Here is a 56314-nt window from a genome sequence, read left to right on the forward strand (position 1 = left end):
TAATCCCAATTATAAGGAGTTTTTCTATTTTAAGCAAGTATTTTCGTTAAAAACAGAACTTGACTTTTCTTAAATATTTTTATGCAATGCTAGTGGGGTGTTATAGATAATGTAGAAGCAAAACGTGAAAGAGAAAAAATCAGGCAGGAAGCTGATTTTTATGGAGCTATGGATGGTGCTAGCAAATTTGTTAAGGGTGATGCTATTGCCGGTATTATAATTACCTTTATTAATATAGTAGGTGGATTAGTAATTGGTGTCTTACAGCAGGATATGGGTATAGCCCAGGCAGCTCAGACCTATATACTTTTAACTGTTGGTGATGGACTTGTTTCACAGATACCGGCACTTTTAATTTCTACTGCAACTGGTATGGTAGTTACTAGAGCAGCTTCCGATAATAATATGGGAAATGAAATGACAGAACAGCTTTTAAAACAGCCGAAAGCTTTATTCATTGCTTCTGGGGTGCTTTTAGTTATTGGTTTTGTTCCTGGACTACCGACCATTCCTTTTCTCTTTTTAGCGACTTTTATTGCTGTACTTGCTTATCTAATAGTTAGAACCGCTGAAACTGATAAGCTTGAGGAAAAGAAAAAACCACAGACAAAAGAAATGAGCGAAGAACAAAAACAAGAGATGCGTCAAGAAGAATTAAAACAGCTGATTAAAGTTGATAAATTAGAGATTGAGGTAGGATATAATTTGATTTCTCTGGTACTTCCCGAACAGGGAGGAGATTTTTTAGATAGAGTGAGTAATATTAGAAAACAGATTGCAGTTGAATTAGGAATTATTTTGCCGCCAATTAGAATTGTTGATAACCTACAGCTGCCGCCAGATTTGTATAAAATAAAGCTGCACGGGGTGGAACTAACCAAGTATCAGCTTTATCCAGATAAATTTTTAGCTATGGATCCCGGAAATACTTTTGAAGAAATTCCTGGAATTGAAACTAAAGAGCCTGCTTTTGGGACTGAGGCACTCTGGATTGAAGAATCCCAGAAAGAAAATGCAGAACTTGCAAACTATACAGTTGTAGATCCTGGTTCTGTAATGGCAACTCATTTAACAGAAGTAATCAGAGAACATTCTCATGAGCTTTTAGGAAGAGAAGAAGTTAAAAAGTTAATTGATAATTTTAAAGAAGATAATGAAGCAGTTATTGACGAACTGATGCCTGATTTATTAAAATTAGGTGAAATTCAGAAAATATTGCAAAACTTACTCTGGGAAAAAATTCCAATTAATAATCTGCTTATTATCTTAGAAACTCTGGCGGATCATGCACCAAGAACTAAAGATCAGAGTGTTTTAACTGAATATGTGCGTCAGGGATTATCCAGACAGATAAGCAATCAGTTTACTGCAGAAGATAATACTCTTTATGCAATTACAATTGATCCACAAAAGGAAGAACAGTTAATAAATTCAGTAGAGCAGTCTGACCAGGGACGATATTTGTCTTTAGAACCGGCTCAGGCTCAAGATATTATTAATAAAATTGTTAGTCAGGTGAAGGGTTTACTTGAAGAAGGAAGAGATCCAATTTTGCTTACCTCACCAATGATTAGACGCCCTTTGAAAGAAATGGTTCACCGGACTTTTTCTGACTTAATAGTTCTATCCTTTAATGAATTAGAATCAGATATAGACTTACAGGTACAGGGGGTAGTAAATTAAATGCAGATTAAAAGATATAAAGGAGAAACTATTCAGGATGCCATTTTTAAGGTGAAAGCAGATCTAGGTCCTGAAGCAGTTATTATAGATCGCAGAGAGTATAAAGAGGGTGGATTTTTTGGTTTTTTTGCGAAGACTAAAGTTGAAATTTTAGCTGCAGTTGAGTCTAAAACTGCTGCTGTTAATCCAGATAATATTAATCCAATCAAGGAATTTATCAATGAAGTAAAAAATACTGATAATCCCGAATCGACAAAGGGAAAAAATCTCGATATTCGTGATCAGGATGAAAGTTTTGAGTTCAAAATTCATAGAAAACTTAGTGATCAAAAAAAATATCAATCTCAAAATGAAGTAGAAATTAAAAATGAAGCTCAAAATGAAAGACAAGATTCCAGTCAGGCTTTGCGGCATGGTCAAGCTAAGAAGAGCAAAAAATCTGCGAAAGCAGCTCTGGCTGAAAAAATTAAAAGTGTCCAGAAATCTAATAATTCGATTTCTGCTGCTGATAATAATCTATATAACTATCTTTTAGATCAGGGCGTAGAGTCAAGATTTATCACAAAATTTATCAAAGAATTGGAAACAGAATTGGTTCAAAATGAGGATCTTAAAGAAAAATTGCCTGAATTTTGTCAGCAGTATTTTGATTTTAATTCCGGTATAGAAGTTGCTGGAAAGCAGAAGGTTGTTTCTTTTATTGGACCAACTGGAGTTGGAAAGACAACGAATGTGGCCAAGATAGCAGCTATTTTTTCAATGGAAAAAAATAAAAAAGTAGGCTTCATTACCGCTGATACATACAGGATAGCTGCTGTTGAGCAGCTGCAGACCTACAGTGATATTATTGATCTTCCCTTTGCAGTTTCCTACAGTGGAGAAAATCTAAAAGATTTAATTGACAGCCGATTTGCTGACTGTGACTTAGTACTGATTGATACTCCGGGAAGCAGCTGGAAAGATGAGCTGCAGCTCGCGAGACTTAAGATGTATACTGAAGCTGATTTTATCGATGAGTGCCAGCTGGTGATTAGTCTGAATACTAAAAGTAGTGATTTAAAGAGAATTATTAATAAATTTAGCATCTTTAATCCTGATCATCTTTTTTTAACTAAACTAGATGAAACTGAAAGTTATGGTGATTTGATTAACCTTAAAGAAAATTACGGCCTACCATTTTCATATTTAAGTTTTGGTCAGGATGTTCCAGAGGATATTGAAGTGGCTCAGGCTGCTAATATTAGAAAATATTTATTCGGTGATTACTATGCATAGTCAGGCTGCTAAACTAAAAGAAATGATGAAAGAAAAGGAAGAAAAAATAAAAAATAGTTTTGAAAAAAATGAAGCAGAGGAAAATGGCAGATCCACCAGAACAATAGCTGTGGCAAGTGGTAAAGGTGGAGTTGGTAAATCTACCTTTAGCAGCAATTTTGCCTATCAACTTGCCAAACTGGGGAAAAAAGTGCTGATCATTGATAGTGATATTGGGATGGCTAATCTTGATATTATGCTTGGAGTTCAGCCTAAATATGACCTGGGGCATCTGTTGCGGGATGATTGTAGTTTAGATGAAGCAATCTGTGAAGGACCGGCTGGAATCAAACTCTTAAGTGGAATTACCGGTGACGACAGTTTTATTGATTATGATAAAGATTCAATTAATAAATTAATCAATATTGGCTCGAGACTGGAAAAGGATTTTGATTATCTTCTTATTGATCTAGGGGCTGGAGCATCGAAGAGTATAGTTAATACAATTCGTTCTGTTGACGAATTAATTATAATTTTAACAACTGAACCTACTTCTGTGATGGACAGCTACAGTTTAATTAAAATTCTTTCTAAACATAATTATAAAAGACCTCTAAAGATGGTAGTCAATCAAGTTGATAGCAAAAAAGATGCTCAAAAAACTGCTAAAAGAATGATGTCAACTATTGAGAAATATTTAGGGATTAAGTCAACACTTTTAGGAATAGTAAGTTCAGATAAAAAAATCAGCTATGCAATTAGACAACAGAAACCTTTTTCAGAACTTTTTCCTGAACGCAAAGCTGCTTTAGATTTTGAAAAAATTGCTAGAAAAATTAGTGGAGAAAAGAAGCCCTCAAAAGGAGTTAAAAGTTATTTTTATAAGATGATAGGCTTTTTTAAAGGAGATACCTAAAAAGCTATTGGAGTTGAGATGATGGATAAATTAAAAGTAAATGATAAAATTGAAGTAGAATTTAAATCAGATAAATATCCGGACATCTATCTTTCAAAAGTGGCAGACTTTGTTGATGCTGGGATAGTTATCACAGGACTTTATAAACATGGCACACCTTTAGCAGTTAAAAAAGGTGATAAGATTAATGTTTACTTTACAACTGAGAGAGCTGCCTATGAATTTGAAAGCGTCGTTTTACAGAGAATTAAAAAGCCGATCTATTTTATATTGATAAAAGAGCCTAAGGAGTTAAAGAGAATACAGCGCCGTGATTATTTTAGGCTTGAGCTTGATAGAATTATGAAAGTACATAAAGAAAAAAAAGACGGCTCAGTTATGAAAAAAGAAGCTCATCTTCTAGATATCAGCGGTGGCGGTGTGCAGATTAAAGCAAAAGAAGAATTTGCTGAAGGAGATATAATAAAATTGTCTTTTGGAAGTTTATTAAATATGAGTGAATTAATTAAAGGTAAAATTGTTAGAAAATCAAAAGATGATTTTGAAACTTATAGATATGGTGTAGAATTTGTGGATATCAATGCAGGAGAAAGAGAAAAAATAATTCAGTGGATCTTTAGTCTGCAGAGACAGTTGAGAAAGAAAGGTTTAGGACAATGATTTTAAAATCCTTTTTGACTGGTTTTACCGCTTATGTGTTAACAGTGATTTATAATTTACTGCAGGGCAGTAGTTTAAAGATTGTCTTTATAAATGGAATTAAATTTTTATTTACTATTACTTTTCTTGCTTTAGTTTTCCAGATGATTTTTTTTCATTTTAGTTCTGACTCAAGTTCTGATTCAGAGGCGATAGGGGCTGAGAATGGAGATAAAAATCAGAAAAGAAATAAAGACAAAGAATCTGAAGCTGCCAAAGACAATAAAGGAGAAAACAATTTTAATCCTGATAAATTTAGCGAAGATTTTTCTCCTTTAAATCCTCCGGAAATTGAGTATGAAGAACATAATGAACAGTAATTGATTTTATAATAAATTTTACTAAAGGAAGATTACAATGCTTTTAGATGAATCATTATGGGCAAAATACAAAAATGAAGATGATCAACAGGCTAGAGAAAAGATCATTTTAGAACATATCGATTTGGTCAGATATGCAGCTGGTAGAATTATGGTTATGCTGCCCAATAATATTGAGCGGGATGATTTAGAAAGTTATGGAATTATCGGCTTAATTGAAGCAGTTGAGAATTTCGATTATCAGCGCGGCTATAATTTTTCTACTTTTGCTCTGCCGCGGATCAAGGGTGAGATTATAGACTATCTGCGCCGTAAAGATTGGCTTCCAAGTGGGATGCGCAGCCAGCTAAAAAAACTGATGCAGGCGAAGAATGATTTAAAAGCAGAAAAAGGTAAAAAGATAACAGAAAAGGATTTAGTTAAGCTTACTGACTTAGATCCTGATAGAATTAGAACTTTAGAATATTACCAGAATATTTCCGATAATATTTCACTTTCGACTGATTTTAATGGAGTAGAATTGATAGAGATTATCGCAGCTGATCTTGAAGAAGCGGTTGATAAACTTGAAAAGGAAGAAGCTGTAGAATTACTTGCTAAAAAAATAGACCGCTTAAAAGAAAAAGAAAAACTTTTAATCTCACTTTATTACTATGAAGAACTAACTCAGGCTGAGATTGCAGAGGTTATGGAGCTTTCAGCGGCAAGGGTTTCCCAACTTCACAGACAGGCCGTGAGTAGATTGAGAGGCATGTTAAGTCGTTCCAAAGAATATTTTTAGAAATTTTACTTAAAACATGATAAAATGTAAATAATGAGATTAATTATATTAGGAGGTAAGTGATTTGGAGTATCTTGAAATTGTAATCGCAGATGATAGATTAAAAGCCTTTCTAACAATTGATAAAGTAGAAGAAGATATCAAAGAAAATGAAGAAATAGATGAAGTAGAAGACACAGAAAAAAGTGAAATTAATAAAAATACTGAAGACAATCAAAATCTTAAAGAAACCGAGATTAGTCTAGAAGATGTAGAAAAAGCCCTCAGCGAAAAAGGAATTAGTTATGGAATAGATTGGGAAAAGATAGAAGAAATCATTGAAAATAAAGTTTATTCTGAAAAAATCTTAATAGCAGAAGGAAAGCCTCCTATTCCTGGAAAAGATGGGAAATTAATATATCATTTTGAAGAAAAACAGAGACAGGCAGGAACAATGCGTGATGATGGTACAATTGATTTCCACTCACTTGATTTAATTAATAATGTTCGAGTTGGTGAACCGATAGTTACTAAAGTAGATCCAGAACCAGGTAAAAAAGGTATCAATATCAAAGGGGATGAAATATTACCTCCGAAAGTTGAAAATCCTCAATTACCGCGTTCAAAAAATACTGTCAAAAAAGACAACAGCCTTTACTCAGCTGTTGACGGGCAGATAGTGCGCGAATTTCAAAAAATTGTAATTAAAGAGGTTTTTACAGTTAATGGGGATGTAGATTTAAATACAGGCAATATAGATTTTGTAGGTAGTGTTCAGATCAATGGTGATGTAAAAGAGGGTTTTAAGATTAAAGCTGAAGGAGATATTGAAATTGCTGGTAAAGCAGGAGCCTGTGAATTAATAAGTGGTGGTAATATCCTGATTAAAAAAGGATTTATTGGCCGCAATAAAGGAACTGCTAAAGCTGCTGGAGATTTTTTTGCTAAATTTATTGAAAATGTTTCTGTTGAAGCAGAAAATGTGAGAATTTATGAGGCTGTTATGCACAGCAAAATCAAGGCTAGAGATAGTATAGAAGTTACTGAGGGTAAAGGCCTAATTGTCGGAGGTAAAATAACTGCTCGTAATCAAATCACTGCAAACTTGATTGGTTCCAGTCTGGCAACTAAAACCTTAGTTGAAATCGGTATGATGCCGGAATTAAAAGAAAAACTAAAAGAAGCTAAAGATAAAAATCAGAAGCTAATAGATGATTTAAATAAAATTCAAAAAAGTGTGGAACTCTTAGAAAATATTCAGAAGCGAGGAATTAAACTTCCAGCTAATAAAAGGCATCTTTTAGAAAAGTTAGAAACTGCCAGTGTTCAGTTGACTGATGAGAAGCGGGAAAATGAAGCAGTTCTAGAGAAATTAAAAGAAGAAATAAATGTTTCAACAAAAGCACTAGTTCATGTTAAAAAAAGTATATTTTCTGGAGTTCAAATTTTAACAGCACATGATAAAAAAATAATTCAAAATAGATTAAAAGGCTGTAAATTTAAGGAAGTAAATAAGGAAATCAGACAGATTTCAGATTAAGGAGGTGAGATAATGATTAAAGGGCTCTACACAGCAGCTTCCAGTATGGGAGTTTTAGAAAAAAAGTCTAATATTCGTGCTAACAATCTGGCAAACTCAAACACCACTGGTTTTAAAAAGAGCGGAACTGTAACAAGTTCTTTTCCAGAAATGCTTTTAGAGCGAATTGAAGCTGGTAGAAATAGTGAGGAAATTGGTGAAATTTCCACAGGAGCTTTTCTGGAGAGAAGCTTTAAAGATATGCGTCAGGGTGATCTGCAGCGAACAAATAATAAGCTTGACCTTGCGATTCAGGGAGAAGGATTTTTTACAATTGAAACTGAGGCCGGTATTCGCTACAGCCGTGACGGCAACTTTACTATTAATAATAACTCGGAACTGGTAACGCAGTCAGGAAATCCCGTTCTTGATATTAATGGAGAAAGAATTCAGTTAATAGCTGATGAAGACTTTAGCATTGATCAAAATGGTGTTCTTCGTTTTAATAATGGTCTTCAAGGAAGCCAGATTGCTCTGGTTAATTTTGAAAATTCTGCAGAATTAATTCAGCAGGGAGATAATCTTTACCTGGAAGTTGAAGAAAGTAACGGATCTATTGCTTCAGAAGCAGTTTTAGCTCAGGGTTATCTCGAAACATCTAATGTTAAAATTGTAGAAGAGATGGTACAGATGATTAAAACAAGCAGGCATTATGAATCAAATCAAAAGGTAATAACAACTATGGATGAGAGTTTATCAAAGGTAATTAATGAAGTTGGTAAGGCTTAGGCTTTTAATAAGAGACTTTTATTATATTTAGTATTAAGATTTAGTTATAAATTTTGATTTAGAAATCAGCCGGACCTGTAAAGGAAGCTGAGAAACTGCTGTTGACTGATAGATACGGCAGATAAATCAATATTTATAGAAAAATAAAAATTTATGGAGTGATCAAAATGATTAGTGCTTTATGGACATCTGCTACAGGGATGAATTCTCAGCAGACAAATATTGATGTCATTTCTAATAATCTGGCCAATGTTAACACAAGTGGATTTAAAAAGTCCAAAATTAATTTTGCTGATTTAATTTATACAAATATGAGAGATGCCGGAACACCTAATGCTCAGGGAGCTGAAGTTCCAACTGGAATAGAAATAGGACATGGTTCAAAAGTAAATAGTACCCAGAAAATTTTTACCCAGGGTAATATTCAAAATACTGACAGCCCTTTGGATATGATAATTGAGGGAGATGGATTTTTTAGAATCCAGCTTCCTAATGGTAATTTTGCTTATACAAGAGATGGTTCATTTAAGATGGACAGTAATGGTGATATTGTTACTGCTGATGGCTACTATCTTGATCCTCAGATCAATATTCCAAGGGAGGCAACAAGCATATCTATTACTTCAGATGGTACAGTAAGTTATAAACCTGATGACTCAGATCAGATGATGGAAGCTGGGCAGATTCAGCTTTATAACTTTTCTAATCCAGCTGGTTTGGCAAGTGAAGGACGCAATCTTTATTCTATGACTACTGCATCTGGAATGCCCAATCAGTCAGCTCCAGGAACTAATGGAACCGGAACAATTACTCAGGGCTTTTTAGAAATGTCTAATGTGAAAGTTGTAGAAGAAATGGTAAATATGATCGCTGCTCAGAGAGCATATGAGACTAACTCAAAAGCGATTCAGGCTTCAGATGAAATGCTGCAGACAGCTAATCAACTTAAACGCTAATCAACTTTAAACTTGTTATTTAAGTTTGATTTTATTGAGGTGAAAAAGATTTGAAAAAGATTTGTTTAATTCTATTGTTACTTTTATTAATTTCTAATTCTGCTGCTGCTTTTGAACTGAAAATAGAACAAAATGAGTTTGTAGAATCTGCTGATATTTATCTCGGTGAAATTGCAGAATTTAACGAAGCTGAGCTTAATTCTGAACAGTTAATTGAATTAAGAAATTTAAAATTAGCTAAATCACCCCAGCCTGGGTATCAAAAATTTTTAAATAAAGTTTTAGTAGAACTATCTATTAAAAATTTAGGTTATGATACTGCTGATTTTAGATTAAAAATGCCCAAACAAATAACTATTGAAAGAAAAGCTGCTTATATTGATATTTCTAAAGTTAGAGCTTTTGTAGAAGAAAAGCTAACTGAGGCTTTTAAGCTTGACTCAGAAAAATTAGTTATTGAAGAATTAAATAATCCTAAAAGTTATCAAATTGCTGCCGGTAACGGTGAGTATGAGCTTCAGTTTGCATCTCATTCGCACTTTAACTTTGGTAATAACAATCTAATTATAGAAGTGGTAAAAGATAGTGTGGTTCAAAATAGATTATATTATAGATTTAAATTGGGTATTAAAAAACAGGTTTTTCGATCTTTAAAAGATCTACATTATAATTCTACCTTAAATAGAAATGATTTTGAAATTGTAGAAAAAGTAATTTATCAAAATCCTGATCAGCTGGTTAGCAGCTGGGAAAATATGCAAAAAAAAGAACTTAAAACAACTCTTAAAAAGGGAGACTATCTCAGCTATCAGTTGATTAAGAATCCTTATTTAGTTCAGTGGGGAGATCGTTTAAAAGTGACAATAGTTAAAAATAATGTTGTTTTGAGCAGTTATGTCACTGCTCGTGAGCGCGGTAAATTGGGAGATGAAATAACTGTTGAGAATGAAAATTCAGGTTACCGCTTTCAGGTAGAGGTTATCTCTGAAAATGAAGTGAAGTATTTGTCTCCCTGATAATATTATCTTTGATTTAGATTGAGGTGTAAAAAATGATTACAAAAAAAATATTAATTCTGTTTTCAATAATTTTAGTCTTAGTTTCGTCAGCTGTGAGTGCAAATTCTCTCTGGAGTGATAACTCTGCTAATTTTTATCAAGATTATCCTGAATATAAGATAGGAGATATTATTACAGTTGTTATAGAAGAAGATGCAAGTGCTATTCAGAGTGCTAATACAGGTACCAGTCAGGATAGTGATTACAGTTCCAGCGGTGGAACTGACTTTTTAGACTTCTTGCCGTTTTTTGATTTTAGTTATTCTGATTCCGAATCTGCTGATGGTTCCACTCAGAGAAGTGGTACTCTGGAAGCAGATATTACCACTAAAGTTGTTAAGATTGATGATAATAATAATTTAGAGATTGAAGGGAGAAAACAAGTTAAGATTAATGGAGAAACTCAGACGATTTTATTAAGTGGAGTTATTAGGGCAGAAGATGTTAATTTTGATAATGAAATTTCTTCAAAAAGAGTTGCTTCTGCAAATGTAGAATATGAAGGTGAAGGACCTGTTGGAGATAAGCAGAAGAGTGGACTTTTAACTAAATTCTTTAACTTTGTTTTTTAAATTTAAAGTAAATTTATTTTTAAACAAAATTGATTGTGTTTTGTTTTAGCTATTACTGAAAGAAGGGGTAACTTGTTTAATTTAAAGATTGTTTTGAATAAAAAAATTATATTTTTTGCTTTAATATTTTTCTTTATAATTTCAGCAGCTGCAGCTGCACAAAATACTGAAGTTAAAATAGGAAATATTACTCGCCTCAAAGGAGTAAGAGAAAATCAGTTAATTGGATATGGAATTGTTGTTGGACTCAATGATAGTGGTGATTCTACTCGAAGCCAGGCAACAGTGCAGAGTGTTGCAAATATGCTGGAGAATTTTGGGGTTAATGTAGATGCCAATCAGGTAAGCAGTGGTAATATTGCTGCTGTTATGGTTACAGCCTCTTTACCTCCATTTGTTCATAATGGTGATCAAATTGATGTGTCTGTAAGTTCACTTGGAGATGCGGATAGTTTACAGGGTGGAACTCTTCTTTTGACACCTCTGAGGGCACCAAATGGTGATGTCTATGCTTCAGCTCAAGGAGCAGTTTCTATCGGCGGCTATAATATCAGAGGTGGGGGGAATACACAGCGAGAAAACCACCCTACTGCAGGTTGGGTTCCTGGTGGAGCACTTATTGAGCGAGAGCCGGGGGGAAAGATTAATCAGGAGAATCTTACTTTCGTGCTTCAGAATCCTAATTTTGAAACTGCAAGTCAGATTGCCTCACGTATTAACAGTAGTTTAAATTCTGCTGTAGCAGCAAAAGCAGTTGATTCAGCAACTGTTAATATTTCGGTACCTGAAAGCTATTCAAATCATGTGGTAGATTTTATTGCAGAAGTTAATAAATTGACGGTGAGACCTGGTGTTGAGGCTAGGGTTGTTATCGATGAAAAGACAGGTACTGTAGTTTTTACTCATAATGTAAAAATTTCTACTGTTGCTGTTGCTCATGGTAACCTCTCAATAAAAATTACTACCAGTACTGAAGTTTCTCAACCTCCTCCATTTAGTGGTGGCGAGACTGTTGAAACAGAGCGAACTCAGATTGAAGTAGATAAAGGTGAAGAGAGTAATTTGGTTGTTGTTCGTCAGGAAAATACGATCGAAGATCTTGTTACTGCCTTAAATGCCATTGGAGCTACTCCACGTGATATTATATCTATAATCCAGAAAATTAAAGCTGCGGGTGCTTTACATGCTGAGCTTGAATTGAGATAACTCTGGACTTTTTTTCTAAGCAGGAGGTGATTGAATTTAATTTTAATACTTTAAATCAAAATCAATTTAATTATCAGATGGATTTACAAAAAGAAAAACACAGCCAAAATAATCTTCTTAAAATGCGTAATAAAATAAAAAATGAAGCTAATAAAACAGGTAAAGCATCAAATAATAGTGCAGAAATGGAAAGATTAGAAAAAGAGGCAGAGAAATTTACTGCTATTTTTGTAGAAAAAATGTTTTCTGAAATGAAAAGCACTTTATCGGAGGATAAGTTGCTTGATGGTGGTTATGCAGAAGATATATTTTCAGATATGCTGACTAAAGAATACAGTCAAATGGCTGGCAAACAGGGACTGTTAGCAGAATTAAACAAAAAGTTGGTTGCACAATTAAGAAGTTTTAAATAAAATTAATTTAGTTAAAGAAATCTCTCAGTAGAATTATATTATTGAGAGATTTTTTAGTTATTTTTCTCTAGATTATCATTGTTCTATCAGCTTAAATATACTATAATTAAATATAGTCTTCAAATTGACTGCTTAAAAGGAAAAAACGTTTCTCGAAATTAATCACAAAATGTCAGAAAAAAGTAAGCAACACAGGAGCTGAAAGAATGAGTAATAAAAATTTTGTTAGAAGCTTAGTTTCAAATAAAATATATCAGCGAGGAATTAATTATTACAATATTGGACGTGTTCTGCAGTATAGAATAAAGAAAAAAGAACCCAATCATTATCAGATTTCAGCCCGAGTTTCAGGAACAAAAAAGTATCAGGTGAATACAGATATCAAATTAAAAAGAGAAGGTATTGACGTTGAAAGCAGCTGTGATTGTCCTTATGACTGGGAGGAATTCTGTAAACACGAGGTAGCTGTGCTCCATAAATTTATGGAAGAAGATTTTCGTTCATCTAAGGTTGAATATGAGCCTGCAGCAGAACAAGTGCGGGCAACTTCAGATTCAGAGCCTGATTTTTCAAAAAAGAAAGCTGGACCAGATATTGTAAAACAGAGGCTTGCTGACCGCAGTTTTAAAAACTTAAAAGAAATTGCTAAAAATTATGATGAAAATGAAATACCAAAATTAAGATATAGTGTGAAAGGTCTCCTAAATACAAATTTAGTGAACTTTAAGTTGATTTTTGATTCGGATTATCTGAGTCAGCGCGAGCTGGAGGAAGTTGTTAATTCGATAAATGAAGATGGAAGTTATGCTTATTATAAAGAAAGTCTGCTGCACAAATATTTTTACGGTAAAGAGTTAAAACTTTTAGAAGATTTATCAGATTTACTAAAAAGCAAGGGGCGGGGGAGTTCATTACTTTTAAGTAAAAATGAAAAAAACCTGGACTTTCTGCTAAACTTAAGTCAGGTTTTTAAGCTGCAGCTGGAGGAAAATGGATCCTATGTCAAAAAAGGAAAAACTCTGCGGCCGGAGCTTAAATTAGAAGGTGATTTAAATGGGATTGAAATCACTTTAAAAGAAGAAGATTATCCTATTTATCAGGGTGGTGAAAAAGACTGCCGCTGGACTGTAATAGAAAATACTGTGCACAAAATTGATTTTTATGATTTTGATAAGCTTCCCACCTCGTTTATGATACCTGAGCAGCACCAGGGAGAATTTTTATTTGAAATTCTGCCAACTCTTGAGAAAAATCTCAAGCTGGAGCGTTCAGCAGAATTAGAGGGTTTTGAGCTGATTAAAGAAAGCCCCAGTATTGATTTAAATCTTGATTACAGGCAGCAGAAAATCAGCTGTCAGCTGGAGGTGGAGTTTGCCGGAGAGACTTACAGCAACACTGAGCTGCTCGGTCTGGACACTGAACAGAATATTTATAAAAGAGATTCGGAAAATCCAAAACTCTGGTATGGGAGAGATAATAAAGCTCTAGCAGAAGTTATCAATTTTTTGGAAGATTATAATTTTAAAGTAAAGCCTGAGCATTTTATAATTAAGGATAACAACGAGATTCAGGAATTTATTACAGATGGAATGACCCATATTCCTGAAGACTGGAATGTTGAGCGCAGTGAAAGTTTTGACCAGATAGAAATTAAGGAAGTTAAACTGGAGCCGATTATTGAAATTGACGATAGTGAGGGAATCAATTGGTTTGACTTTTCGATCAGCTATAATCTCGGAGGTAAAACTTACAGCCGTCAGGAGCTGCAGCAGCTGATTTCCTATAATAAAAAGGGAGAAGCCTATGTTAAACTCGAGAATCACTATTATATTTTAGAGAGTGGAGCTCAGGAAGAAAAAATTGAGCAGATGTTGAAGGATGCTGAGGCTCAAGCTGAAGGATATCGGGCTCCCTATCATAATCTTTTATATTATAAAAATCTGGTAGAAAAAAGTGGGATTAACTTCAGAGGGAATAAAGTTTTTAATGAACTAGAAGCTGAAATAAGTGGTCTCAATGTAGTTAAAGAAAGAGAAATCCCGGTAGAGGTTAAGGGAAAACTGCGCGATTATCAGAAAAACGGCTATAACTGGCTGCGTTTTCTGCATAAATATCGCTTTGGCGGTATTCTGGCTGATGATATGGGTTTGGGGAAAACCCTGCAGATGCTGACTCTGCTGAAAAGTTTGGAGCCTGAAAAAGCGGCCTTAGTTTTATGCCCGAGAACTTTGATCTATAACTGGCAGGAGGAAGCAGCTAAGTTTTTTGATGATTTAAAAACACTTGTTTATTACGGCACACCAGCAGAGCGGGAAGCGATGCGCGGTGATTTTAATCAGTATGATTTGATAATTTCTTCCTACTCAACTATTGCTCGTGATGTAGAAGATTTGAATGCAGAAAATATTATATTTTCTTTTGCAATTTTAGATGAAGCTCAGCATATTAAAAATCACCGGACTAAAAGGGCCAAGGCTGTTAAAAATATTCAGGCAGAAACCAGGCTTGCTTTAACGGGAACTCCACTTGAGAATTCTGTAGAAGAACTCTGGTCAATTTTTGATTTTCTGATGCCCGGTTATTTAGGTAATTACAGTTATTTTAAGCAAAATTTTTTAAATCCTATTAATAAAAATAATGAACAGGAAAAGATGAGAGAACTAAAAGAGCGGGTTGCTCCCTTTATTTTAAGACGCCGCAAGGGAGATGTTTTAAAAGAGCTGCCGGAAAAAATAGTTAATATTCATCCGGTCAGTATGACTCAGCTGCAGGAAGACAGCTATCAGGCTGTCTTAGAAGAGGTACGAGGTGAGCTTGAGCAGACAGTTGAAGATCAGGGATTTAATCGTTCTCGCATTAATGTACTGGCTGCTTTAACAAAGCTCCGTCAGATCTGCAATCATCCCTCTTTAGTCTTGGGAGAAGAAGGCAGAGCTCATAATTCAGGTAAGCTTGAGGCTTTGAGAGAACTGATTTCTGATGCTTTAAGTGGTGGTCATAAAATTATAGTTTTCAGTCAGTTTGTTAAAATGCTGAAGCTGATTAGAGCTGATTTTGAGCAGCAGGGAATCAATTATCTTTATCTTGATGGCTCAACTAGAAAACGGATGGAAAAGGTAAGGGAATTTAACAGCAATCCCGAAGTTGAAGTTTTTCTGATTAGTTTAAAGGCAGGTGGAGTTGGACTTAATCTAACAGCTGCTGACATGGTGGTTCATGTTGATCCCTGGTGGAATCCGATGGTCGAGAGACAGGCTACAGATCGCGCTCACCGATTGGGCCAGGAAAATCGGGTTATGGTCTACAAGCTAATAACCAGAGGTACAGTTGAAGAAAAGATGCTCAAGCTGCAGCAGCGAAAACAAAATTTATTTGATAATATAATTGAAAATAATGTTAATCCTATTAAAGCTATCAGCTGGGAAGATATTCAGGATCTGCTTTCGTATTAATTTTAATTTTGCTTTAATAAAATTTGCTGTTTGACTAGAGGGAGATGAGGTTTAAGATGGAAAAAAATTTGACAGTTGAACTAAAAAAAGAACTTTATCAATCAATTTACATGCGCAAATCAATTAGAAAATATAAGAAAGAAAAACTGAGTGCCCAGCAGCTTGCTGATATTAATGGATTTCTAAAGCAAGTTTCAGTTTTAGATCCAGAAATCAAATATGAAACAAAAATTGTAAATTCAGATGCTGTCAAAAGTCTGATACCAATTAAAGCACCACATTATCTGCAGTTTTTTTCAGAAGCTAAGGGAAACTATCTTTTAAACGCAGGTTTTATTCTGCAGCAGCTTGATTTATACTTTGCAGCAAATAATTTAGGCAGCTGTTGGTTTGGTTTGGCTAAACCTAAAAAGGATCAGCTTGCAGAGTCTGAGCTGGAATATGTAATTACTTTAGTTTTTGGAAAACCTGATGAAGAAAATCATCGGGATTCAGTTGAAGACTTTGAACGCAAATCTCTTTCTGAAATAAAAAGAGGTCAAAATCATTATGATCTGCTGGAAGCAGTAAGACTTGCACCTTCTGCAACCAATGGTCAACCTTGGTTTTTAGTTTCAGAAGCGGCTCAAATTCATCTTTATCAAAAATCCCCAAATTTTATTAAGAAATTTTTCTACCAAAAAATGAATAAAATTGATATGGGGATAGCCCTGGCCCACCTCTGGCTGGCAGTAGATCACCTTAATAGAGATTTTAAAATTGAAAAGTTAGCTGAGGTTCCAGCTGAAGTGGAAGGGTATAATTATTTATGCACTTTAAAATTGTAGAGGAGATGATTGAGTGAAAAGAAAAATAATTATAGATACCGATCCGGGAATAGATGATGCAGCTGAATAAATTATTGAGTTTTAATAAGTTTTTTAGATTAATTTTAAAAAGGAGAGTTTTGGCAGATGGGAGAATATGAAACTATTGGCCTATTATTGATAATAGTGGCCTTTGTAATAGCTCTAGTTGGAGCAGTAATCTACTTTGGTGGGTCTTCATTTTCCTGGTTTGGGAATTTACCTGGAGATCTAAAAGTAGAACGCGAAAATTTTACTTTTTATTTTCCACTGGCAACAATGCTTGTCCTGAGCATTGTTTTAAGTATTATAATCAAGGTTATTTTATACTTTTTTAGCTGAGTCAGCAGCTATTCAAAAGTATCACAAAATCAGAAAATTAAAATATAATAAAAAAGAGGATCTCATTCTTTAACCTTTAATTATATATAATAGGTTCTCAAAAATTTTATTTGCTAAAAAATTCAAAGGAGGAATAAAAATATGATTCCAACAAGAAAATTGAAAACAGGTGATGAAATTCCGGTTATTGCTTATGGTACCTGGAATATTGCCGAAGAAAATGTAGGGGAAAAGGTAGAGATTGCTTTAAAAACAGGTTACAATCACATTGATACTGCTGAAGGTTATCATAATGAAGCTGGAATTGGAGAAGTTTTAAAGAACTATGACCGAGAAGAGTTATTTATAACTTCAAAAGTACTGCCTTCTAACTTGAATTATGAAAGCGTTATCAAGGCAGCTAAACGTTCTTTAGAAAAGTTAGGCATAGATTATCTTGATCTATATCTCATTCACTGGCCTAATCCTGCTATTTCTTTAAGAGAGACTCTGCAGGCTATGAAATATCTTCGTGATCAGGGTCTGGTTAAAAATATTGGAGTAAGTAACTTTTCGGCTTATCAATTAAATGTTGCTTTAAAGATTACTCCGGTACCAATTACAGTAAATCAAATTGAATTACATCCCTGGTTATATCAAAAAGAACAAAAAGATCTGCTTGAGATATGTCAGCAAAATGATATAGTTGTAGAGGCATCAGCTCCACTGGCAAGAACAGCAGTCTTGAAAGATGAAACAATTCTAGAACTAGCTGAGAAATATGATAAGTCCCCAGCTCAAATTGTTTTAAAATGGGAACTTCAAAAAGGAATAGTACCACTGCCAAAGTCAAAAAGTGAAAGTCATATAAAAGAGAATTTAGATCTATTTGACTGGGAACTTGCAGCAGAAGATATAGGGAAAATTGATAACATTGATCAGCACAAGAGAATATATATGATAACTCTTGATGATGACACTTATGGAATTAGTTCTTAGGCTGAAGAAGATTGAAGATTATTTTAGGTATCCTGTAAAGTTGCGGGATACCTATTTTTTGGTTAAAAAATAATAAAACCCCACCTAAAAGCAGGTGAGGTTTTATAATAAATTTTACTCAGTAAATTTTACTCAGCTTCTGGTCCGAAATTTTCAAAGACAAGCAGCATATTTTTCATTTCAAAAAAGAATGTGTGGCTGGAAATAGTTGATCCGGCAACAATATCTACTTCAGGTTCGAAAGAAGTTTTAAGACTCATACCATAATATCTGCTTAAAAACTCTTCTTGCTTCATTTCTGGATGATGATCATTGGCATCAAGTGGCTTCCATTTCTTAATTACAGCCATACTTTCTTTACTTTTAGAATTATTAGCCATACCTAATACTGCAATAAAATCTTCCGGGTGAGAATAAATAATTGTATTTACCCAGCTACCATAGCCAATAAGTTCTCCCTCTTTGTAAAGAGGTACAAAAAGATACTTAACTTCGTCTTCTTCGGGATAGAAGATATCCCCAGCTCTATCAGCATCTACCAATTCTTTTAAAGCATTTACATAATCTTCAACAGTTCTGCCGGTTGAAATTTCTTGCTTTTCTCCACCACCAACAACATCAAGTGTGTGGGTTGTTGCAAAAGCCATAGAAGATAATGAAAGAACAAAGACTAATACTAATGATAATACTAAAACTTTTTTCATTTTTTTACTCCCCCTTGGTATTTTTTAGTGATAAACATTAATTTTCTAGCTGAAATTTAATGTTATATTTATCACATTCCATCATAATTATAACAATCTATATTTAAATTGTCAACATTTTTTGAAAAAAATTAAAATACAAATAATTGAAAAGTTGATTATATATATTAAATTATTGAATCATCAAAAAAATCAAGAAAATTAATGTTTGTTATGACTTTGTTTTTAGTTTTAGCTTTGACTTTTACCGGAGCAGCTCGGGCTGAAAATAAAACTAAAATAATCAGTAAAGATGATAAAATTGCATAGATAGTCTAATTAAAATAGACTGTCTACTTTGGAAGTATCATATCAAGATTAGTTATTTTTCTTTTTTAACCTATCTAAGAGGCTGCCGATTCTTTTTTTGGCAGCTTTTTTTTCATCTTCTTTTAATTCAAAACTTATTTCTAAGATACTCCCTTCTTCTACAGCTTCTGGGAGCTCAGATAGAGGTAGAAAAAAATCTTCTTTTTCCTGAGGTCGAATTAAAAGTCTTGCCTTTCCGTTTTCAATTTTATCAACTGTTACTTTCATTAGATCATCCCTTCGCTTTAGTAGTTATTATATCTAGATTAATTTTTCTAATTACTCCACATCAGTGGTCTTACCATCTAAATAAATTAATTGATAGTTATTTTGTCCTGCCAGCGCTCAAATTTATAGTCGTCAATTCCATCAACATTTTTAATTTCTTCCAATTTTTTAAAAGGACCATGACTGTTTCGATATTTGATAATTTTCTTAGCTGTTGCCGGGCCAATACCCCAGAGTTTTTCTAAAACAGCAGCCTCAGCAGAATTAATATTGATTAATGCTGTTTCTGTTTTTGGAGCATTATCATTTTTTGAATCAAGTTCTGTCCCAACCATTATATTATCCGAACTTCTATCTACTTTTACGGTATGATTTCTACCATCAGCTGTAATTACAATGTTTCCATTTAAATCGTTTCTAAATACATTGGCGCCTTCAGTTTGGTATAGTTTAATTATCTTTGATTTAGGATGACCATAACTGTTATCACCACCAACTTGAATTACTGCAGTTTTGGGCTCTAAACTTTTTACCCAAGCTGCTGAGCTGGAAGTATCACTGCCGTGATGTGGAACCTTAATTATATCTGCTTTTAGCTTTGGATTTTCTGTTAATAACTCTTTTTCTACTTCTTTTTCAATATCTCCTGTAAATAAGAAGTTTTGCTGTCCATATTTTAAGACGAAAACCAGTGAAGAATTATTTAAATCGTATTGATCAAGACTTTGATCTGGATGCAGAAAATGGATTTCGACTTCTCCAATTTTAAATTTATCTCCCTGTCGAGGGGTATCAAAACTGATATTTTCCTGGTCAATTTTGATCAAATAATTTTCATAAGTTTTAGAACTGTGAATTTTACCGCTGTCTAAAACAGATCCGACTTCAAAGCTGTCCATAATATCAACCAAGCCACCTATATGATCAGCATGTGGATGAGTGCTGATTAGATAATCCAATTTTTTAATTTTTTGATCTTTTAAATAATTAATTATTTGAGCAGCAATTATATCTGCTCGGTCACCACCATCAACTAAAATATTATGACCACCTGGTTCCTCAATTAAAATTGAATCCCCCTGCCCAACATCTATAAAATGAATTTTTAAGTTTTGAGCTGTTATATTAAAGGTAAGAGAAAAAAGCAGTAAAAGTACTGCTGTTAAGGCTAAAAATACAATCTTTTTCTTATCCATAATTTTTTCCTTCCTTCATGATTTAAGAAATCAATCTGTTTGTTTCCAATTAATAATATTTGTTTCTAATTATTATATAACTTCTAGATTTTAAATTAAAATCCTTTTTATAGCTGAAATAAAAGATTTGGATCAAGATTATTTTAAAAAGCAGGCAGGAATGATCTTTTTTAAAGAGAAGATAATGAACATAAGCTAATAACTAAATTTAAATAAAATTTTTGAGGTGATAGAGTGAAAGTCTGCTTGTAAACCTCGATGATTTGCCCAAAGGAGGGTCAGAACAGTGGTTAAAGAATTAGAAATTACAATCTTAGCGGAAAATAATGTGGAAAAAATGTCTTTGTTGGCTGAACATGGGCTTGCTCTTTATTTTGAGTATAATGGAAAAAATTATTTATTTGATACCGGTCAGGGGAAAGTGCTTTTTCATAATGTTGAAAAACTGGGGCTTGATTTAAAAACTGTAGATACGGTCTTTTTAAGTCACGGTCATAATGATCATATAGGTGGTCTAAGGGATCTACTGGACTTGAATCCAGAAATTCGAGTTTTTGCTCACAGTGGTGTTTTTCTGCCTAAATACAAAAAGGTTGAGGGAAAGCTAGAATTTATTGGTACTACAATTAAGAAATCAGATCTTAAAAATTTTGCAGCAGCTGAAACCACAAGTGCAGCAGCGGCAGGTATTTATAATACTGGGGTTATTCCTGCTCCAAAGGAGAGTTATTTAAATTCTAGGTATGTAATCAAAAAAGATGGCAGAGAAGAAGTTGATCCCTTTGCTGATGATACTTCTCTATATCTTGAAACTAAAAAAGGAATTGTTATTCTCTTAGGCTGCAGTCATAAAGGTGTAGAAAACATTATTGATGAAATATTGGCTGAAGTTGGTGATAAAAAAATTGCAGCAATTATTGGGGGGATGCATTTAAAAAGAGCCAGCACAGCTAAAATAAAGGAACTAATAAAATATTTCTCTAAAATAGATTTTAATTTACTGGTACCAATTCACTGTACAGGTAGAACAGCAGCAGTAAAATTCAAGGAAGCCTTTGGGAGCAGAGTTCGGCTTGGATCGGTAGGAGATAAATTTGAGTTTTAATTCTTAAGCTCTTTGCCATTATTGTGTTAAAAAATTACTTTTCATTAAATTGATTTTCTGATATGATTATAGCGAAAAGATATTATTATCAAAGAGGTGGGAGGAGTTTAAGTGCTTGATAATTATAGATTAGAAAAAAGACTGCAGTATTTGTCGCTGATGCTTTTTCTGGCATTTATAATAAAATACAATTATTTGATGCTGCAGATTTTTTATGCTCCTTCACTGACAGCGCTGACAATTAGAAATTTATTTTTTGTGATTTTTTACTTAAAATTTGTAGAGCCTCTGCTTATTTCAAAAAAGATAAGACAGAGGTTGTTTTTCATGGTTTTTCTTTTTTCATTTTTCTTTGTAGTTAATTACTGGTACAACCGCTATTTCGGTAATTTTTTGAGCATTAGTGACCTTATTGCAGGGGAGGGAACCGGAACTTTTTCGATGTACCAGGTTTTATTCACTCATATTTTCAAATTTAGAGATTTGATTATAATTTTAGATCTTGCTCTACTGGGATTGTTTGGTTTGAATTCTCTGCCTGATTTAAGATCAATAACTAATTTTGGTTTATGGAGCCATTCTTTTAAGGTCTTACCTAATGAAAATATAATGGTTTTTGCCGTAATTGTTTTGCTTTTATTGACTCAGGTTGCTGCAGGAAGTTTAATTATGGGAGATTTCAGTCCGGCTGAGCTTTATCAATCGGGCAGTTCTTACCTGGCTGCAGTTTATGGAATTCTTCCTTTATATACTATGGAAGCCTACAGTTATTTTACCCGCAGCGAAGAAAAGCCCAGACCCGAATTGGAGGATGTACCCTATTATCAAAAGCAGAAACAGTTAAGTGGATTTAAAGTTCTACCCAAAAATACAAATGTTATTTTAATTCAGGTTGAATCACTTGATGCTAAAATAATTGACTATGAACAGCAGGGTAAGCCGGTCACACCATTTTTAAATAGTTTAAAAGCAGAAAGCCTTTATTTTGAAAATTTTTATGCACAAAAGGTTAACGGTAGTTTTGATGCTGACTTATCAACTCTAACTTCACTTTATCCGGTTAATAGGAGCTATGTTTTTAGAGATATTGATTTAAGTGGTTTTCATTCTCTGCCAAAACTGCTTAAAAAAAGAGGGTATCAAACACTTGCTTTTCACAATAATGATCGTGATTTTTTCAATCGAGCTGAAGCTTATCCAGATTTAGGTTTTGACCATTTTTACAGTCAGCGAAACTTTCGAGAAACTATTTTTCCGGTTTCTAAAGAGAGAGGACTTGGAATTAATGATTATGATTTTTTTGATGCCTCAACTGAATTAATAAAAGAGGCTGCAGCAGCGGATAAACCTTTTTTTGCCTATTTAATTTCTTTAACAAGTCATACCCCCTTTAATTTTTATCCGAAAGCTGCAGTTGAAGATTTTGCAGAAGTCAACAATAATTTAGTTCATAATTATTTTAAATCTATCAGTTTTTTAGATAAATCACTACAGAATTTTGTTTATAAATTAGAAGAAGCAGGAATAATGGATAATACACTTTTGGTTATTTACTCTGACCATGAATCTGAAATTAAAACAATGGAATATGAATCTGGACGAGATTTTACCCTCTGGCGTAATGTTAAAACTCCATACCATATTCCATTATTTATTAAACATCCCCAACTGCAGGCTGAGATATTTAGCCGTGAGGGGACTACAACTGATATTGCTCCAACTGTTCTTGATTTATTAGGCTTTCAGGAACTGCCGGATCAATTTGTTGGGCGCTCCTTATTTTTAGAGCAGGAAGATCCAATATTATTTCTGCATGAAACTCCTCATGTATTAAAAGATGGTCAACTTTATATTAAAGAAATTGAAGAACTGCTTAAAGTTGGATATTTAAAAAATCAAAAAAGAGAAATAGAAATTTCTCAAGAAAAAATTGAAGAATTAACAGAGATAATAAACTATATGCGCAATATATTTATGATTAATCAGGGGAAGATTTTTAAGGAGGTGGAGTGATTAAATTAATTATAATTATCACAGTTATAATCTTAATTTTTGCCTTCGTCTATTTTGAATTCTATTATTTAATTCGTCCTTCTAAATTAGGAAAAAAAATTATAGAAAAACATAACTTTGATTATCCAGTTCTTGTAGCCCACCGCGGTTCATCATATAGTGCCCCGGAGTCGACTTTGCCAGCTGTCAAAAAAGCGGTTGAGAGTGGCGTTGATTATATTGAGCTTGATGTTCAGAGGACTAAAGATGGGAAATTGGTGATTTTTCATGACACAAATTTATTGCGTTTAACAAATGTAAAGTCTATGTTCCCAGATCGGGAAAATTATGATCTACAGAATTTTACTTTAAACGAATTACGGCTTTTAAATTATGGAGCCTGGTTTAATGTAAAATATCCAGAAAGGGCAAGTGATGGCTACAGCCACCTGACAATTATGACTTTAGAACAGGTATTGGAGTTTGTCGATCCCATTGAAACAGGGATTGGTCTCGCTTTAGAACTTAAGAGTCCCTATTTGTATGATGGAATTGAAAAGGAAATTGTAGATCTTCTAAAAGAAAAAGAAATTTATGAAACAGAAACTAAAGCACCGCGTATTTTATTTCTTTCTTTTTCACCAGCAAGTCTAAAAAGGTTGGCTGATTTAAGACCTGACTCACCAAGAATTTTATTAACCAAAAGAAATTTTGTTTCTCCCAGGCGCTGGCAGGGCTGGTTAGACATAACAGAAGAAGCTGCAGATGGAATTGGACCTAAAGGACATGTCAGCTTTCCTTGGTATATTGGTGCAGCTCATAAAAGAGGATTATTTGTTTTCCCATATGTGATTAATCGTTCCTGGCAGTTAAAGATTTTTTCCTGGTTCAGTGCAGATGGTTATATTACAGATCGGGCTGAAATGCTGGCTGAGTTCTTTAATCGAGTTCAAGAATTTGGAGAAAGCGTTGAAGAATTTAGTGATAATATCTTAGAAGAAGAATTAGAAAATACTGAAGAAAACCAGGAAAAAGCTGAATCTCAAAATAACTCTGAAGAAAAAAATAATAATTAATTTTCATATTTGATGGAATTATGTAAAAAGTTTATGATATAATTTAGATGTTAGTTATTTATGAAGTTAGTTATTTATGAAGTTAGTTATTTATAAAGTGAAAACATTTTCAACTATAAAAATTTAATTTAACAAAAGCTTGATCAATTAGAAACTTTTACTCTAAGAGGAGGGTTTTTTAAATGCAAAATTTTATTTATCAGAATACAACAAAGATAGTCTTTGGTAAAGGAACAGAGGAAGAAGTTGGTGAATATACTGCCAAGCATGGCTCTAAGGTGCTGCTCCATTATGGTGGAGGCAGTATCAAAAAATATGGAACCTATGATAAAGTTGTAAAATCTCTAGAAAAAGCAGGTATAGAATATGTTGAATTAGGAGGGGTTGAACCCAATCCTAAATTATCACTTGTTCATAAAGGTATTGAACTGGCTAAAGAAGAAAGTGTTGATTTCATCTTAGCTGTTGGTGGTGGAAGTGTTATTGACTCCGCCAAGGCAATTGCTGTTGGTTATTTTTATGATGGTGATGTTTGGGACTTTTATTATAATAATGTTGAAATAACAGAAGCATTACCTGTCGGGGTAGTATTAACAATTCCAGCAGCTGGAAGTGAATCAAGTACCAGCTCAGTAGTAACTAAGATGGATGGTATGTATAAAAGAAGTATCGGGACTGAATTAATTAGACCTAAGTTTGCAATTATGAATCCTGAAATTACCTTTACTCTACCTGATTATCAGACTGCTTGTGGTGCAGTTGATATTATGGCCCATATAATGGAGAGATATTTTACCAATACAGATAATGTAGAGTATACAGACCGTTTGTCTGAAGCTTCTTTAAAAACAATTATAAATAATACACCTAAGGTTCTAGAAGATAATGAAGATTATGCTGCTAGAGCTGAGATCATGTGGGTTGGAAGTAATGCACACAATGGTCTTCTAGGAACGGGAAGAGAAGAAGACTGGTCTTCACACGGTATGGAACACGAATTAAGCGGAATTTATGATGTTGCTCATGGTGCAGGTCTGGCAGTTGTTTTCCCAGCCTGGATGGAATATGTTTATCAGCATGATTTAGAGCGTTTTGCTCAATTTGCTCATCGAGTTTGGGATGTTGATCCTGATTTTAAAGATCTGGAGTGGACAGCTCAGCAGGGGATTAAAAAGACAAAGGAATTCTTCAGTGATATTGGAATGCCTGTAACTCTAGCAGAACTTGATATTCCAGCAGATCGCCTGGAAGAGATGGCTGAAAAAGCTACAGAAAATGGTTCAATAGGTAGTTTTGTTGAATTAGATACTGAAGATGTACTAAAGATTTATAAAAGTGCATTAAAATAATATTGGAGGTGCTTAAATGCTGCAGAAATTATCTGCCTTTGGTTTTTTATTAATTGTCTGGTTTATCTTTGCAGGAAAAATAACGGTAGATATTTTAATAATAGGCAGTGCAGCTTCATTATTAGTTACATTCTTTTTTAGTGATATGTTATTCAGGGAAGTTCATCGAAGGCTTCCCTGGTATCACTATTTAAGAAAGCTGGCTCTTTTATTATTATTTGTTCCTGTATTTTTTTATGAAGCAATATCGGCTGCTTTAAAAGTTTCCAAACATGTTTTTGAAAAAAATCCTTCCTTCAATCCTGGAATTGTAAAAGTTAAGACTGAACTTACAGATATTACTGGTTTAACTCTTCTGGCCAACCTAATTACACTAACTCCAGGTACATTAACTCTCGATTACGATAGAAACGAAAAGTCTTACTATATCCACTGGATTGATGTAGAAACAGTGGAAGAGGCTGATCTGAAAAAGAAAATAATTGCTCGCTTTGAGCGCTGGGTAGGGGTGATTTTCAGATGATAATTGGCCTTGCTGTATTTTTCTCTGTTTTGTCTTTTATTGTATCTTATCGAGTAGTAATCGGGCCTACAATCACAGATAGGCTAATTGGCGCTGATACAATAGGTATTTTTATGTCAATGGTGATGCTGATGATTGCTTTGGAATATGATATGTTTTTATTAGTTGATATAGTATTGGCATATGCAGTGCTGCTTTTTATTGATATGTTAATTTATGCTAAATACTTTGAACACGGGGAGCTGTATAGATAATGACAATTAGATTAATATTCTCCTATTTTTTTATGGTATCAAGTGCAGCTTTTGCTGTGGTAACTGTCTTGGGACTTTTACGTTTCCCGGATGTTTATACTAGAATGCATGCGGCAGCTGTGGTTTTAACAATGTCTGCTGTTTTAATGTCAATTGGAACTGCAATTTATGTCTGGGAATTTTTCTTGAGTATCAAAATTATGATGATTGGACTCTTTTTTCTATTTTCTAATCCGATGGCAACACATGCTATCGCACGTGCATCTTATAAGAGAAAAATTGCTCTACCAAAAGAATATGAGATCGATGCCTATTCTGAATATTTAGGGAGAGATTCCGATGAACATTCTTGAGATAATTTTATTAATTTTCTTAGTTTTTTCAGCTGTAATGACTGTTCGTTTTGATGAGGAATTGATATCAATAATTTTTTTATCTATATTTTCTTTGATTTTAACTGCATTATATTTACTGCATAAAGCAGCAGATGTTGCTTTAGCAGAAGCAGTAATTGGTGCTGGTTTGAATACAGCTATTTTTATGAGTGCTATCAGTCAGATCAGACATAGTGATTCCGACTGAAAGTTCAGCTGGAGGTGTAAATAATGAACAAATTAGTGAAAAAAACTTTAATTACGGCAGTTTTGGCTGCTGCTGCTTTTGCTCTTTATTATAATTTTTCTTTGCTGCCTGGATATCAAGACCTAGAAAAAGGTATTTCAGATTATATCATTACTTATGGTCTGCATGACACTGGGTCGCTTAATTTGATTACAGCAGTTCTCTATGATTACAGAGCCTTTGACTCCTTAGGAGAAAGTACTGTTATTTTTGGAGCTGTAAGTGGAATTGTTTTAATTTTATCCCGCAAGATGCTGCCCGTTTCCTCAAAGGGTCTTTCTTTTATTGTTAAGCGAACCTTAGGAATTATGACTCCTTTTATTGCTTTATTTGGTTTTTATGTAATTACTCACGGTCATTTAAGCCCTGGGGGAGGATTTCAGGGAGGAGTAATCTTAGCAGCTATTTCAATAATTTTTAGTATTGTTTATGGTAGTGCCTTTGACTATAGGCGCTATAGTCCCCAAACTAAAACTGTTTTAGAAACTGGTGGGGCTTTAACTTTTTTGGTGATTGGACTTGCTGGAATAGTTATGGAAGGTGCATTTCTAAAAAATCTGGGTTTTTTAACTGCAGAGAGAGGAACATTAATTTCTGCTGGAAGTATTCCTTATATTAATATTGGAGTTGGTTTTAAAGTTGGAGCCGGATTAGCGATTATTTTTTATAGTATGATTCAAAAAACTTTTGAGGAGGATTTTTAATGCTAACTAATTTAATTTTTATTATCCTCTTTATGCTGGGCTTTTATGCCTTAATAATGAAAACAAATTTGATCAAAAATGTGATTGGGCTCAACTTAATGGAAGCAGCTATTTTTTTCTGGGTTATTTCTTTTTCAGATATCGGTGGTGAGGTTTCAATTCACAAATTTGGTGAAACTATGGGGAAATTTAATGACCCTGTACCTCAGGCTTTAACTCTAACCGGGATTGTAATTGGAGCTAGTACTGCTGCTTTGCTTTTGACACTGATCATTGAATTAAATAAGTTTAGTGGAACTATTGATCGGGATCAAATAGAGGAGTTGAATGACTGATGAGCTTGATGAATATTGAGTTAATCCTTTTAACTGTTCTTCCAGTACTGATAGCAGTTTTTATGTGCTTCAGCACTAATTTTAATCGCCATTCCCGGAATTTTATAGCTGTTATGGGAGTTGGAATTGAGCTGGCTCTTGTTATTTCATTATTTGTCTTAAATTTTGAGGCTGTTAAAAATTCTAATTTTTTTCTGCAGTATACTTTAGGCTATACTGATACACCATTTGTGATCAACCTGGCGATGGATAACTTGAGTTTGTTTTTTTCTTTAATCGTTACTTCAGCAATTTTTTTGATAGTTATTTTTTCAACTCAATACATAACCGCTAAGGAAAATATATATTTTGCTTTATTTTTTTTAGTACTTGCTTCAATTCAGGGCAGCATTTTAACTGCTGATCTATTTACTCTCTATCTTTTTATTGAGGCAATTACAATTTTTACTACTCCATTGATTTCTTTCGAAAAAACTGAAGAAACAACTAGAGCTGCAATGCAGTATTTGTTTTATGGAATCACCGGGGGAGTATTTTTCTTTATAAGTATGATTTTAATTTATTTTAATTTGGGAACTTTAAAAATGGCTGCAGTTGCTGAATCATTTGCTTTAATCTCAACCCCAATGCAGCTGACAATTATTATTTTCTTTTTACTTGCTTTAATAATTAAGCTTGGTATTTTCCCAATTCATTTTTGGCTGCCTCGGGCCCACAGTGCCTGTCCAGCACCCATCAGTGCTCTTTTATCAGGGGTTTTATTGAAAGTTTATTTATATATATTTATGAGATTATTTTGGACAATGATTGCCTTTGATTTTTTAGTAGAGCTGCACTTAAGTGACTTTGTTTTGAATCTCGCTTTGGTTTCCAGTTTAATTGGACATGTTTTTGCTCTGCAGGCTGATGATTTAAAGAAAATGCTTGCTTATTCGAGTATCGGCCATATTGGAATGATTCTGGCTGTGCTGCTTTTAAACACTGAGGCAGCCTTTTATGGCGGCCTGCTGCATATCACTGCCCATTTAATGATGAAGTCCGGACTCTTTTTAAGCAGTGGTTATCTGCTCCAGACAACTTTATCACACAATATCAATGATTTAAGGGGTATTGGTCATACAAATCGTCTGGTTTTTGCAGCTTTTATCATAATTTGTCTGGGAACAATTGGGATGCCGCCGTTGATTGGTTTTGTCAGTAAATGGTATGTGCTCTTAGCTTTTTTAAAAGCCAGACATTTTTTTGGAGCTTTTGTCGCTGCAGCTGGGAGTATAATAGCTTTAATATATTATCTCCGCTATATTTCCCATGCTTATGAGACAGTAAAAGAGGATGGAAAGTCAATCAAGGAAGAGCTTCTTTCTTTGAAAGGATTTTTCAGCTCTACTAATAAAATGAAAAGTGTAATTTATATTTTTACAATTTTAATTATTATTTTTGGTCTGGGTTTTAAAATTTTAGAAATGCCGATTAATACAGCAATTTTTGAGCTTTTGAATCCGGAAAAATATATTGAGCTTGTTCTGGGAGGTTGATTGATGGATATTAAAATTTTATTTTTGATTTTAGTTCCTCTAGGTACGGCCTTTTTAATACCATTAATAGACTTAATTAATGCTAAATTAAGGCGTTTTTTCGTTTTGCTTGGAGTTTTACTGGAATCATATTTAATTATAACTATCATAACTGGTAATTTAGATAATTTTAGAAATGGAGATTTTTTCCTGCAGTATTTTCTGGGAGGCTGGCGTCCTCCTTTAGGAATTACACTGGCAATGGATGGTCTAAGCCTTTTGTTTGTTGTGATAACTGCTGTCAGTCTTTTTCTGGTAGTGATTTATTCTATAGGTTATATCGGCCACCACGAAGGTAAATACTATGTGCTTTATTTTTTGATTGCAGCCGCTTCAATGGGCGCGTTATTAACAGCAGATTTATTTAATATTTATGTGTTTATAGAGATGCTGACTATAACATCTGGTGCTTTAATAGGTTTTAAAAGAAGCGAAGAGGCTAGTGCTGCTGCAATAAAATATCTAATTTATAATGTTTTAGCAGGTTTATTATTTTTCTTGGGAGTATTAGTAGTTTATTTCAATTTAGGAACTTTAAATATGGCTGCAGTAGCTCAAAATTTTGCTGATTTAGAAAGTGGAATTCAGCTCTTTATTTCTGCTATATTTTTGACTTCTATTTTAATTAAAATGGGTATTTTCCCATTTTTATTCTGGCTTCCTAAAAGTTATGATACAGCACCATCACCCGTTACAGCTGTTTTATCAGGTATTCTATCCAAAGTTTATTTGTATATTTTTATTAGGATTTTCTGGACTGTAATTGGTTTTGAGGTAATTACTTCTTTGAATTTAAATATATTTTTAATTGATTTAGCTTTATTCTCATCTTTTTTAGGTCATGTTTTTGCCCTGCAGTCTAATAATATTAAACGTCTTCTGGGTTATTCAAGTATTGGTCATATTGGAATGATTACGGCTGTTATTTTATTAAACACAGAAGCTGGATTTTATGGAGGAATACTCCATATAATAAGTCATATGTTTATGAAAGCAGGATTATTTGTAGCCTGTGGTTATCTGCTGCAGTACACAAGATCTCATGCCTATGGAGATTTTAAAGGGGTGGGGCTTAGAAATAAGTCAGTATTTATTGCCTTTATCGCTTTATTATTAAGTATGATCGGTATGCCGCCGCTTTTAGGTTTTGCAAGTAAATGGTATGTCTTAATGGCCTTTTTGGAAGCCCGCAGTTATTTTGGGGCCTTTATAGTAATTTTTGGTAGTTTAACTGCTGTAATTTATTATCTGCGCTATATAGCCAAAGGTTTTGAAGAGGTAAAACTAACAGAAGACGATTTAAAGGAAGAGGTATTCAGCAGGCCCTTACTTTCAGTTTTATACAGAGAAAAAATTGTAAGTTTTATTACTTATACCTATGCTGCCATAATTATAGGTTTTGGGGTAGGTTTTAGATTTTTTGATTTACCTTTAAAAATGTCAATTAATAGTATTATGAATGTTGAGCGATATATAGAATTAGTGTTAGGAGGCTAAACTATGGCTGTTATTTGGCAGCAGTTTCTTGCAGGTTTTCAATTTGATAGTTATTTTCCACTGCTGGCTGAAGTAGGAGTTATTTTAACTCTGATGACAGCTTTAGCGGCCTGGAATTATATAAAAGAAAATAAGTTTTGGTATTACAGTTTAACAGTACTTTATCTGCTTAGTGCCTTAGTTGTAATTTTAACTACAGACTGGTTTTTCTTTCTTTTTGCCTGGGAACTAGTAACTTTAACAACATCCTTTATGCTTGCCTGGAGTGACTGGAAACTTGTCCGACAATATTTTGTGATCCAGTTCAGCGGCAGCAGTATCCTGCTTTTTGGAGCACTAGCTGCAAATGCTTTTGGCTATTCTCAAATTGGAGCAATTGATTCTGTTCCCCTGCAGTTTATTTTGATTATGGGTATCGGAATGAAGAGCGGTCTCTTTTTATTTCATTTCTGGCTGCCCCCAATTCATTCGGAGGCTCCAGCTCCGGTAAGTGCTATTTTATCAGGGTGGGTTGTTAAACTCGGCTATATATTCTTACTTAAAATAATACCAATGGAAAGTGGGAATACATTTCTCTTTTTGATTGGCTTAGCAATGATAGTTTATGCGGGCTGGCAGGCACTGCGCTCTGCTGATTTGAAAATTATGCTTGCTTATTCAACAGTTAGTCAGTTAGGATTTATTGCACTGGCTATTGGTACTGGTGGGAAATATGCTTTTTATGGAGCGGTATTACATATTATTGCCCATGGATTTGCAAAAACAACCTTATTTATCAGCAGCGGTATCTGGCAGAAAGAATACGGAAGCCGGATTATTTATGATTTTAAAGATGCGATCAGCCGCAGGCCTGTAACCTCGGCAGCAGCAATTATGAGTCTTGCTTCCCTGGGAGCCGTAGTTTTCACAGCTGGATATAAAAGTAAATACTTAATAAAGTCTGCTCAGACACCAGGTATCTTAGTGACAGCAGTCTTCTTTTTACTCGGATTTTTAAGCTTTTTATATGCGGCTCGAGTTATTTATTGGATTTTTATAAAAGATCAGGATTATAGCAATTTTCTCAGTGATTTAAAACATGGATTTAACCACTATCAGATTTACACGGCAGATGTGCTGGCTTTGATTACCGGAACATTAGGGATTATAGTTGTCAGTTTTTGGCCGGAGATGCCAGCTGGTGTTTTAGCCAGCCTGGCAGATAAAGATTTTCATCTGATCAGCGGTTTGAGGGATAGTTTAATTTATTTGGCTCTGGCTGCTTACCTTTTTGTTAATAATAATGGCTTTAAGATTAAAGTGAGGGATAATTTATCTTTAGAAAATTATCTGCAGGCTTTTTTAAATTTTGTTTATGGTTTAAGCCGCAAAAGTGTTAAGTTTGATACAGAAAAGATTTTTGAAGCATTTTTCTACAATGCTATCTTTAATGCTTCTAAAAAGCTGTATAATTTAGTCTATCAGGATTTTACTATACAGCTGCTTTGGATTCCAATTTTTATGACTGTGCTTTTACTCTGGCAGCAGATTTATGCATATTTTTAAATTTGACATTTTTAATTTAATAATGATATTCTTGCGTAAAGCAGAGCTGGGCCTGCTGCCGATTGGAGGATGATTAATTAATGAATGAACTAGATATAAGTCAAAAAATATTAAATAAAGCTGCAGAAATTGAGCCAAAAATAATTAAAATTAGACATCAGATTCATCAAAATCCTGAACTTTCCTTTCAAGAAAAGGAAACAGCAGCTTTAGCAGCAGCTGAAATGCATAAATTAGGATTTAAGGTTCGGAAAAATATTTTTGGAACTGGGGTTACAGCTATTTTTAAAAATTCTAATGCTGAAAACAGTAAAACACTTTTAATTCGGGCTGACATGGATGCACTGCCTGTGCTTGAAAAAAATGACCTTGAATATATTTCTAAGAATGAGGGAGTAATGCATGCCTGTGGTCATGATGGGCACACTGCAATTTTGATCGGTACAGCTGTGGTTTTAAAAGAGTTGGCTCAGGAGTTTGAAGGTAATCTCAAATTTTTATTTCAGCCGGGAGAGGAGACTTCAGGTGGAGCTGCAGGAATGATTAAAGAAGGAGTGCTTGAAAATCCCCAGGTCGATGCGGCATTGGGACTTCATCTCTGGGGTAGTACTGCTGAAGGTGTAGTGGAATATAAGAGTGGTCCTTTTATGGCTTCACCTGATCATTTTGATTTAAAAATAATTGGCAAAGGAGGACATGCTGCCCGGCCTCATAACACTATAGATCCGATTCCAATTGGAGCTGAAATCATTTCTACTCTCCAAAAAATAGTCAGCCGCAGAGTTGACCCGCTGGAATCAGCAGTAATTTCTGTCTGTAATTTCGACTCAGGCAGCACCCATAATGTTATTCCAGATACAGCGGTTTTAAAAGCAACTGTTCGCTCTTTAAAACCTGAAATTAGAAAACAGCTGGCTGCTAATATTGAAAAAGTTATTAAAAATATCTGCGATATTTATGATGCAGATTATGAGTTTGATTATGTTTTCGGTTATCCACCGGTAATAAATAATTCGGAGATGACGAAGTTATTGTCAGAATCAGCTGCCAAAGTTTTAGGTAAAGATCGGGTTCGTGAAAGAGAAAAAGCTGAAATGGGAGGAGAAGATTTTTCCTTTTTTGGTGAACAGGTTCCATCAGTATTTTATTTTTTAGGTATTGCTCCTGAGGGAGAAATTATTAACCATCACCAGGCTGATTTTAAATTTAATGATTTTGTTTTAAAAGATGGAGTAGCTGTAATGGCTCAAACTGCTCTCGATTTTTTCGCTAATTATCATAAACAGTCTCAATAATATAAATTAAAAATCTAAAAACCTCTGCCGGTAAGTAATTTATAGGTGGTTCTTTATTTTAAAATTGCTAAAAAAATGGGGAATAAGGAGTGGTATAATGAATAGCAATAAAACAATTTTAATAGTTGATGATAGCCAATTTAATATCCAAATTTTAAGTGATATTCTTCAAGAAAAATCATATAAAATTGCTTTAGCTAAAAGCGGAGAAATGGCATTAGAATTTGTTAAAGCTCAGAAGCCTGATTTAATTTTGCTTGATATTATGATGCCTGATCTAAATGGTTTTGAAGTCTGTAAATCTCTAAAAAATAATCAAAAAACTGCAAATATTCCGATAATATTTATTAGTGGTCTTGATAAAAGTAAAGATATAGTAAAAGGTTTTCAAGCTGGGGCGGTAGATTATATTGTTAAACCTTTTCAAAAAGAAGTAGTATTGGCTCGAGTAAATACTCATTTAAAATTAAACGAAACTCAAAAAAAGTTAGAAAAAACAAATAATGAGTTAAAAAAATTATTAGATGAGGTAAAATATCTTTCTTTTCATGATGAGATGACCGATTTATATAACAGACGTTATTTTGAAAATGAGTTAGATAGATTGTCTAATTCACGTCAGCTTCCGATAACTATTTTTGTAGCTGATATAGATAGATTAAAATTTATTAATGATAATTATGGTCATAATAAAGGTGATCAATATATTAAGGCGGCTGCAGATATTTTAAAAAGATCAACAAGAAGCGAAGATATTGTTGCTAGAATTGGTGGAGATGAATTTGCAATTATCTTAACTGAAAGTGGGTTTGAAGCAGCAAAGATTATTTTTGACAGAATAAGAGCTAATGTTATAGAATATAATAATAGAAATCAGCTTGTAGAAAGTTTGGAAATTTCAATTGGATTTTCAATAAAGGTCAAAGATGATGAAAATATTGATAATATATTTCAACAAGCAGATGAGATGATGTATAATAATAAAGGAAAGAATACAACTTTAAAGAAATACAACTTTAGCAGTTATTAATTTTAAGTATTGAGTATCGAGCAGAATTGGAGGAAAAAAAGATGAATTATATAAAAAAATCAACTAAACTAGAAAATGTTTGTTATGATATTCGAGGACCTGTACTTAACGAAGCGACTCGATTAGAAGAAGAGGGTTATACTATTTATAAGCTTAATCTAGGGAATACCGCTCCTTTTGGCTTAAATGCACCTGACGAAATTATTCATGATGTAATGTATAATTTAAAGAATTCTCAGGGTTACTGTGATTCTCAGGGTATTTTTCCAGCCCGCAAAGCAGTAATGCAGTATTACCAGAAAAAAGGGATTATGGATGTAGAAATTAATGATATCTATATCGGTAATGGAGTAAGTGAGTTAATAACTATGGCAATGCAGGGGCTGTTAAATAATGGAGATGAGGTTTTAATCCCAATGCCGGACTACCCACTCTGGACAGCCTCAGTTAATTTAGCTGGAGGTAAAGCCGTCCACTATATCTGTGATGAGCAGTCTAAATGGTATCCAGATTTGGATGATATAAGAGCTAAGGTTAATAAAAAGACTAAAGCGATTGTAGTTATTAATCCTAATAATCCAACTGGTGCTAATTACCCAACTGAAATTTTAGAAGGTATTATAGAGATTGCTAAGGAAAATGAACTAATTGTTTACAGTGATGAAATTTATGAGAAAATAACATATAATGGAGCTGAGCATACTTCAATTGCAACATTAACTGATGAGGTTTTAATTGTAACTTTTAGTGGGTTATCTAAATCCCATCGAGTTCCTGGCTTTAGAGCTGGCTGGATGATGCTTAGTGGTCAAAAATATCATGCTGAAAGTTATATTGAGGGTTTGAAAATTTTATCTTCAATGCGGCTCTGCAGCAATGTTCCTTCACAGCACGCAATTCAGACATCATTAGGCGGCTATCAAAGTATTGATGATCTAGTTCTGCCGGGTGGAAGACTTAAGGAACAGCGTGATCTAGCCTATAAACTTTTAATCGATATTCCTGGGATTAGCTGTGTCAAACCGGAAGCTGGACTTTATCTTTTTCCAAAAGTTGATACTGAAAGATTTAATATTACAAATGATGAGCGTTTTATTTTAGATTTTCTGATTCAGGAGAAGGTGCTTCTGGTCCAGGGCAGTGGTTTCAACTGGCCTCAGCCCGATCATTTTAGAATAGTATTTTTACCATCAGAAAAAGATCTAAAAATTGCTCTTGGTCGTTTAAAGAAATTTCTGAGCAGTTATCAGCAGTAAGTTTAAAATAATTGGATTAAATAAAATAATAAATTAAGGGTTGATTTAAGTTGAAAAAGGCACTAATTTTTTTAACAATATTAACTGTATTAATTTTAGCAGCTGTCGGCTGTAATCAGCAGCGGGGAGATGTCGTATATATTGAGCGAGTTATAGATGGTGATACTGTTGAAACTGCAGCTGGAGATTCAATCCGCCTCTTGGGAGTTGACACCCCTGAAATTGATTGGGAAAATAATCAGTCTGAGTTTTATGCTGAAGAGGCAAGAAAATTTACTATTGAAAATTTGACCGGGGAAAATGTAATTTTAGAATTTGATCAGGAGAAAGAAGATCATTATGGTCGGACTTTAGCTTATTTAATTCATGATGGAGAAAATTTTAACCAAAAACTGCTGGAAAATGGTTATGCCTCTTTAATGATCGTAGAGCCCAATGATTATTATGAAGCTGAATTTAAGCAGGCGGTAAAAAAAGCTAGAGCTTCCCGGCTTGGCATCTGGTCTCAGGTGCTGGAGCTTGAACGTGATTTACCCGTGATTTCTTTTCAGGAGGCAGCTTCATTTATTGGAGAAAGGGTAATTGTAGCTGGTAAGATTGTTAATACAGCAGCTGCAGATTCTATTAATTACCTAAATTTTTCTGATAACTATCAGGACACTCTTTCTTTAGTTATTTTTAATCATAATTTAAATAAATTTGATTACCAACCTGCTGAATATATTTTAAATAAAAAAATTAAAGTTTTAGGCAAAATAGAACTCTATCAGGGGAGTCCACAAATTATTGTAGATGATCCACATGATATTTTAATTATTGATTAAAGTCGTCCTGGGATGATAAAATTAAGATTAAATGTAGAACCCTCTAAGTTTAAACTTAGAGGGTTTTTTGCTGCTTGTTAAGCTGCAGCAGGTTTTGGTAGATCCTTATTTCTAAACTGTAGATATAAGACAATTCCGAGAAGTGAAAGACCAATTATATCTGACTGCCAACCTGGAATTAATAGACCCAGAGAACTTCCCAGCAGTAAGATTCTTTCAATAATAGTTGTTTTTCTGTTTAAATATCCTAAAACAGCAGCTGCTAGCGAGAAAACTCCAATAATTGAACTTCCGGTAATTAAAATTACCTGAACAGCTGTAGTATTAATTAACAGCAAAGAGGGAGAATAGGCAAAGACAAAGGGCACCACAAAACCAGCAATTGCTAATCTAACAGCCGTTAAACCTGTTTTAAGTGGATTTGAGCCCGCTATACCAGCACCTGCATAGGCTGCCAGAGCAGCTGGTGGAGTTAAGTCTGCAACAACTCCAAAGTAAAGTACAAATAAATGAGCTGCTAAAATTGGAACTCCAAGTTGTGTTAAAGCTGGAGCAGCCATTGTTGCCAGTACAATATATGTAGCTGTTGTGGGCAAACCAGTTCCCAAAATAGTACAGGCAACCATAGTAAAGAATAAAGCCATAAATAAGTTGCCGTTGGCAAGTGCAACTGTCAGACTTGTAAATTTAAGGCCCAGTCCGGTTAAAGTTGTAACTCCAACTATAAAACCAACTGCTGCACAGGCGGCTGCCACACCAAGCGCAGAAATTGCACCTTCTCTTAAAGTATCAAGCAGATCCTGCAGACCCATTCGAGTATCTTTTTTAAGAAAACTTAAAGCATAAGAAACAATGATTCCTAAAAATGCAGCTCTCAAAGGAGTATATCCTTTAAATAAGTAATAGAAAATAATGATCAAAGGAGCAATCATATGTCCTCTTGTTTTTAAGACTGTTAAGAATTTAGGTATTAAATCATCGCTCATTCCTTCTAAGCCCTGCTTTTTTGCCTCAAAGTGAACCATTAAACCTACTGTAATATAATAAAGAATCGCTGGTAAAATAGCCGCTTTGGCAATTGTCACATAAGGAACTCCAATAAATTCTGCCATAATAAAGGCTGCAGCTCCCATGATTGGGGGCATTATCTGACCACCTGTAGAAGCAGCTGCTTCTACAGCAGCTGCAAATTGGGAATTGTAACCAACCTTTTTCATAAGTGGAATTGTAAAAGATCCTGTAGTTACAGTATTAGCTACTGAACTTCCTGAAATTGAACCCATTAAACCACTGGAAACAACAGCTGCCTTTGCAGGTCCACCAGTTGTTCTACCGGTTAAAGAGAGGGCTAGATCAATGAATAAGTCACCAAGTCCTGTTCTTTTTGCAAAAGCTCCCAAAAGTAGGAATAAGAAAATATAGGTTGCGGATACTCCAAGTGGTATCCCAAAAATACCTTCAGTTGTAAAATACATATGACTTGCAATTCGAGACCAGGAATAACCTCGGTGGGCTAACATTCCCGGCATCTGCTGACCATAATGAGCATAAAGTAAAAATAGAATTGAAATCACCGGCAGTTCCGGGCCTAAAGCACGTCTAGTACCCTCAAGTACTATAATGATTGCTAAAATAGCCATAAACTGATCCAGCTGTGTGTACATCCCGGCTCGATGAACCAGTGATTCATAATTAATTATTATATAAGATGAGATGGCAATACTAGCTAAAGCCAAAATCATATCAAAAGTTAATAACAATTTATTTTCTTTTTTATGTTTTAAAGTTGGATATAAAAGAAAAATTAGTGTAAAAATAAAGCCAAGATGAACCGCTCTCTGTTTTAGGGCTAACAGCACTCCAAACCCAGCAGTATAAAGATGAAACAAAGATAAAGTTACAGCAATTGTAGAAACTATAATTGCTGCTAAACCGGTATAATGCCGATAATCTGTAGTCGGGTCATATTTTTTGAGTAATTCATCTTCCTGTAAATGTTCTTTTTCAGCCATTTTAATACCTCCTTAAGATAAAACTCAAATAGCTAAAAGCTGTAGTCTTAATCTGGAGCAGAGTTTCAGTTTCAACTTTTTCGTATAATTTAAATGTTTTATTATTAAAAATGAATTCATGTTGAGCATAGTCACTAACTCTGAGCATTATTTCCGGCAGCTGTTGATTAATATTTTCTATTATAAATTTACCATCTGCGGTTATATAATTTCCCTGCCCAGCTGAAGTGGGAAGCCCTGCTCCATAAGACTGATATTCTGTTCCTGTCAGTAATATTTCTCCATTTTTTATTTCAAAGAATTCAATTACCGGTGTTTTCGCAACAGAATGTAAATATTTAATACTAAAATTATCCCCATCTGTCAGCTTTTTTTCCCAGATGATTTTATCTGCTTGATAATCAATAATCTGAAGAGTATTAACCTTGAAGATAGAGAGTGAAATAATTAAAATTAAAATTGATACTATAAGCAAAAAAAATTTAAATTTTTTGTTTTTATTCATAATAAATGAGAGCCGGGTATTTTTCAATACCCGGTTATCCTCCTTTAAGTAGATTTTAGAGGCTTGATATTATTTTTTAAAAGTTTCTACATATGATTTATGAAACTTTAAGCTTAGTCTAAAATCTAATTTTTAATCTCTAATTCTTAATCTTTAATTCTTATAATAATCTTAGTTCATTTATAGTCTTAATAAATTACTTAACTTCATCATAATATTTCTGAGCACCAGGATGTAGTTCAACTGTCATACCTGATTTAGCACCCTCTAAAGTAATGTCTCTAGCTCTATCATGAGCAGCAATTAGAGTGTCTCTATTTTCAAAAATTGCTTTAGTAATATTATATACTACTTCTTCACTTAAACTTGATTCAGCAACTAAAATAGCCTTTAAAGCTACAGTTTGAATATCATTATCTAAACCATTGTAGGTTCCAGCCGGAACGGTAACTCCGGTTAAATAAGGATAACTTTCATTTAGTGAGGCAATATCTTCATCGCTGAAGTTTAATAAAGTAATATCCTGAGTTGCAGCAACATCCATTACAGCTGCAGTTGGAATACCGGCTGTTAAGAAAGCTGCATCAATCTGTCTATTCTTTAAACGACTTGCTGCTTCACCAAATGAGAGATAATCTTCTTGAATATCGTCATAAGTTAAACCAAAGAAATTTAAGATTTGGTTTGCATTAGCTTCAGCACCACTACCAGGAGCACCAACGGCTACGCTTTTACCTTTAAGATCAGCAATACTTTTGATTCCTGCATCATTACGAACAATAATCTGAATTACTTCTGGATATAAAGAAGCAATACCGCTCATATTGTTAACCTGATTACCTTCAAACTGTCTTTCTCCATTGACAGCATAGCTAGCAATATCATTCTGTAGAATTGCAAGTTCTACTTCCTGATTGTAAATTAAACGGGTGTTGGTTACTGAGGCTCCTGTTGATTGAGCAGAAGCGTTCATATCATCTATATTTTCATTTAAGACCTTGGCAATTGCACCACCAATTGGATAGTAGGTACCTGAGGTACCTCCGGTTGCAATTGAGAGGAAAGTGGTTTCCTGTGCAGAAACCATTCCACTAAGTAGAAGACTAAAAACAAGAACAGCACTTAAAATGAATAGAGTGTTTTTACTTTTTAACATAAATTATAACTTCTCCCTTCTTGTATTAAATTAAATTAATTTAATTCTTTAACACTTTACTATAGATATTTTTAGAATAAAGTGTTCCTATTTAATTTTACAACATTTGAGGTCAAAAAGCAAGAATATAATTTCAGAAACAGGCGCTGATAGCTGTTATCTGGGGTAATTAAGGTCTTAATAAGTTATAGATTTTATCGGCAGAAAGCTCGCTGGGTCTGCCCCGAGGAGCGTCAAAATACTTAAAATTAAAATAATTAAAAAATAAAATAACGTGAAAACTTGAACAAGTTCCCAAAATGAGTTATAATTAATTAAAAGTTAATATCTGATCAGCTGGGTTAACTATCTGAAAGGATATCATATTTTAGCACTTCCTGAATTTAAGGAGATTTCTGAGGATCAGGGGAGGGATCTTTCTATGTCAAAATATATATATATATAGGTACCAGGTACAAAAAGGCCTTTTTGTACCTGGTACAAAAGAAATATATCACAACTAATGGAGGAACGAAGATGAAGAAGAGAATTGGCTCAGTTGCTGTTGTTGTTGAACAAAGAGAAAAAGTAAGCAATCAGATAAATAAAATTTTAAGTAAAAATGCGGACTGTATAATTGGTCGGATGGGAATCCCTTCGGCTGAACACGGCTTATCAATGATCTCGTTAATAGTCGAGGGAACTTCAGATGAAATTGGAGCAATGACAGGTCAGCTGGGAAGTTTACCTGGAGTTAATTTAAAATCAGCCTTAACTTCAGTTGAAGTTAAGTAGAGATAAACTAACGTACATGTAAAAAAATAGGAGGAAAAAATATGAGTGAAGTTAATTATTTTAAAGAGGAATTCGGAGAAAATTACAGAACTGAAATTTGTGATTATATAACTGATGAAAAGATTGAGGATATTTTGGCTGCAGCTGAAGCACCAGATAAAAAAGAGGTTCAAAGAATTATAGATAAGGCACTGGAGCTTAATGGAATTACCCCTGTAGAAGCGGCGACTTTATTACAGGTTGAAGATGAAGATTTAATTGATCAATTTTTGGAAGCGGCAAGAAAGGTCAAAGAAGAGATTTATGGAAAAAGGTTGGTTATTTTTGCCCCACTATATTTTGCCAATCAATGTGTTAATAACTGCCTTTACTGCGGTTTTCGTAAAGATAATAATCAGCTTGATCGTAAAAAATTATCCCAGCAGGAAATTCGGAATGAGGTTGAGGCGTTAGAAAGAGAAGGTCATAAAAGATTACTTGTTTTAACCGGTGAAGCACCAATTACTGATTTAGATTATGTTGTAGAGAGCATCAAAACTGCCTATGATGTTAAAACAGAAAATGGGGGAGAAATTAGAAGAATTAATGCTGAAATTGCTCCTTTAAGTACTGAAGATTTCAAAAAGCTGAAAGAATCTGAGATTGGAACATATACCTGTTTTCAGGAAACATATAACCGCAAACAATATGCTAAATTACATCCTTCAGGTCCTAAAAGTAATTTTGAATGGAGATTGTCGGTGATGGACAGAGCTCAGGAGGCGGGAATTGATGATGTAGGAATCGGAGCTTTGTTTGGACTTTATGATTATAAATTTGATGTAATTGGAATGCTGCTTCACGCAGAGTATCTAGACAAAAAATGGGGTGTGGGACCACATACTGTTTCAGTACCAAGACTTAATCCTGCTTTAGGAACTCCTTTAGACGAAGTACCCTATCCTGTTTCAGATGCTGATTTTAGAAAATTAGTTGCTGTTTTAAGGTTGGCAGTTCCTTATACAGGTATGATTTTATCAACCAGAGAAAGTACAGAAATGAGAAATGAATTATTTGAACATGGTGTTTCTCAAATTTCTGCTGGCTCCAGAACAACTCCTGGTGGTTATGATAAAAAAGCTAAGAATAAAGAAGAGCTGGCCCAGTTTTCACTGCATGATTTGAGACCGATAGATGAAATAATTAGTGGAATTGCTGAAGATGGTTATATACCTAGTTTCTGTACAGCCTGTTATCGCCTCGGTCGAACAGGTAAAGATTTTATGGATTTGGCTAAGCCTGGAAAAATCCAGGAATTCTGTCGTCCCAATGCAATGCTTACTTTTAAAGAATATTTACAGGATTATGGAACTGAAACAAGCCGCAAACATGGTAAACAATGTTTATCAGATTTAATGGATAGATTGGAAGCAGATAACCCCAAATTAGCAGCAAATATTGCTGATAAATTAGATGCAATTGCAGAGGGAGAGCACGATTTATATCTTTAGATTTTAAGTTGTTACCATTTTAGAATAGTTAATATTTCAAGCATCAAATTCTGATCTGCTCCAAATTAAGATTAAAGAAGGGAGTAAGATTATTGTTTCTATTTTACTGATGATTTTTAGTGTAACTAATTTCAAGTTAAGAAACTATTATAAATAAGGAAGTGGAAAAATGAATTCTACAGCCAAGGGAGATCGACCACATATCGCAGTTTTCGGTAGGCGGAATGTTGGTAAATCTTCGTTAATAAATAAACTGACTAATCAGAAGCTGGCCCTTGTTTCCAGCCAGCCGGGAACAACTACTGACCCTGTTTATAAAGCAATGGAGCTGCTGCCAATTGGTCCTGTGATGATGATCGATACAGCGGGGATTGATGACCAGGGTGAGCTTGGAGAAATGAGGATCAAAAAGACCAAAGAAATTATGCGCAAAACTGATCTGGCCCTGCTGGTTATTTCTGCGGTTCAGGGGGCAGGCGAGTTTGAAGCTGATTTAGTTAGAGAGTTTAAAGAAAAAGATATTCCTTTTATTGTTGTGCTGAATAAAATTGAGCTTTTGGAAGATGCAGAGAAAGCTGAGCCGATATCTACTTTAAAAAACTTTGATAAATTTTTAAAGAAATTTAAGCTCGATTTTATTAAAGCAAGTGCAGAACAGGAAATTAATATAGACTTAATTAGAGAAACGATTGCGGAAGAGATGCCGGAAGACTGCAGCCGCCAGACTATTATGGGAGATTTAATTGACCCCGGTGATACTGTTGTTTTAGTTACCCCAATTGATAGTGCTGCTCCAAAAGGAAGGCTAATACTACCACAGGTGCAGACAATCAGAGATATTTTAGATCATGACGCTTCTGCTCTTGTAACTAAAAAAACAAAGGTGAAATCAGAAATTGATAAATTAGAAAATGCCCCGAAAATTGTAGTTACTGATTCTCAGGCTTTTGAAACAGTTGCCCGAGAGGTACCCGAGGATATATTACTGACAGGATTTTCTGTTCTTTTTGCTCGCTATAAAGGTGATCTAAAAACCTTTGTTAGGGGAGCAAAGGCAATGGAAAAACTAAAAGCTGGAGATAAAGTGCTGGTAGCCGAAGCCTGTACTCATAGACGCCAGCAGGATGATATTGGAACAGTCAAAATACCGAATTGGGTTCACAGTAAAATTAGTCCTGAAATTGAATTTGAGCATGTATCAGGTAGAGAATTTCCCGATAATTTGAAAGATTATACAGTGATTCTGCACTGCGGCAGCTGTATGTTAAACCGCAAAGAAGTTTTATCAAGGCTGAAAGAAGCAGAAGCTGAGGGGGTTCCGGTAATTAATTATGGAATGGGTATTGCCTGGCTGCACGGAATTCTGGACCGAGCTCTGGAACCTTTTCCAGAAGCTTTAGAACTCTGGCAGCAGGACCAAGAAGAAATTGTAGGAGTGGTTTAGTTGAATCAGTTTAAAGTAAAAAAAATAGTTGATCAGGCTTTTATAGAGGCTGAATTAAATAAAGAACAGATTGCAGAAATTTTAGCGGCAGACATAAATGATTTAGATTATCTGCTGCAGCAGGCTGATCAAAAAAGAGAAGAAATTTGTGGTGATGAAGTACATTTAAGAGCTATCATAGAATTTTCTAGTTACTGCAAACAAAACTGTTATTATTGTGGATTGAGAAAAGATAACCAGCAGCTCAAACGCTATCAGTTAGAGGTAGAAGAAATTATTGAAACTGCTCAAATGGCGGCTGAATTAGGTTATCAGACAGTGGTTCTGCAGTCAGGTGAAGATGATTACCCTGCAGCCGAAATAGCTGAAATTATTAAAGAAATAAAAAAGACTACAGCGATGGCAGTTACTTTGAGTTTGGGAGAAAGAGATTTTGAAGTTTATAAGCTCTGGCGGGAGGCTGGAGCAGATCGATATCTTTTAAAACATGAAATAGCAGATAAAGTTCTTTATCAAAAATATCATCCAGGAATGAGTTTTGAAAATAGAATTGAAAGTTTAAAGTATCTAAAGATTTTAGGTTATCAAATTGGAAGTGGAGTTATAATTGGTCTGCCGGAGCAGACACCAGAAATTATGGCCGAAGATTTGCTTCTCTGTCAGGATTTAGAACTTGACATGATTGGTTCCGGTCCTTTTATTCCTCATCAGCAGACACCATTAAAAGGCAGCAATCGAGGTACAGCTGAGATGACTTTGAAGTTTACTGCTTTGAGCCGTCTTTTATTACCTTTAGCACATATTCCGGCGACAACTGCTCTGGGAACTATTGATGCTGAAGGGCGCCAAAAAGCTCTGCAGGCAGGAGCCAATGTAGTTATGCCTAATGTAACAGATGGAAGATATCGAGAACAGTATCAGATTTATCCCGATAAAATATGTGTTAATGAAGAGGCAGGAGATTGTCGTCAGTGTATTGGCAGTATAATAGCTTCACTTGGTCGTTATGTCAGTCAAAAACAGGGTCACAGCTTAAGAGACTAAAAGTTAAATATTAAAAAAACTCCCAATTTGAACTGCAGCTTTAAAAATTAATGCAGCTTGAGTTGGGAGTTTAGTTATTTTCATCTGTTTCTTTTTCCTTTTTTTCATGCTCATGTTCGCTGAAATCCAGTGCTTTATTGGTGGCTGCAAAATATTCGGTTTCAGGTAGATAGATATTACCTTCCCCTACTTTATCAGTCAGCCCAATTTTGCGGAACATTTTAAGTAAACGCTCATTAACTCCGGTCAGCATTATTTCTCCACCGTTTTCATGCACCTTATCAATGAATTCCTCTAAAACTCCAATAATTGTAATGTCAATTCTTCTTACATTTCTCAGCCTAATTATAAAATCTGTATTTGGTTCAAAAAATTCTTCCAGCTGATCTTTCAAATCATCAGCAGCACTAAAATGAACCGCTCCTTTGAGGTCAACAACCCTTGCCTGCTGGGATGAAATTTCAGATTCATCAACTTTTTTATGGTGGACATGATGGAGATGGTAACCCTGGTCATCGTCTTTTTTATCATAGTACAACATTTCTATATCTGCTTTTTTTGAAATTTGTAAAACTACAACTAAAGAAACTAAGACCCCAAAATAGATTGCCTGGTCAAGGTTAGGCAGCACAATTGTGGCAGTAAAGGTGGACCAGAAAATCAGGGCATCCCCCTTGGTTGTTTTCATGTTTTTAATTACCTCTTTAAAATCTGCAATTCCTAAAGCTGCTGCTATTACCAGACCAGCTAAAACGGAGACCGGGATATAGGCCAAAAGAGGCCTAAAGAATAATATGAAAATAATAATCGAAAGAGCACAGAAAAACTGAGAAACCCTATGTTTAGCTCCGGCACTTAAATTGGCAAAAGTATTGGAAAAAGAAGCTGAGATAGCAAAAGCACTGAAAAAAGAAATTACCATATTGCTGATCCCCTGGCTTCTAAATTCTCTGTTGAAATCAGGTTCTTCATCCGTTTTTAAAGAGATTGCCTGCAGGACAGCCATGGTCTGAATTAATCCCAGTAAGGCTATCGAAAATGCTTTGGTATAAAGCTGGCCAATTAGATGCCAGTCAAAATTAATTAGATTAAAGTCAATTATTTTTTGAGGTATTTCCCCAACTAAAGGTATAGAATTACTAACCCCAGTAACAGCTGTTAAAATTGTCATAATAACAACAGTTAAAAGATATTCAGGCAGCTCTTTTTTTAGTAGTGGAATTGTATAAATCAAAAGTAGGGTAATTAAACCAACAGCCATATTTATATAGTTGATGTCAGAAAAATTTAAAATAAACTGCCAGCTTTTTGTAATTACATTTGAACCACTTACAGCAACTCCGGTAAAATTTTCGATTTGAGAAAAGAGTATTAAAACTGCTGCACCATGTGAAAGTGCTACAATTACAGGATGAGATACATATTTAATTAGTTCACTTAAATTAAAACTAACCAGTAAAAATTGAAATAAACCAATTAAAAAAGTGGTTAGAAAGATAACCTGGAGGTAATTTTCGCCCTGGAAATTATTTAAACTACTGTAAAGAGCAACTGTGATCATATTGGTAGGACCTACAATTACATAAGAGGAGAAATTGAAAATAGAGGCAGTCAGCATTGAAAAAATAGAGGCGTAAATTCCGTAAATTGGATTAATTCCTAAAATTAAAGCATAGGCCATATTCTGCGGCAGAGCAATAGTAGCAGTGGTTAAACCGCTCAGCATATCCCCACTGTATTTTTTAAACAATTTTTTTATATTTAGCAAGGTGGTTCACCCCAATTCTGGATTATATTTTTTTCTTTGCTTCTAGTTTAACAGGCCAGCCTAAAACTTTCAATTGAAAAAGGAATTTTATAATTTAATTTTGCATAGGCAGAGAGCAGGATCAGTAAGCTGCAGCATCTAAAAACACAAGATAAAATTTATTGAAATATATTTTTAGGTACTTGAAAAATAAAATAAAATTTATTAAAATAAAATGAGAAATTCTGCTGCAAAAAAACTAAAATAATTTAAAAAGAAGCTGATTAAAAAAATATTGAATTTAATAGGAGGAGATGAATATGTTAACAAAAAATAATTATTTAACTGCAGTATTCATTTTGCTTATTCTATTATTTGTTTTTTTTCAACCATATTGTGTACAGGCACAAGAAAGTCAAAATAAGACAAATATTGAAGGTACACCAACTTTTAATCAAGGAATACTTATTATTATTTTATTAATATTTTTGCTTTTAGTTATGTTTATATGGGAGCCGCTTCCAATAGGTGTTATATCTTTATGTATACCAGTTATTTTAATTATACTTGATTTTTGGACGAAGGTCTCAGTTGAGGATGCTTTATCAGGATTTAGTAATTCAGCGACAATTACAGTTATGGCAATGTTTGTAATTAGTAGGGGAATTCAAAATAGTGGAGCAATGCAATTTCTAGGAAATAAAATTATTAAATATACTGGTGATAATGAGAAAAAACAAGTGATTGCAATAAGTGGACTGACAGGTATTATTGCTGGTTTTATTAATAACACTCCGACAGTTGCTACTTTTATACCTATGGTGACTGATTTAGCTAGAAAAACAAAAGTATCTCCCTCTAAATTGTTAATCCCACTCTCTTATGCTGCTATGCTGGGTGGTACATTAACTTTATTAGGGACATCCACTAATCTTTTAGGAAGTCAGGTATCTGCTCGCTTGATAAACCATCCTTTTTCCATGTTTGAATTCACAAAATTAGGGATAGTAGTATTTGTGGTGGGAATTTTATATTTAATAACAATTGGACACCGCTTAATACCCGAAAGAATTAGACATGATCTAAAAGATTATATAGAAGAATATGAGATAGAAAAATATTTGACTGAAATAAAAATAGCTGAAAATTCTCCTTTAATTGGACAGGATATAGGAGAATTATTGTCAAATAAGGGTAAGAATTTAGATATTATACAATTAAATCGCAATAATGAAAAATATATGGAACCTCTAGAATTAAAAACAATTAGGCCAAATGATCATTTGGTTATTAGAGCAGATTATGAAACTGTTTTAGAATTTGCAAAGATTAATGGGGTAATTATTCTACCAGAAATTAAAATTTCTCAGGCACAATTAGAAAACGAGATAACCGGCCAAAAAGTAATTGAATTAGTTATTCCTGATAACTCGTTTTTGAAAGGCAGGACTATAAATAATGTTAATTTCCTTAATCGTTATGATGCAAGTTTGCTTGCAATTAGACATGGAGGGGAAATTGCCCATACTGATATTAAAAATTTTTATTTGAGAGAAGGGGATGTTCTTCTATTACTGGCTGCTGAAAATACTATAGAAAGGCTAAAAGAAAATCAAAACTTTATAATAAGAGAAAGGGATGAAACAGAAACTATTGCTTATAAGCCTTTAGATATTATTTTATCAGTAGGAATCGCTTTTTCGATAATTATTTTGGCATCACTTAAAATATTGCCGATTCCGATTGCTACTTTAGCAGGTGTTGCAGCAATGGTTATCTTAAAATTAATAGATCCACAGGAAATATATGATTCAATTAATTGGGAAGTTATTTTTCTTTTAGCGGGTTTAATACCACTAGGGGTTGCAATTGAGCAGACTGGAACTGCTAAGTTTATAGCTAATCAGATTTTAAATATTGCAGGATTTTTACCGGATATTATTGTTTTGGCGATATTTTATTATATGACTACATTACTTACAGATATAATAAGTAATAATGCCACTGTGGTACTTATGATTCCGGTGGCAATAAATGCTGCAGATCAGATTGGAGCAAATCCTTTTGCCTTTGTTTTAGCAGTAACATTTGCTGCTAGTGCTTCGTTTGCGAGCCCGGTAGGCTACCAAACAAATTTAATGGTTTATGGACCGGGAGGTTATAAATTTAGGGATTATGTACTAGTAGGTGCACCCTTAGAAATAATAATGGCTGTTATAGTACCAATTGCTATTTCAATATTTTGGGGGTTATAAAGTATATAACTGTCATAGAACTACAGTAAGTCGAGAAATTAAGAAGGGCTTAATGTTCAAAAAATAAAGGTTATGAGCTGAAGCAGAAAATGAAAGAAAAAATGGTGCAGAATTATTAGATGGGGAACAGGTTTTTCAGAACTAAGGAAAAAATATCAAAATCCCATTTGATTAATCTCAATTTCTATTGTATAATACAGCTAGATAGAAATTTCTACATGACTAGATTTAAAAATTAAAGAACGGGGAGCCAAACTGGAGGCTGAGAGGATGAGCAATCATCGACCCACTACCTGATCCTGGTAATGCAGGCGTAGGTAAAATAAAAAGACCTTAAACCCTCCGGTTTGTTCCTCACAAATTAGGAGGGTTTTTATTATGCAGAATAAATTTTCAACAAGAATGCTGGCAGAAATTGGGGTGGCTGTTGCTCTTGCAGTTGTTTTAAATTTTCTTAAACTCTGGCGGATGCCGCAGGGTGGTTCAATAAGTTTAGAAATGCTGCCGATTTTAGTGATTGCTTTCCGCTGGGGAGTAGGAGCCGGAATGTTTAGTGGTCTGGCCTATGGACTGCTGCAGCTGATGTTTGGAGCTTATATAATTCATCCGATTCAGTTAATTATGGATTATCCTCTGCCTTATATGGTTTTGGGTGCAGCGGGTATGTTTAAGATCAGGAAAGACGAGATTATCCAGCCTCTTAAAATGTTCTGGGCAGTGGTAGTGGCCTCGGCCTTAAGGTTAATTGTTCACATTTTATCAGGAGTTATCTTTTTTGGCAGTTATGCACCTGAGGGTCAGAATGTCTGGGCCTATTCTACTATTTATAATGCGACATTTTTGATTCCAACTACTATAATTACTTATATTGTGCTGATAATTGTAATGAAGGCACTAGAAAAAAAATAATGACGCACTCAATGTGCTAAGGCAAATCTATTTATTTGCTATAAAAGAAAGCGAGTATGACGGGCTCGATGCCCTAATGCTGAGCTGACCATGCGTTTATAAAAGAAAGCGAGTATGACGGGCTCGATGCCCTAATGCTGAGCTGACCATGCGTTTATAAAAGAAAGCTCAGTACAATTTAATAAATGAAACAGGGGAGCCCTTGGGCTGAGATAAAGCAGATGCTTTAACCCTTAGAACCTGATCTGGATAATACCAGCGAAGGGAGTTGTGGGGAGTGATTATTAATATGATTACTTTATTTTAAAACACAGTTTCCTTAATTGGGAGCTGTGTTTTTATTTTGCAATGATTTTTAAACTGATTTTTATATAATATTCTAAATTAATTTCAAAATTATAAGGAGCTGAGTAAAATGACTCAAATGACAAAAGCAATTAATGGTGAAATAAGTAAAGAGATGAGGATGGCAGCAGCGGAGGAAGGGGTGGCTGCAGAATTTATTTGTCAAGGAATTGCTGCAGGAACTATTGTTATACCGGCAAATGTTAACCACAAAAATTTAAAGGCAAAGGCCTTTGGCAGAGGTTTAAAAACTAAGGTTAATGCTAACTTTGGTACTTCTGAAGATTATGATTCTATTGAAGCTGAGTTAAAAAAATTGGAGGCAGCAGTTAAAGCTGGAGCAGATGCAGTTATGGACCTCTCTACGGGAGATAAAATAAAAGAAACTAGAGCAGCTATACTAAAAAATGCTGAAGTTCCTGTCGGAACAGTCCCTATTTATCAAGCGGCTGTAGAAACAGTTAAGTCAGGACGGGGAATAATTGAGATGAAAGTTGAAGAATTATTTGAAGTGATTAAAGCTCAGGTTGAAGAAGGGGTAGATTTTATTACAGTCCACTGCGGCTTGACTTTAGAAACTTTAAGACATCTGGCGGCTGAAGGAAGAGTAACCGATATTGTCAGCCGGGGTGGATCGTTTATGGCAGCCTGGATGCTCCATAATAATCAGGAAAATCCACTTTTTGAGTATTATGACCGCTTGCTTGAAATCTGCTATAAAAACGATGTAACTTTAAGTCTTGGTGATGCTCTCCGTCCGGGCAGTCTGGCAGATGCTACAGATCGAGCTCAGATCCATGAACTTTTAGTTCTGGGTGAACTGGTAGATAGAGCTCGCGAGGCGGAAGTCCAGGTGATGGTGGAAGGACCAGGCCATGTACCCTATGATCAGATTGAAACAAATATCAAACTGCAGAAAGAACTCTGCAAAGAGGCTCCATTTTATGTGTTAGGACCTTTAGTTACAGATATTGCAGCTGGTTATGACCATATTACAGCAGCAATTGGCGGCACAGCAGCGGCAGCGGCGGGGGCGGATTTCCTCTGTTATGTTACCCCGGCTGAACATATTGGCTTACCTGATATTGAAGATGTGCGGGAAGGAGTAATTGCCTGCAAAATTGCAGCTCATGCTGCAGATATTGCAAAAGGAGTTAAGGGGGCAAAGGAGAGAGATAATCAGATGGCAGCCGCCAGAAAAAAATTAGATTGGGAAAAGCAGATTGAGCTGGCCCTGGCGCCAGAAAAATTAAAAGAATCAAGAGCAGCCCACAACCAGACTTTAAAGGAAGAAGATGCCTGTACAATGTGTGGTTCTTATTGTGCGATGAAAATAGTAGATCAGCAGCTTAGTTAAATAATATTTAAGTCCTGATTTAATAGAAGTCAAATAAGAACTTAGAAAAACTGACGATGACTAAAACTAATTATCAAAGTAAATATTAACTTAATTCTGAAAGGATGATTAGAATGGATAATAAGAAATTGACCTTTTCGGCACTTTTAATTGCTCTGGGAACAATGACAGGACACTTAATCTATATTCCAGTGGGAGTGGCCAAAGCTTTTCCGGTCCAGCATTTAATTAACATTTTATCCGCTGTTTTACTGGGGCCTGCCTATACAGTTTGGAATGCTTTTGCAATTTCTCTGCTTAGAAATATGCTGGGAACCGGTTCTCTGCTGGCTTTTCCGGGCAGTATGATTGGGGCCTTAATAGCCGGTCTGCTTTATCAAAAGTTTAAATCTAAGGGGTGGGCTCTGGTGGGAGAGTTAATTGGAACAGGACTTCTGGGAGCAGTGGCTGCTTATCCGATTGCCAGATTTTTGATGGGCAGCGGTTCCACAGTGTTTTTCTTTGTTATTCCTTTTTCTTTAAGTGCAGCTGGAGGGGCAGTGATTGCCTATTTATTCTTAAAAGCAGTGGAAAAGGCAGACAGCCTATCATTTATTGAAGATTTAAATTAATAATGAAGATAGAAAATTGACTGAATTAATTTTAAAGATTAGAGAATTGAAATTGGAGCAAGCAAAAGGAGCTGATTATATTGAAGAAAGTCTTAACAATAGCTGGTTCTGACTCTGGTGGAGGAGCAGGGATCCAGGCTGATTTAAAAACAATGACAGTTCATCAAGTCTATGGAGCGTCAGTAATAACAGCAGTTACAGCTCAAAATACGTTGGGAGTACAGGGAGTAAAAACTTTAAGTGTTCAGGCGGTAATTTCTCAGCTGGATTCTGTTTTAAGAGATATAGAATTTTCTGCTTTAAAAACTGGTATGCTGGCCAACAGTCAGATTATTGAGCAGATAGCTGCAAAAATAAAAGAATATTCTCTGCCAAATCTGGTTGTTGATCCAGTAATGGTAGCTACAAGTGGTGACTTATTATTAAAAGAAGAAGCAGTTGAAACATATAAAGAAAAACTCTTTCCGCTGGCGGAAATTATAACACCTAATCTATATGAGGCGAAAGTATTGGCAGGTGTAGAAACTGAAGAAAATAATGATCCGCAAGTTCTGGCAGAAAAGCTAATAACTTACGGCAGCAGCTGGGTGCTGATCAAGGGCGGTCACACAACTAAAAAGAGGTCAGCAAAAAAAGCAGTTGATCTCCTTTATGACGGCAGCCAGTTCATAGAATTTGAAGCAGAACATATTCCTACAAATAATACTCATGGAACAGGCTGTACTCTTTCGGCAGCAGTTGCTTCAAATTTGGCTCGGGGAATGGACATGGAAAAAGCAGTGGGCCAAGCAAAGAAATTTATTACCGGGGCCATCAAAAATAATTTTCCTGTTGGCCAGGGTAATAGCCCGGTCAATCATTTCTGGCGGCTTCAAAATCTGCAGCATAGTTCCAATCAGCAGTTTTCTTAAGTTTATCTAGTCAAATAAGATATTAGGAGGTAAAAATGCTAAACTGGGATCTTTATTTAATCACAGAAGAAAGTTTATCAGCTGGCAGAAAAACTATAGAAGTTGTGAAAGAAGCAGCTGCAGCTGGAGTTGATGTAATTCAGCTGCGGGAGAAAAATTTGTCTCTGCGGGAAAAATTTAAGCTGGGACAGCAGATTAAAAAAATATGCAGTCGATATCAGATCACATTGATAGTCAATGATCGGCTTGACCTGGCTCTGGCTTTAGATGCAGATGGTGTGCATCTGGGGCAGAGCGACCTGCCTCTGCGGTCTGCCCGCAAAATTTTAGGTCCAAATAAGATTATTGGCCTTAGTGCCTGCCGGGATCAAGAAATCACTCAGGCTGAAGCTGATGGTGCAGATTATCTGGGAGTGGGAGCAATTTTTAAGACTAAATCTAAGCAGCTCAACTCAGATAAAAATGGAATTGGTCTGCAGAGATTGGCTGAGATTAAAAAAAGAACTGATTTACCGCTGATAGCAATTGGAGGCCTGAATAAAAGCAATGCCCCACAGGTAATCAAAAGTGGGGCTGACTGTATTTCGGTAATTACAGCTCTGACAAAAGCGGAAAAGATAGAAAATGAAACTCGAGAATTTAAGCAAATAATCAAAAAAGCAAAATCTAAAAGGAGGGTCCAAAATTGTCAGCAGAAACTAGTCAAAATAGAAAAGAATATGCCGAAAGGTTAAAAAAGTTTAAAAAAATTATCAAAGCAGAAAAGCCTTTGATTCATCATATAACAAATAATGTGACAGTTAATGACTGTGCTAATATAACTTTAAACTGGGGCGCTCTGCCGGTGATGGCCCCAGCAGTAGAAGAATCAGCTCAGATGGTGGAAAATGCTTCATCTCTGGTTCTAAATCTGGGGACTATTTCTTCCTGTCAGCTTGAGTCAATGCTTAAAGCAGGTAAAAGAGCAAATGAACTAGGAATTCCAATAGTATTAGATCCCGTTGGAGTTGGAGCTACAAAGTTTAGAATTGAAGCAGCTCAAAAAATATTAGCTGAGCTAAAAATTTCAATAATTAAGGGCAATCAAGGTGAGATATCTTTCTTAGCCGGAAAAGAAGCTGAAGTTAGAGGTGTAGAATCAATTGGTGAATACAAAAATACAGCTGAAGCTGCAGAAGAATTGGCCAAAAAGTTAGGAGCAGTTATTGTTGTCAGTTCTGAGATTGATTTGCTTAGTGATGGCCGCCAACTCTCTGAGATCAACAGAGGTCATCCTCTAATGGGAAAAGTTGTGGGCACAGGCTGTATGCTGGGGTCAACATTAGGTGTTTTTGCTGCTGCAGCAAAAAATTCCAATTTATCTTTATTTGAGGCAGCCCAAACTGCAGCATATTATTATTCTCTAGCAGGAGAAAAGGCAGCTGAGATTGAAAAAGCACCCAATAAATTCAAAAGGGAATTTATGGATCAGATCTATTTTTTAAATTAATTATTTTAAATATTTTCAGCAATATTTTTATTATATTACTCAAACTTCGCACTTGCAAAAGGGTTATTTATTGGGCGAAGTTTGAGTTATATTATGAAAGTAACTGTATTACAAGTTGGCTTTTCTCAGCTAAATAAAAGGTGCCTATTGAAAAAAGTTGGCAAAAAAGATAAAATATAATTAACTAAAAATTAAAATAATTAGAAGGAGAACAAAGACGGTTGGATTTGGAATAGTTTAGTTTTTTAGATTAAAAAAATAATTTAGCATTGGGAAGGGGTAAATTATGCAGTTTTTAATCAATAATCCACAGTTCTGGCGCAGTGATGGGATTAATGAAAACCCGCCGGAAAAGTTTGAACTTAAATTAAATGATGGAAAACTTGAGCTGCCGACAGAAGTTAGAGCCAGACTGGGACTCGACACAGAAACAGAAGTTAGAATTAAATTTAATCAGAAGGGAATTTACATTGAAAGAGCAGATCCCCGGCTGACAAAAGTTTATGTTGAGCCGACAAGTGACTGTAATTTAAACTGCAAAACCTGTGTCCGCCATTCCTGGGAGGAAAAGATGGGTTTTATGGAAATGGAAACCTATTATAAATTAATTGAAGAACTGAAAGACTTTAAGGGTCTAGAAAAAATTTCATTTTGGGGAATTGGGGAGCCGCTTTTTCATCCAGAGATTGCAGAGATGATTGAGCTGGCCTCAGAGCTGGGAGTAAAAACGCAAATGATTACAAATGGGCTGCTGCTCGATCAGAATAAAGCAGAAGCACTGCTTGAGGCCGGTCTGGACAGCCTGGTGGTTTCTGTTGATGGGACTTCTCCAGAAACTATGGCCGATATTCGATCCGGGGCAGACCTACAGACTGTGATAAAAAATGTGCAGACTTTTCGTAATTTGCGTGATAAAAAACAGAAAAACTGTGAGATCGGGATTGAATATGTAATTATGAAATCAAATGTGGACGAACTTAAGGATCTGCGTAAACTGGCTTTTAGAATGGGGGCTTCCTTTATATTTCTTACCAATCTGCTGCCCTA

At 34.6% G+C, this 56314-nt stretch carries 53 protein-coding genes and 1 riboswitch; of the genes, 46 read left to right on the forward strand and 7 right to left on the reverse strand.

What is annotated here, in order from left to right:
- Positions 1-102: 102 nt before the first annotated feature.
- From C7954_RS08480 to C7954_RS08560, 17 genes are all read left to right on the forward strand, one after another.
- Positions 103-1683 carry a flagellar biosynthesis protein FlhA gene (locus C7954_RS08480; protein ID WP_276330806.1) on the forward strand — a complete coding sequence of 527 codons (1581 nt, stop codon included), beginning with the start codon at positions 103-105 and terminating at the stop codon, positions 1681-1683.
- Positions 1684-2958: a flagellar biosynthesis GTPase FlhF gene (gene flhF / locus C7954_RS08485; RefSeq protein ID WP_133618016.1), complete on the forward strand. Its 1275-nt coding sequence runs from the start codon at positions 1684-1686 to the stop codon at positions 2956-2958.
- The gene (locus tag C7954_RS08490) at positions 2951-3853 is read left to right on the forward strand and encodes a MinD/ParA family protein (RefSeq protein WP_089716283.1); all 903 of its coding nucleotides are present in this window, start codon (positions 2951-2953) and stop codon (positions 3851-3853) included. Before flhF ends, C7954_RS08490 begins: the two co-directional genes overlap by 8 nt.
- A 21-nt stretch (positions 3854-3874) precedes the next feature.
- Positions 3875-4513, forward strand: coding sequence for a flagellar brake protein (locus C7954_RS08495; protein WP_223174563.1), 639 nt, complete (start codon positions 3875-3877; stop codon positions 4511-4513).
- Positions 4510-4872: a hypothetical protein gene (locus tag C7954_RS08500; protein WP_089716281.1), complete on the forward strand. Its 363-nt coding sequence runs from the start codon at positions 4510-4512 to the stop codon at positions 4870-4872. Before C7954_RS08495 ends, C7954_RS08500 begins: the two co-directional genes overlap by 4 nt.
- A 37-nt stretch (positions 4873-4909) precedes the next feature.
- Complete coding sequence (locus C7954_RS08505) at positions 4910-5653, forward strand: sigma-70 family RNA polymerase sigma factor (protein WP_089716280.1); 744 nt, start codon at positions 4910-4912, stop codon at positions 5651-5653.
- A gap of 64 nt (positions 5654-5717) precedes the next feature.
- Complete coding sequence (locus C7954_RS08510) at positions 5718-7172, forward strand: DUF342 domain-containing protein (RefSeq protein ID WP_133505463.1); 1455 nt, start codon at positions 5718-5720, stop codon at positions 7170-7172.
- 12 nt (positions 7173-7184) lie between these two features.
- Entirely contained in the window at positions 7185-7940 is a 756-nt protein-coding gene (gene flgF, locus C7954_RS08515) for a flagellar basal-body rod protein FlgF (protein ID WP_089716278.1), read from the forward strand.
- Between the two features lie 167 nt (positions 7941-8107).
- Positions 8108-8896 (forward strand): flagellar basal-body rod protein FlgG, encoded by a 789-nt coding sequence (gene flgG / locus C7954_RS08520; RefSeq protein ID WP_089716277.1) that lies wholly within the window; start codon positions 8108-8110, stop codon positions 8894-8896.
- Between the two features lie 74 nt (positions 8897-8970).
- Positions 8971-9912, forward strand: coding sequence for a flagellar basal body P-ring formation chaperone FlgA (flgA, locus tag C7954_RS08525; RefSeq protein WP_134059543.1), 942 nt, complete (start codon positions 8971-8973; stop codon positions 9910-9912).
- 35 nt (positions 9913-9947) lie between these two features.
- Positions 9948-10526 carry a flagellar basal body L-ring protein FlgH gene (locus C7954_RS08530; RefSeq protein WP_133505461.1) on the forward strand — a complete coding sequence of 193 codons (579 nt, stop codon included), beginning with the start codon at positions 9948-9950 and terminating at the stop codon, positions 10524-10526.
- A gap of 72 nt (positions 10527-10598) precedes the next feature.
- Positions 10599-11732: a flagellar basal body P-ring protein FlgI gene (locus tag C7954_RS08535; protein WP_089716274.1), complete on the forward strand. Its 1134-nt coding sequence runs from the start codon at positions 10599-10601 to the stop codon at positions 11730-11732.
- Positions 11733-11758: 26 nt separating this feature from the next.
- Positions 11759-12145 carry a rod-binding protein gene (locus C7954_RS08540; protein WP_223174562.1) on the forward strand — a complete coding sequence of 129 codons (387 nt, stop codon included), beginning with the start codon at positions 11759-11761 and terminating at the stop codon, positions 12143-12145.
- Positions 12146-12351: 206 nt separating this feature from the next.
- Positions 12352-15597 (forward strand): SNF2-related protein, encoded by a 3246-nt coding sequence (locus C7954_RS08545; RefSeq protein WP_089716273.1) that lies wholly within the window; start codon positions 12352-12354, stop codon positions 15595-15597.
- A 56-nt stretch (positions 15598-15653) separates the two neighbouring features.
- The gene (locus tag C7954_RS08550; protein ID WP_089720231.1) at positions 15654-16424 is read left to right on the forward strand and encodes a nitroreductase family protein; all 771 of its coding nucleotides are present in this window, start codon (positions 15654-15656) and stop codon (positions 16422-16424) included.
- Between the two features lie 126 nt (positions 16425-16550).
- Complete coding sequence (locus C7954_RS08555; RefSeq protein ID WP_073156687.1) at positions 16551-16784, forward strand: DUF2905 domain-containing protein; 234 nt, start codon at positions 16551-16553, stop codon at positions 16782-16784.
- A gap of 141 nt (positions 16785-16925) precedes the next feature.
- Entirely contained in the window at positions 16926-17762 is an 837-nt protein-coding gene (locus C7954_RS08560) for an aldo/keto reductase (RefSeq protein WP_073156685.1), read from the forward strand.
- A 128-nt stretch (positions 17763-17890) separates the two neighbouring features.
- Here the strand turns inward: C7954_RS08560 and C7954_RS08565 are convergent, their stop codons facing one another.
- The 3 genes from C7954_RS08565 to C7954_RS08575 all read right to left on the reverse strand — a co-directional run bounded on the left by C7954_RS08565 (position 17891) and on the right by C7954_RS08575 (position 20238).
- Positions 17891-18466: a hypothetical protein gene (locus C7954_RS08565; protein ID WP_073156682.1), complete on the reverse strand. Its 576-nt coding sequence runs from the start codon at positions 18464-18466 to the stop codon at positions 17891-17893.
- Between the two features lie 357 nt (positions 18467-18823).
- Positions 18824-19042: a DUF3006 family protein gene (locus C7954_RS08570; RefSeq protein WP_073156679.1), complete on the reverse strand. Its 219-nt coding sequence runs from the start codon at positions 19040-19042 to the stop codon at positions 18824-18826.
- 86 nt (positions 19043-19128) lie between these two features.
- Positions 19129-20238: an MBL fold metallo-hydrolase gene (locus C7954_RS08575; protein ID WP_089720385.1), complete on the reverse strand. Its 1110-nt coding sequence runs from the start codon at positions 20236-20238 to the stop codon at positions 19129-19131.
- Positions 20239-20524: 286 nt separating this feature from the next.
- Here C7954_RS08575 and C7954_RS08580 point away from each other — a divergent pair, with 286 nt between their 5' ends.
- The 17 genes from C7954_RS08580 to C7954_RS08660 all read left to right on the forward strand — a co-directional run bounded on the left by C7954_RS08580 (position 20525) and on the right by C7954_RS08660 (position 37218).
- Complete coding sequence (locus tag C7954_RS08580; RefSeq protein WP_134059546.1) at positions 20525-21343, forward strand: MBL fold metallo-hydrolase; 819 nt, start codon at positions 20525-20527, stop codon at positions 21341-21343.
- A gap of 111 nt (positions 21344-21454) precedes the next feature.
- The gene (locus C7954_RS08585) at positions 21455-23356 is read left to right on the forward strand and encodes an LTA synthase family protein (protein WP_110300954.1); all 1902 of its coding nucleotides are present in this window, start codon (positions 21455-21457) and stop codon (positions 23354-23356) included.
- Positions 23353-24411, forward strand: a complete 1059-nt coding sequence (locus C7954_RS08590; RefSeq protein WP_223174560.1) for a glycerophosphodiester phosphodiesterase family protein — start codon at positions 23353-23355, stop codon at positions 24409-24411. The genes C7954_RS08585 and C7954_RS08590 overlap by 4 nt, the downstream gene beginning before the upstream one ends.
- A gap of 182 nt (positions 24412-24593) precedes the next feature.
- Positions 24594-25760, forward strand: coding sequence for an iron-containing alcohol dehydrogenase (locus C7954_RS08595; RefSeq protein ID WP_134059549.1), 1167 nt, complete (start codon positions 24594-24596; stop codon positions 25758-25760).
- Between the two features lie 16 nt (positions 25761-25776).
- Positions 25777-26283, forward strand: coding sequence for a Na+/H+ antiporter subunit E (locus tag C7954_RS08600; RefSeq protein WP_089716267.1), 507 nt, complete (start codon positions 25777-25779; stop codon positions 26281-26283).
- Positions 26280-26537 carry an MrpF/PhaF family protein gene (locus C7954_RS08605; RefSeq protein WP_089716266.1) on the forward strand — a complete coding sequence of 86 codons (258 nt, stop codon included), beginning with the start codon at positions 26280-26282 and terminating at the stop codon, positions 26535-26537. Before C7954_RS08600 ends, C7954_RS08605 begins: the two co-directional genes overlap by 4 nt.
- Positions 26537-26890, forward strand: coding sequence for a monovalent cation/H(+) antiporter subunit G (gene mnhG / locus C7954_RS08610; protein WP_089716265.1), 354 nt, complete (start codon positions 26537-26539; stop codon positions 26888-26890). Before C7954_RS08605 ends, mnhG begins: the two co-directional genes overlap by 1 nt.
- Positions 26877-27119 carry a Na(+)/H(+) antiporter subunit B gene (locus tag C7954_RS08615; protein WP_089716264.1) on the forward strand — a complete coding sequence of 81 codons (243 nt, stop codon included), beginning with the start codon at positions 26877-26879 and terminating at the stop codon, positions 27117-27119. The genes mnhG and C7954_RS08615 overlap by 14 nt, the downstream gene beginning before the upstream one ends.
- 23 nt (positions 27120-27142) lie before the next feature.
- Entirely contained in the window at positions 27143-27862 is a 720-nt protein-coding gene (gene mbhE, locus C7954_RS08620; RefSeq protein WP_089655807.1) for a hydrogen gas-evolving membrane-bound hydrogenase subunit E, read from the forward strand.
- Entirely contained in the window at positions 27862-28197 is a 336-nt protein-coding gene (locus C7954_RS08625; RefSeq protein ID WP_089716263.1) for a sodium:proton antiporter, read from the forward strand. Before mbhE ends, C7954_RS08625 begins: the two co-directional genes overlap by 1 nt.
- A gap of 8 nt (positions 28198-28205) precedes the next feature.
- Complete coding sequence (locus tag C7954_RS08630; protein ID WP_243833663.1) at positions 28206-29732, forward strand: complex I subunit 5 family protein; 1527 nt, start codon at positions 28206-28208, stop codon at positions 29730-29732.
- Between the two features lie 3 nt (positions 29733-29735).
- Complete coding sequence (locus C7954_RS08635) at positions 29736-31268, forward strand: complex I subunit 5 family protein (protein ID WP_073156648.1); 1533 nt, start codon at positions 29736-29738, stop codon at positions 31266-31268.
- A 3-nt stretch (positions 31269-31271) separates the two neighbouring features.
- Positions 31272-32813 carry a complex I subunit 5 family protein gene (locus tag C7954_RS08640; RefSeq protein WP_089716262.1) on the forward strand — a complete coding sequence of 514 codons (1542 nt, stop codon included), beginning with the start codon at positions 31272-31274 and terminating at the stop codon, positions 32811-32813.
- An 80-nt stretch (positions 32814-32893) separates the two neighbouring features.
- Entirely contained in the window at positions 32894-34108 is a 1215-nt protein-coding gene (locus tag C7954_RS08645) for a M20 metallopeptidase family protein (protein ID WP_133505455.1), read from the forward strand.
- A gap of 97 nt (positions 34109-34205) precedes the next feature.
- Positions 34206-35138 carry a diguanylate cyclase domain-containing protein gene (locus tag C7954_RS08650; RefSeq protein ID WP_073156640.1) on the forward strand — a complete coding sequence of 311 codons (933 nt, stop codon included), beginning with the start codon at positions 34206-34208 and terminating at the stop codon, positions 35136-35138.
- 41 nt (positions 35139-35179) lie between these two features.
- Entirely contained in the window at positions 35180-36394 is a 1215-nt protein-coding gene (locus C7954_RS08655; RefSeq protein WP_073156637.1) for a pyridoxal phosphate-dependent aminotransferase, read from the forward strand.
- Between the two features lie 50 nt (positions 36395-36444).
- Complete coding sequence (locus C7954_RS08660) at positions 36445-37218, forward strand: thermonuclease family protein (RefSeq protein ID WP_073156635.1); 774 nt, start codon at positions 36445-36447, stop codon at positions 37216-37218.
- 77 nt (positions 37219-37295) lie between these two features.
- Here the strand turns inward: C7954_RS08660 and C7954_RS08665 are convergent, their stop codons facing one another.
- The 3 genes from C7954_RS08665 to C7954_RS08675 all read right to left on the reverse strand — a co-directional run bounded on the left by C7954_RS08665 (position 37296) and on the right by C7954_RS08675 (position 40891).
- On the reverse strand, positions 37296-39230 hold the full coding sequence (locus tag C7954_RS08665) for a TRAP transporter permease (RefSeq protein WP_073156632.1): 1935 nt from the start codon (positions 39228-39230) through the stop codon (positions 37296-37298).
- 1 nt (position 39231) lies between these two features.
- Complete coding sequence (locus C7954_RS08670; RefSeq protein ID WP_234971228.1) at positions 39232-39735, reverse strand: DUF1850 domain-containing protein; 504 nt, start codon at positions 39733-39735, stop codon at positions 39232-39234.
- 196 nt (positions 39736-39931) lie between these two features.
- Positions 39932-40891: a TAXI family TRAP transporter solute-binding subunit gene (locus C7954_RS08675; protein WP_073156626.1), complete on the reverse strand. Its 960-nt coding sequence runs from the start codon at positions 40889-40891 to the stop codon at positions 39932-39934.
- A 516-nt stretch (positions 40892-41407) separates the two neighbouring features.
- Here C7954_RS08675 and C7954_RS08680 point away from each other — a divergent pair.
- The 4 genes from C7954_RS08680 (at position 41408) to hydE (ending at position 45643) form a co-directional block, all read left to right on the forward strand.
- A complete protein-coding gene (locus C7954_RS08680) occupies positions 41408-41665 on the forward strand; it encodes a TM1266 family iron-only hydrogenase system putative regulator (protein ID WP_073156624.1) in 258 nt (85 codons plus the stop codon).
- 41 nt (positions 41666-41706) lie between these two features.
- Positions 41707-43155 (forward strand): [FeFe] hydrogenase H-cluster radical SAM maturase HydG, encoded by a 1449-nt coding sequence (gene hydG / locus C7954_RS08685; RefSeq protein WP_134059556.1) that lies wholly within the window; start codon positions 41707-41709, stop codon positions 43153-43155.
- A gap of 169 nt (positions 43156-43324) precedes the next feature.
- Positions 43325-44599, forward strand: a complete 1275-nt coding sequence (hydF, locus tag C7954_RS08690; RefSeq protein WP_134059559.1) for a [FeFe] hydrogenase H-cluster maturation GTPase HydF — start codon at positions 43325-43327, stop codon at positions 44597-44599.
- Entirely contained in the window at positions 44600-45643 is a 1044-nt protein-coding gene (gene hydE / locus C7954_RS08695) for a [FeFe] hydrogenase H-cluster radical SAM maturase HydE (RefSeq protein WP_134059562.1), read from the forward strand. It begins immediately after the preceding gene.
- A gap of 70 nt (positions 45644-45713) precedes the next feature.
- Here the strand turns inward: hydE and C7954_RS08700 are convergent, their stop codons facing one another.
- A complete protein-coding gene (locus C7954_RS08700) occupies positions 45714-47411 on the reverse strand; it encodes a SulP family inorganic anion transporter (RefSeq protein ID WP_134059565.1) in 1698 nt (565 codons plus the stop codon).
- A gap of 299 nt (positions 47412-47710) precedes the next feature.
- Between C7954_RS08700 and C7954_RS08705 the strand changes: the two genes are divergently transcribed.
- From C7954_RS08705 to C7954_RS08740, 8 genes are all read left to right on the forward strand, one after another.
- Complete coding sequence (locus tag C7954_RS08705) at positions 47711-49645, forward strand: SLC13 family permease (protein ID WP_223174558.1); 1935 nt, start codon at positions 47711-47713, stop codon at positions 49643-49645.
- 378 nt (positions 49646-50023) lie between these two features.
- Positions 50024-50554: an energy-coupled thiamine transporter ThiT gene (gene thiT / locus C7954_RS08710; RefSeq protein WP_133505451.1), complete on the forward strand. Its 531-nt coding sequence runs from the start codon at positions 50024-50026 to the stop codon at positions 50552-50554.
- A gap of 182 nt (positions 50555-50736) precedes the next feature.
- Positions 50737-50838, forward strand: a riboswitch (TPP riboswitch).
- Positions 50839-50969: 131 nt separating this feature from the next.
- Positions 50970-52256 (forward strand): phosphomethylpyrimidine synthase ThiC, encoded by a 1287-nt coding sequence (thiC, locus tag C7954_RS08715; protein ID WP_073156610.1) that lies wholly within the window; start codon positions 50970-50972, stop codon positions 52254-52256.
- Positions 52257-52369: 113 nt separating this feature from the next.
- Positions 52370-52867, forward strand: coding sequence for an energy coupling factor transporter S component ThiW (thiW, locus tag C7954_RS08720; protein WP_076544232.1), 498 nt, complete (start codon positions 52370-52372; stop codon positions 52865-52867).
- A gap of 80 nt (positions 52868-52947) precedes the next feature.
- Positions 52948-53778, forward strand: a complete 831-nt coding sequence (gene thiD, locus C7954_RS08725) for a bifunctional hydroxymethylpyrimidine kinase/phosphomethylpyrimidine kinase (RefSeq protein WP_073156604.1) — start codon at positions 52948-52950, stop codon at positions 53776-53778.
- Between the two features lie 35 nt (positions 53779-53813).
- Complete coding sequence (gene thiE / locus C7954_RS08730; protein WP_089716259.1) at positions 53814-54512, forward strand: thiamine phosphate synthase; 699 nt, start codon at positions 53814-53816, stop codon at positions 54510-54512.
- Positions 54464-55267: a hydroxyethylthiazole kinase gene (gene thiM, locus C7954_RS08735; protein ID WP_166667702.1), complete on the forward strand. Its 804-nt coding sequence runs from the start codon at positions 54464-54466 to the stop codon at positions 55265-55267. The genes thiE and thiM overlap by 49 nt, the downstream gene beginning before the upstream one ends.
- 286 nt (positions 55268-55553) lie before the next feature.
- On the forward strand, positions 55554-56314 hold a 761-nt coding region (locus tag C7954_RS08740), incomplete at its 3' end, for a radical SAM protein (RefSeq protein ID WP_134059568.1).

Source organism: Halanaerobium congolense, from assembly GCF_004366375.1.
GTDB classification, from domain to species: domain Bacteria; phylum Bacillota; class Halanaerobiia; order Halanaerobiales; family Halanaerobiaceae; genus Halanaerobium; species Halanaerobium congolense.

What these genes read in the sequence shown, in the direction of transcription:
- C7954_RS08655 (WP_073156637.1), top strand. Translation starts at nt 35,180, where the DNA reads ATGAATTATATAAAAAAATCAACTAAACTAGAAAATGTTTGTTATGAT.
- C7954_RS08600 (WP_089716267.1), top strand. Translation starts at nt 25,777, where the DNA reads ATGCTGCAGAAATTATCTGCCTTTGGTTTTTTATTAATTGTCTGGTTT.
- C7954_RS08565 (WP_073156682.1), bottom strand. Translation starts at nt 18,466, where the DNA reads ATGAAAAAAGTTTTAGTATTATCATTAGTATTAGTCTTTGTTCTTTCA.
- flgG (WP_089716277.1), top strand. Translation starts at nt 8,108, where the DNA reads ATGATTAGTGCTTTATGGACATCTGCTACAGGGATGAATTCTCAGCAG.
- thiE (WP_089716259.1), top strand. Translation starts at nt 53,814, where the DNA reads ATGCTAAACTGGGATCTTTATTTAATCACAGAAGAAAGTTTATCAGCT.
- C7954_RS08530 (WP_133505461.1), top strand. Translation starts at nt 9,948, where the DNA reads ATGATTACAAAAAAAATATTAATTCTGTTTTCAATAATTTTAGTCTTA.
- C7954_RS08680 (WP_073156624.1), top strand. Translation starts at nt 41,408, where the DNA reads ATGAAGAAGAGAATTGGCTCAGTTGCTGTTGTTGTTGAACAAAGAGAA.
- C7954_RS08615 (WP_089716264.1), top strand. Translation starts at nt 26,877, where the DNA reads ATGAACATTCTTGAGATAATTTTATTAATTTTCTTAGTTTTTTCAGCT.
- mbhE (WP_089655807.1), top strand. Translation starts at nt 27,143, where the DNA reads ATGAACAAATTAGTGAAAAAAACTTTAATTACGGCAGTTTTGGCTGCT.
- C7954_RS08650 (WP_073156640.1), top strand. Translation starts at nt 34,206, where the DNA reads ATGAATAGCAATAAAACAATTTTAATAGTTGATGATAGCCAATTTAAT.
- C7954_RS08500 (WP_089716281.1), top strand. Translation starts at nt 4,510, where the DNA reads ATGATTTTAAAATCCTTTTTGACTGGTTTTACCGCTTATGTGTTAACA.
- C7954_RS08495 (WP_223174563.1), top strand. Translation starts at nt 3,875, where the DNA reads ATGGATAAATTAAAAGTAAATGATAAAATTGAAGTAGAATTTAAATCA.
- C7954_RS08605 (WP_089716266.1), top strand. Translation starts at nt 26,280, where the DNA reads ATGATAATTGGCCTTGCTGTATTTTTCTCTGTTTTGTCTTTTATTGTA.
- thiT (WP_133505451.1), top strand. Translation starts at nt 50,024, where the DNA reads ATGCAGAATAAATTTTCAACAAGAATGCTGGCAGAAATTGGGGTGGCT.
- C7954_RS08575 (WP_089720385.1), bottom strand. Translation starts at nt 20,238, where the DNA reads ATGGATAAGAAAAAGATTGTATTTTTAGCCTTAACAGCAGTACTTTTA.
- C7954_RS08595 (WP_134059549.1), top strand. Translation starts at nt 24,594, where the DNA reads ATGCAAAATTTTATTTATCAGAATACAACAAAGATAGTCTTTGGTAAA.
- C7954_RS08675 (WP_073156626.1), bottom strand. Translation starts at nt 40,891, where the DNA reads ATGTTAAAAAGTAAAAACACTCTATTCATTTTAAGTGCTGTTCTTGTT.
- hydG (WP_134059556.1), top strand. Translation starts at nt 41,707, where the DNA reads ATGAGTGAAGTTAATTATTTTAAAGAGGAATTCGGAGAAAATTACAGA.
- C7954_RS08570 (WP_073156679.1), bottom strand. Translation starts at nt 19,042, where the DNA reads ATGAAAGTAACAGTTGATAAAATTGAAAACGGAAAGGCAAGACTTTTA.
- C7954_RS08670 (WP_234971228.1), bottom strand. Translation starts at nt 39,735, where the DNA reads ATGAATAAAAACAAAAAATTTAAATTTTTTTTGCTTATAGTATCAATT.
- C7954_RS08630 (WP_243833663.1), top strand. Translation starts at nt 28,206, where the DNA reads ATGAATATTGAGTTAATCCTTTTAACTGTTCTTCCAGTACTGATAGCA.
- C7954_RS08555 (WP_073156687.1), top strand. Translation starts at nt 16,551, where the DNA reads ATGGGAGAATATGAAACTATTGGCCTATTATTGATAATAGTGGCCTTT.
- flgF (WP_089716278.1), top strand. Translation starts at nt 7,185, where the DNA reads ATGATTAAAGGGCTCTACACAGCAGCTTCCAGTATGGGAGTTTTAGAA.
- C7954_RS08645 (WP_133505455.1), top strand. Translation starts at nt 32,894, where the DNA reads ATGAATGAACTAGATATAAGTCAAAAAATATTAAATAAAGCTGCAGAA.
- C7954_RS08545 (WP_089716273.1), top strand. Translation starts at nt 12,352, where the DNA reads ATGAGTAATAAAAATTTTGTTAGAAGCTTAGTTTCAAATAAAATATAT.
- C7954_RS08705 (WP_223174558.1), top strand. Translation starts at nt 47,711, where the DNA reads ATGTTAACAAAAAATAATTATTTAACTGCAGTATTCATTTTGCTTATT.
- C7954_RS08665 (WP_073156632.1), bottom strand. Translation starts at nt 39,230, where the DNA reads ATGGCTGAAAAAGAACATTTACAGGAAGATGAATTACTCAAAAAATAT.
- C7954_RS08625 (WP_089716263.1), top strand. Translation starts at nt 27,862, where the DNA reads ATGCTAACTAATTTAATTTTTATTATCCTCTTTATGCTGGGCTTTTAT.
- hydF (WP_134059559.1), top strand. Translation starts at nt 43,325, where the DNA reads ATGAATTCTACAGCCAAGGGAGATCGACCACATATCGCAGTTTTCGGT.
- thiC (WP_073156610.1), top strand. Translation starts at nt 50,970, where the DNA reads ATGACTCAAATGACAAAAGCAATTAATGGTGAAATAAGTAAAGAGATG.
- C7954_RS08560 (WP_073156685.1), top strand. Translation starts at nt 16,926, where the DNA reads ATGATTCCAACAAGAAAATTGAAAACAGGTGATGAAATTCCGGTTATT.
- mnhG (WP_089716265.1), top strand. Translation starts at nt 26,537, where the DNA reads ATGACAATTAGATTAATATTCTCCTATTTTTTTATGGTATCAAGTGCA.
- C7954_RS08505 (WP_089716280.1), top strand. Translation starts at nt 4,910, where the DNA reads ATGCTTTTAGATGAATCATTATGGGCAAAATACAAAAATGAAGATGAT.
- flhF (WP_133618016.1), top strand. Translation starts at nt 1,684, where the DNA reads ATGCAGATTAAAAGATATAAAGGAGAAACTATTCAGGATGCCATTTTT.
- C7954_RS08550 (WP_089720231.1), top strand. Translation starts at nt 15,654, where the DNA reads ATGGAAAAAAATTTGACAGTTGAACTAAAAAAAGAACTTTATCAATCA.
- thiW (WP_076544232.1), top strand. Translation starts at nt 52,370, where the DNA reads ATGGATAATAAGAAATTGACCTTTTCGGCACTTTTAATTGCTCTGGGA.
- C7954_RS08635 (WP_073156648.1), top strand. Translation starts at nt 29,736, where the DNA reads ATGGATATTAAAATTTTATTTTTGATTTTAGTTCCTCTAGGTACGGCC.
- C7954_RS08640 (WP_089716262.1), top strand. Translation starts at nt 31,272, where the DNA reads ATGGCTGTTATTTGGCAGCAGTTTCTTGCAGGTTTTCAATTTGATAGT.
- C7954_RS08490 (WP_089716283.1), top strand. Translation starts at nt 2,951, where the DNA reads ATGCATAGTCAGGCTGCTAAACTAAAAGAAATGATGAAAGAAAAGGAA.